Genomic DNA, 48,172 nt, shown 5'->3' on the forward strand with positions numbered 1-48,172 from the left:
CGCGGGCGGCATGCTCGGGCATGACGTGCGCCATGAACTGCTGCGCCTGTTCGTAGATGTCGTCGGTATCGATGAGGATGTCACCGATGTCGTTGTTGAAGTAGTCGCGGATCGCGCGGATGACGAGCGACGATTCCTGATAGATCAGGAAGGCGCCCTTGCCGCCCTTGCCTGCACCGTCGATCGCAGTCCAGAGCTTGAGCAGGTAGTTCAGGTCCCACTGCAGCTCGGGCGCTGTGCGGCCGATGCCGGCGGTGCGCGCGATGATGGACATGCCGTTGGGGTATTCCAGCTGGTCCATCGCCTCCTTGAGCTCGGCGCGGTCTTCGCCCTCGATGCGGCGCGAAACGCCACCGCCACGGGGGTTGTTGGGCATCAGCACCACATAGCGGCCAGCCAGCGAGACGAAGGTGGTCAGGGCTGCGCCCTTGTTGCCGCGTTCTTCCTTTTCGACCTGGACCAGGAGCTCCTGGCCTTCTTTGATCACTTCGTTGATGCGCGCCTGGTTGGGCGAGACACCGGGGGTGAAATAGCTGCGCGAGATTTCCTTGAACGGGAGGAAGCCGTGGCGGTCTTCGCCGTAGTCGACAAAACAGGCTTCCAGCGAAGGCTCGACGCGCGTGACGACGGCCTTGTAGATGTTGCCCTTGCGCTGTTCGCGCCCTTCGATTTCGATTTCGTAGTCGAGGAGTTTTTGTCCGTCGACGATGGCCAGGCGCCGTTCTTCAGGCTGCGTGGCGTTGATGAGCATCCGCTTCATGATGCGTTTCCTTCTTGTGTTTCGCGGTCGGCAGCGGCGCAGCTCCCAAATCAACAGGGAGGGCTGCAGCGGGCTGCCACCCGCAGTTCCAAACCAATAACAAGCTCTACAGGAGCTGTGAATGCCTGGACTGACGCATCGAAACGAAGGGAATTGCCGGGAATGCCAAGGGTCTGCCGAGCGCTAGCGCGGCAGTGAAAGGCAGGGGCGCGTGGATGGGGGCGAGTGAGAGTGGCGCAGCTTTGCTATTGAAAAAATAGCTGTTTGCGCTTGCTGGACGGGCGCTGGGGCCGGATTGGAGCGCGCAGCCGGGGGCAACAGCCACCGCCACAAGGTCACCATCCATGCCATCAACAACCACATGCTCGCTTCGATCCGCTGGCAGACCGCGCCCGGGTAGGGAGCATCTGCCAGCTTGGGGGATTCCGTATCAGTGTTTCAATCTGTCAGCCCGCCGCACGGTGCACAGGCCACCACAGGCATCTGGCCTGCAATCTGCGTGTACAACGCCCGTTGGCATCGACCTTCCTGCGCCAATGCAAGGGTTGTGTGGACTAAACTCCAGACAAATCAACCACTTACATAGCAACGCGCAGGTGAAACACATTATAGGGGGCAAACCGCTGTCCCACCCCGCCCCGGCTATCACCCCGCCCGCAGCGCGTCTTGTCGAGGTCGACGAAGACTCTGCAGGCCAGCGGCTCGATAACTTTTTGATACGCCACTTGAAAGGTGTGCCAAAAACGCATGTCTACCGCATCATCCGCAGCGGCGAAGTGCGCATCAACAAAGGCCGGGCGAGCGCCGATACACGCGTCGAAACTGGCGACGTGGTGCGGCTGCCACCCGTGCGCATCTCCGACAAAGTGGCCGAGAAGGCCGAGCGTCCCGCGCCTGCGCGTGAGTTCCCGGTCCTGCTCGAAGACGAGCACCTGATCGCCATCGACAAGCCTGCAGGCGTGGCCGTGCATGGCGGCAGCGGTGTGAGTTTTGGCGTGATTGAGCAGTTGCGCCAGGCCCGCCCACAAGCCAAATTCCTGGAACTGGTGCACCGGCTCGACCGCGACACCTCGGGCATTTTGCTGGTCGCCAAGAAGCGGTCAGCGCTCACTCACTTGCAAGACCAGTTCCGTGAACGTGAGACCGGCAAGACCTATCTGGCCCTGGTGACGGGCGCGTGGCCCGCCAACAAGAAAGTCATTGACCTGCCGCTGCACAAATACCTGCAGGAGGACGGCGAGCGCCGCGTGCGCGTGACCACGGCCGACGACCCGGACGGAATGCGCTCCATCACGCTGGTGAAAGTGCGCAGCACCGTGCCAGCGCGCACCACGTTGGGGCTGCCCGCTATGTCGCTGCTGGAGGTCACAATCAAGACTGGCCGCACCCACCAGATCCGCGTGCATCTGGCCAGCCAGGGGCATGGCATTGTGGGGGACGACAAATACGGCGATTTCGACCTGAACAAGCGCCTGCTCAAGCATGGGATGAAGCGCATGTTTCTTCATGCCTGGCGGTTACAGTTCAACCACCCCTCCTCGGGCGAGCGTGTCGCCTTGAACGCCGAGTTGCCGCCCGAGCTGGCCGATTTTCTGCTCCCCGCCTGAGAGGGCGTGAACTATCCCCCATGTCTGCCAAAACCTCCCGACCCCGCCGCTTTGACCTGATCGCCTTTGACTGGGATGGCACACTATTCGACTCCACCGCCATCATCGTGCGCTGCATCCAGGAAGCGGTGCGCGACGTGGGCGGCACGGTGCCTACAGACAAGGAGGCCTCGTATGTGATTGGCATGGGTCTGATGCAGGCGCTCGCCCATGCCGCCCCCGATGTGCCGCCCGAAAAATACACTGACCTGGGCAACCGCTACCGCTTTCATTACATCCAGCACCAAGACGACCTGAGTCTGTTTGACGGTGTGCTGCCCCTGCTGAACGACTTGCGCGAGCGAGGCCATTTGCTCACGGTGGCCACAGGCAAAAGTCGGCGCGGACTGGACGAGGCCCTGCATTCGGTGCAGCTCAAGGGCGTGTTCGATGGCTCGCGCACGGCCGACCAGACTGCGGGCAAGCCGCACCCGCTGATGCTGCAGGAGCTGATGGCGGAGTTCGACGTGGCTCCCGAGCGCTTGCTGATGATCGGGGATACCACCCACGACCTGCAGATGGCCGTCAACGCGGGTTGCGCCAGCGTTGGCGTCAGCTACGGCGCGCACGAGCCCGACGTATTCCACGTGCTCAATCCCCTGCATGTCGCCCACTCGGTGCGCGAACTGCACGACTGGCTGTTGCAGAACGCCTGAGCAGCAACGCTGAACCGGATCGAAGAACCCTATGCCGCCGCTTCCCGACCAAGCCATCGCGCTGTGCAATAGCAGCGAACTGATCGACGGCGGTTCAGCGATTCCCTTCGATGTGATCTATGCGGGTCAGACCTGCCGGGCGTTTGCCATCCGCTACCGGGGTGTGCCCCATGCGTATCTGAACCGTTGCACGCATGTGGCCATGGAGATGGACTACCAGCCCAACCGTTTTTTTGACGACACCGGCCTGTGGCTGCTGTGCGCCACGCACGGGGCGGCATATGTGCCCGACACCGGCCAATGTGCCGGTGGCCCGTGCCGTGGGGGATTGGTAAAAATTGTTTTGTCAGAAAGCGATGGTGTGGTGCACTGGCATACTGCGCACCACCTACAACCCGTAGAGTTCTAGAAAAATCTAGATGAATTACCCTTATTCGCCGACGCCTGCTGCGTCCGCCTAGCGCCAGGACGCACGACATGACCGACCCCCAGCAGCCCGGCTCTTCGGGTTTTGACCCCAAAAGCAATCCAGCGCCCGACCTATGGGCGCAAGCAGCTACAAATTCAGGAGCAGCATCTGTGAGTGATTCATCGCGTGAACCCGGTTGGGAGCGTGCCACGCTGGAAAAGCTGGCCTTCTCGGCGCTCAATGAACAGCGCAGTGCCCGCCGCTGGAAGATTTTCTTTCGCCTGGCCTGGTTGCTACTGGTTGTCGCCGTCGTCTTTGTGGCCCTGAGCCAGTCGTCACCTGGCACTAGCAAGAGCGCTCCGCACACCGCCGTGGTCGACATCAAGGGCGAAATCGCCTCCGGCGCTGAAGCCAGCGCTGAGTTTGTGGTGGCCGCCATGCGAAGTGCGCTAGAAGACGAGGGCTCGCAAGCCCTGGTGCTCCTCATCAACTCGCCTGGCGGCAGCCCCGTGCAGGCCGGCATCATCAATGACGAAATCATTCGTTTGAAGGCCAAGCACAACAAACCGATCTACGCCGTGGTTGAAGAAACCTGCGCCTCGGCAGCCTATTACATTGCTGCAGCCGCCGACGAGATTTTTGTCGACAAGGCCAGCATCGTGGGCAGCATTGGAGTGCTGATGGACGGCTTTGGCTTTACAGGCACCATGGAAAAACTAGGTGTGGAGCGCCGCCTGCTGACCGCTGGCGAGAACAAGGGATTCCTCGACCCGTTCAGTCCCCAAACCGAGGCACAGCGCGCCTATGCGCAAACCATGCTTGACCAGATCCACCAGCAGTTCATCGCCGTGGTGAAAGCAGGGCGCGGCGACCGCCTCAAGACCACGCCCGATACCTTCAGCGGCCTGTTCTGGACCGGTCAGCAGGCCGTAGAGATGGGCTTGGCCGACAAACTGGGCAATCTGGATTACGTTGCTCGCGAAGTCGTCAAGGCCGAAGACGTCATCGACTACACCCGCCGCGACAATGTGGCAGAACGTTTGGTCAAGCGCTTTGGTGCCGCAATGGGTATGGGCGCGGTCAAGTCGCTGTCTGTGGCTGGGCCTCAGTTGCGCTGACTCTGCGGTCTTATAAGCATTCAAAAAAGCCCCGGGGGAGATTTCATCCGGGGCTTTTTTGTGGGTGTGCGGCGGGGCAGGTCTTTGGAATCGCTCTGGCCTGTGGGTATGGCCGCGGGCAGATGTCTCGTTTGCCTAAATATTAATAAAATATGGCCTTAGCGCTTGTCCAGTAAGCTCTAGTAGCTATATAAATCATAGTGGTAGAGCCCGCCAGGTGGTTCGCTAACGTCCCAGCGCAAAAACGATGGGAGTGCGGTTGTCTGGCGGTGCGGGCTGCTGACGCCATTGATGCACCAGTTTGCTGTGAATGCGGGCAGAGGGCAGTGTCAGCCCGCTGGCCAATGCCAGCCGCGTCTGAGGCTGCAGTGTCTGCACCAAGGCCTGCCACAAGGCGGCATTGCGGTACGGGGTTTCTATAAAAAGTTGCGTTTGGCCCGTCTTGTTGGCAGTGGACTCAAGGTCCTTGATGCGCTGGGTGCGCTCTTGCCCGTCCTGAGGAAGGTAGCCCACAAAGGCGAAGTTCTGCCCGTTCAGGCCGCTGCCGGCCAGCGCAAGCAGCAACGATACCGGTCCCACCAGTGGTACCACGTTGATGCCCAGATCGTGCGCGGCGCGGACCACCGAGGAGCCCGGGTCGGCCACGGCAGGCATGCCGGCCTCGCTGACCAGGCCGATGTCGTGCCCGGCGAGTGCGGCGGCCAGCAGCGGGCGCGCATCAAATGGAGCCGACCCTTTGTCGCCGTGGTCGCCTTTTTTGTGGACTTCGCGGGGCAGCTCGGTGATCTGTTGTTGCTGCAACAGTGCAGCCAGGGGATGCAGGGCGTCGATGCGCTTGAGGTAGGCGCGGGTGCTCTTGGCGTTCTCGCACACCCAGTGGGTCAGTCGCGCGGCCGTCTGCAATGTGGCGACTGGCAGGGCGTCCTGCAGCGGGGCTAGGGTGTCGCACCCGAAGTCGAGCGGGGCAGGAACCAGGTACAAAGTGCCCGTGGCCGATGGAGTGCTGTTGGCTGCGGGCTGGTTCATGGCAGCACCAACCCGGCGGCGCGCAGCATGCGGCAGGTGCGTATCAGCGGCAGGCCGATGAGCGCGGTCGGGTCGTCGCTCTGGATCGCGTCCAGTAGCGCAATGCCCAGGCCTTCGCTTTTCGCGCTGCCTGCGCAGTCATAAGGCTGTTCGGCACGCAGATAGCGCTCAATTTCTTCGTCCGACAGGTCGCGGAATGTGACTTTTACTGGCGCCAGGTCCACCTGTTCAAACCCTGTAGCGCTGCACACCACCGCCACAGCGGTCTGAAAGACCACCGTCTGCCCGCGCATTTGGCGCAATTGCAGCACCGCGCGCTCGTGTTCGCCGGGCTTTCCGAGGGGCTCGCCTGCCAGATCGGCCACCTGGTCAGAGCCAATGACCACCGCGTCCGGATGGAGTTGGGCCACGGCGTGGGCCTTGGCCAAAGCAAGGCGCAGCGCCAGGGCGCGTGGAGCTTCGCCAGGGAGTGGTGTCTCGTCCACATCCGGGGCGGCCACATCAAAAGGCAGGTTCAATCGCTGAAGCAATTCACGCCGGTAGCGCGAGGTAGAGCCCAATACCAGAGGGCGTTGCAGGGAGGGGGATTGATGCATGCGCCGATTCTCTTACACTGCCGCCATGACCAAGGAATTCTCCCCGCAGCGCCTCGATGTAAAAGCCTTCGCACAGGCGGGCGGGCGACTGTCAGGGCATGAGTCGCTTTTGAAGTACGAGCGCCTTGCCCAGGAGGCCAAGGGTTTGCACCCCGACTTGCTTGTGGACTGGGAAGCGGTGGGGGAAATGCGCACTGCGCTGGGCGGCATGGGCCAGGTATGGCTGCGCATCAAGGTGCGTGCGAGCTTCCCTATGGAATGCCAGCGCTGCCTGACGCCGGTGGATGTGCCGCTGGAGGTTGACCGCGAGTTTCGTTTTGTGGCCGATGAAGCCACGGCCGAAGCGCTGGACGATGAGAGTGAAGAAGACCTGCTCGCCATGAGCCGCGAGTTTGATCTGCATGAACTGATAGAAGACGAGTTGCTGATGGCTTTGCCGGTGGTACCCAAGCACACGGAATGCCCCACCGCCGTGCCGCTTGCTTCGTCAGACGATGACTTTGAAGAAGCCAGCGCCGAGAAACCCAACCCATTTGCTGCACTGGCAGGCCTGCGCAAGGATTCGAAGGGCTGACTTCACAGTCTTTCGCAGACCCAAAAATCATTTGGGTTATAATCGTGGGCTCCACGCGAACCCCATCGTGTCTATATGGGCTGATCGCGTTTTTACCAACCTATTCCAGATCAGGAGCCATCATGGCCGTTCAGCAAAACAAAAAGTCCCCTTCCAAGCGCGGTATGCACCGCTCGCACAATGCCCTGAATGTGCCAGGCATTGCAGTGGAACCCACCACCGGTGAAACACACCTGCGTCACCATATCAGCCCCAACGGTTTCTACCGTGGTCGCCAGGTGCTGAAGAACAAGTCTGAAGCCTGACCTTCGCCCTATCCAAAGGCCCGTTGCTACTGAAACCGTAGCGCGGGCCTTTGTTTTGACCGTCGTATTTATTTTTCCGGCCCGTCTGGCCGGCCGGACAAGTCGCCCATGATCACACTGGCTGTTGACTGCATGGGGGGCGACCATGGCCCCCGCGTCACGCTCGCGGCGTGCCGCCAGTTTCTCGACCTCCACCCTGATGCCCGTCTGCTGCTTGTTGGCCTGACGGAAAGCCTGCAGGCGTTTTCGCACGACCGTGCCACCATTGTCCCCGCCTCTGAAGTGGTGGCCATGGACGACCCGGTGGAGGTCGCTCTGCGCAAGAAGAAGGACTCTTCCATGCGTGTGGCCATTCAGCAGGTCAAGGACGGCGCTGCATCGGCGGCGGTTTCTGCTGGCAACACGGGTGCGCTGATGGCCATTGCCCGCTACCTGCTCAAAACGCTGGACGGCATTGACCGGCCTGCCATTGCCACCCAGTTGCCGAATGCCCAAGGCGGTGCCACCACGGTGCTGGACCTGGGGGCCAATGTGGATTGCTCGGCAGAGCACCTGCTGCAGTTTGCAGTGATGGGTTCTGCGTTGGTGTCAGTGCTCAAGGATGTGGATGAGCCGACGGTGGGGCTGCTCAATATTGGTGAAGAGGTCATCAAGGGCAGCGAAGTCATCAAAAAAGCAGGTGAACTGCTGCGTTCTGCTGCCAATTTGGGTGATTTGAATTTTTATGGAAATGTCGAAGGCAATGACATTTTCAAGGGCACAGTGGATATCGTTGTCTGTGACGGCTTCGTGGGCAATGTCGCGCTGAAGGCGAGCGAGGGTGTGGCATCGATGGTCATCGGGGGGCTCAAAACAGAGTTTTCTCGCAACATCTTCACCAAAACAGCGGCGATCATTGCGTATCCGGTACTAAAAGCGCTGATGAGTCGCATGGATTACCGCCGCTACAACGGCGCGGCGCTGCTGGGGCTGCGTGGGCTGGTGTTCAAGAGTCACGGATCGGCCGACGCCATGGCGTTCGAGCAGGCGTTGAACCGGGCGTATGATGCAGCCCGCAACAACCTGCTCGACCGTGTCCGGACCCGGATTGCGCATGCGGCGCCCCTCCTGGTGCCTGCTGATGCCCAGCCCAAGCCTGGCGTTGCGGCGACGACACACTAGATGAGACGCTATTCCCGCATTACCGGCACCGGCAGCTATCTGCCACCCCGCCGGTTGACCAACGCCGATCTGGTGGCCGAACTGGGCCAACGCGGCATCGAAACTTCAGACGATTGGATCGTGGAACGCACGGGCATCCGGGCGCGCCACTTTGCGGCGCCGGATGTCGCAAGCAGCGACCTGGGCCTGGAGGCCGCGCGCAACGCTTTGCAGGCGGCCGGGCTGCAGCCCGCAGGCATCGATCTGATCATCGTGGCCACATCGACACCGGACATGGTGTTCCCTTCGGTGGCCTGCATTCTGCAAAACAAGTTGGGCGCCAATGGCTGCCCTGCGTTTGATGTGCAGGCAGTGTGCAGCGGTTTTGTGTATGCCTTGTCCATCGCGGACTCCATGATCCAGACCGGCGCCGCCAACCGCGCCCTGGTTGTTGGCGCCGAGGTGTTCAGCCGCATTCTGGATTTCAACGACCGCACCACCTGTGTGCTGTTTGGTGATGGCGCGGGAGCGGTTGTGCTTGAAGCTTCGGAAACGCCCGGCATCTTGTCGAGCGACCTGCATGCCGACGGCAAATACGTTGACATCCTGTGCGTGCCCGGCAACGTGGCCGGTGGTCAGGTGCTGGGTGATCCCGTACTCAAAATGGACGGGCAGGCGGTTTTCAAGCTGGCGGTGGGGGTGTTGGAAAAGGCGGCGCACGCAGCGCTGGCCAAGGCGGGTCTGACCGAGGCCGACATTGACTGGCTGATTCCGCACCAGGCGAACATCCGCATCATGCAGGGGACGGCCCGCAAGCTGAAGATGTCTATGGACAAGGTGGTGGTCACGGTGGACCAGCACGGCAATACCTCGGCCGCATCGATTCCGCTGGCACTAGACCATGCTGTGCGCACCGGTCAGGTCAAGAAGGGCGAAACCCTGTTACTCGAAGGAGTGGGTGGAGGTTTCACTTGGGGTGCTGTACTCCTGAAGTTATAGCTGCTAGCGCTTGCAGAATAAGCGCTAGAGGTTAATTTCATTCATATTTCTGGATTTTTCATGAAGTCTTTTGCATTTGTCTTTCCCGGACAGGGCTCGCAATCGGTCGGGATGCTTGATGGCTGGAGCGACCACCCGCTGGTGGTGCAGACCGTGCAGGAAGCATCGGATGCGCTGGGCGAAGACGTTGGATTACTGATCAAGGAAGGCCCCAAGGAAGCGCTCGCGCTGACCACCAACACCCAGCCCGTGATGCTGGTTGCAGGCGTTGCGGCATGGCGCGTCTGGCGCGCCGAGGGGGGCGATGCCCCGGTGGCGGTCGCAGGTCACTCATTGGGGGAGTATTCGGCGCTGGTAGCTGCGGGGGTGTTGACGTTGGCGCAGGCCGCCCCATTGGTGCGCCTCAGAGGGGCTGCCATGCAAGAGGCTGTACCCGTGGGCACAGGGGCAATGGCTGCCATCTTGGGTATGGATGCTCCCAAGGTCATTGCTGGGTGTCAGGAGGCGGTAGCCTCTTTTGGCCCCGGATCGACCGAAGTGGTCGAGGCGGTCAATTTCAATGACCCCATACAGACAGTGATCGCTGGCACCAAAGCCGGCGTGGACAAGGCCTGTGAAGTGCTGAAGGCGGCGGGTGCCAAGCGCGCACTGCTTTTGCCGGTGTCGGCACCGTTCCACTCCAGCCTGATGAAGCCTGCTGCCGAGAAGCTGCGCATTGCGTTGGCGGATGTCGCCCTTGCTGCGCCGCAGATTCCGGTCGTCAACAACGTGGACGTGGCCGTGCAGCAGGATGCCGATGCGATTCGTGATGCGCTCTATCGCCAGGCTTTTGGCCCGGTACGCTGGGTGGAGTGTGTGCAGGCGCTCAAGGGGCGCGGCGTCACTCATCTTATTGAATGTGGCCCCGGCAAGGTGCTGGCGGGCCTGACCAAGCGCATCGACCCAGAACTGGTCGGCGCAGCGTTGTTTGACATGGCCACCTTGGCCGAGACCCGGGAGTTGTTGGCATGACGGAATCCACACAGGCAGCAGCGCAAGTGGCGCTGGTCACCGGCGCATCGCGCGGCATTGGTGCCGCAATTGCGCTTGAGCTTGCAGTCAGGGGCTACCAAGTGGTCGGGACCGCGACCACGGACGAGGGCGCTGAACGCATTACCAAGGCCTTGGCGGCCTACCCGAACTGCCGGGGTGCCAATCTGAACGTGAATGACGGGGCTGCCATTGAGGCATTGATGGACTCCATCGTCAAGCTGCAAGGTGGTTTGCACGTGCTGGTGAACAACGCGGGCATCACGCGTGACACGTTGGCCATGCGCATGAAGGACGATGACTGGGATGCGGTGCTTGATACCAACCTCAAGGCTGTTTTCCGGATGAGCCGCGCAGCGATTCGCCCGATGATGAAGCAGCGTTTTGGGCGCATCATTAGTATCACCAGCGTCGTGGGCGCATCAGGTAATCCTGGTCAGGCCAACTACGCTGCCGCCAAGGCTGGCGTTGCGGGCATGACCCGTGCGCTGGCCCGTGAGCTGGGCAGCCGCAGCATCACCGTCAACTGCGTGGCACCAGGTTTCATCGAGACCGACATGACCGCCAGCTTGCCCGAAGAGCAGCAAAAAGCCCTGCAATCGCAGATCGCTTTGGGTCATCTGGGCAAGCCTTCGGACATCGCACACGCGGTCGCCTACCTCGCCTCGCGAGAGGCTGGCTATGTGACGGGGCAGGAGTTGCACGTCAATGGCGGCATGTACATGTAGTTGAGAGAAGTTAACGCCGGTTCATCCGGACGGCGGGCTGCTTAGGGGCTTCTCCTTAAGCAGCTAGAATCGCGGATTCATTCACAACCCCCAGAGGGAAACCATGAGCGATATCGAAGCACGCGTCAAAAAAATCATTGCCGAACAACTCGGTGTGGAAGAGTCCCAAGTCACCAATGAAAAGGCCTTCGTGGCAGACCTCGGTGCCGACTCGCTCGACACGGTGGAACTGGTGATGGCACTGGAAGACGAATTCGGCATCGAGATCCCCGACGAAGACGCCGAAAAGATCACCACGGTGCAGAACGCCATCGACTACGCCAACAACCACCAGAAGGCCTGAGCGGCGCACTGCGCCTGACTCAAGCGATCAGCAGAAGGTTTTTTACGCATGAGCCGTCGTCGCGTTGTCGTGACTGGCCTGGGTTGTGTCAGCCCCGTGGGTAACACGGTGGCCGATTCCTGGGCCAATCTCCTTGCCGGCCAATCCGGCATTGACCTTATCACCAAGTTCGATGCGTCGAACTTCGCCTGCAAAATTGCGGGAGAGGTCAAGGGTTTAGACCTGGAGTCGTACATCAGCGCCAAGGATGCGCGCGCGATGGATTCCTTCATTCACTTTGGTATTGCTGCGGCCGCGCAGGCCGTCCAAGACGCCGGATTGCCAACGGGCGAGGCGCTCGACGACGAGTTGGCCACACGCATCGCATGCGTGATTGGCTCGGGCATCGGCGGCCTGCCGCTGATCGAAAACACCCACGCAGAGCTGGTCAGCCGCGGGCCACGGCGCATCACGCCGTTTTTTGTGCCTGCCTCCATCATCAACATGGTGGCTGGTCATGTGTCCATGCGTTTCGGCTTTAAGGGGCCGAACCTTGCCGTTGTGACTGCCTGTACCACAGGCCTGCACTGCATCGGCGAGGGCGGGCGCATGATCGAGTATGGAGATGCCGACATTGTGGTGGCCGGTGGCACCGAAGCAACGGTCTCCCCGCTCGGTATCGGTGGCTTTGCCGCCATGCGTGCCCTGTCAACCCGCAACGATGACCCCAAGACAGCGTCTCGCCCTTGGGATAAAGACCGGGACGGTTTTGTGCTGGGTGAGGGGGCTGGTGTCATGGTGCTGGAAGAGTACGAACACGCGAAAGCCCGCGGTGCGAAGATTTATGCCGAGCTCAGCGGATTTGGCATGAGCGCTGACGCCGGTCACATGACCGCCCCCAACATGGATGGTCCACGCAGGGCCATGCTCAGCGCCTTGCGCAACGCAGGTGTCAACGCGGATCAGGTGGATTATTTGAACGCGCACGGCACATCCACGCCGCTGGGCGACCTGAATGAAACCAACGCAATCAAGGCAGCCTTGGGTGACCATGCCTACAAGACCGTCATCAGCTCCACCAAGTCCATGACGGGCCATTTGCTAGGTGGTGCGGGCGGGATAGAAAGTGTTTTCACGGTGTTGGCTCTGCACGAGCAGAAGGTGCCGCCCACTATCAACCTGTTCAACCAGGACCCCGAATGCGATCTGGATTACTGCGCCAATACAGCGCGGGATATGAAGATCGATGTGGCCGTCAAAAACAACTTTGGTTTTGGTGGCACCAACGGGACGCTGGTTTTCAAGCGCGTCTGAACGCACTGAATTCCCTTGCGGTTATCGGTATGGCGCGAGATTTGTATGCGCCCGATGCCGCCTTTGAGCTGGGTGCGCTCACCCTCATTGCGTCGCCGCTGTGTATGTCAGGTCCGGGTCGTGTCGCATGACCCGGGTATCGCGGCGTCCGCCTCCCGTTTCCTATGTGCTGCGACGCAGTGCTGCATTGGCAACGGTGTTAGCTTCTTTGCTTCTTGTTGGCTTCGGTGCCTTGGTACTTTGGTCTGTTCAAGGGACCGGATTGTCGTATTGGCCCATGTTTGTTGGCTGGGCGCTGTGGGGCTTGGCTGTGGCCATGGCTTTGCAATGCTGGCGCAGCCAGTTCTGTGGTGTTTTGCGCTGGGACGGGCTCCATTGGCAGCTGGACACTTTACAGCCGCATGGCGTGTCCAGGGCACTTTCCCAAGCCCCTGAAGTCCTCGTAGACGTGCAGACTCACCTTTGGGTCTGTGGAACGCCTGTAGGCCATGGTCGCATCTGGCTGTGGTTGGAACGGTCCAGCCAGCCAGAGCGTTGGATGGACTTGCGCCGTGCGGTATATTCGCGCGCCAGACCGGGCGCTGACAACGCTGACGAAACCGCCCCGGCTAACAGCCGTGGGGCGTGAATCCCGAGTATCCATGACTGTAATTCCGCCGACCCCTCCCGAAGACAGCGATCTCCAACTGGTGGAGCGCACGGTAGCGGGCGATCAGCGCGCCTATGAGTTACTGGTCATCAAGTACCAACGCCGCATCGAACGCCTCATTGGTCGCATGGTTCGCGATACCGACCTTATCCCGGACATCGCGCAAGAGACGTTCATCCGCGCCTATCGAGCGCTCCATCAGTTCCGCGGGGACGCGCAGTTTTACACCTGGCTTTATCGGATTGCCGTCAATACCGCCAAAAAGGCGTTGATGGACATGAAGCGCAATCCGGTCATCTCCGAGAACTCCCTGCGAGGCAATGACGACGATGATGAAACTTCCCGCCTGGGACATGAACTAATCAGCGAAGAAACGCCCGAAACCGTATTGGCCGCCCGAGAAATTGCGCAGGCGGTGAACGCAGCGATGGAGGCCCTTCCTGACGATTTGCGCCAAGCTGTAACGTTGCGCGAGATAGAGGGGCTGAGTTACGAAGAGATTGCAACGGCGATGGGTTGCCCTATTGGCACTGTGCGGTCTCGGATTTTCAGGGCGCGTGAAGCGATTTCAGCGCGCGTGCGCCCCTTGCTTGAAAACCAGTCAGGCAAACGATGGTGAGGTGATGGAATGAACAAGGCTGTATCAGGTCCAGGTAACGACGGGTCTTTGGATAACACCATGATGATCGACGAATCGAGTAAACGTGAACAGCTGTCTGCGTTGGCAGACGGTCAATTGCAGGGCGATGAATGGCGTGATGCTGTCTCTCTTGCGTGCGAGGAGCAGGGCCAGGAGACGTGGGCGCTTTATCACATGGTGGGTGACGTTTTACGCTCTTCGGATCTGGCGAAACCTGCTGACCCTGCTTTCTTGGCGCGCTTGCGCGACCAGTTGGCGCACGAGACGGCTCCACAACGATCCGTCGCGACAGTTGTCGGAGTGGTTGCGGCACCAGGGGTGGAGACGGCGGCCAATGCTTCGGTCTTTCGGTGGAAGATGGTCGCAGGTTTTGCGTCCCTGGCGGCCGTTGCGGCTATTGGCTGGACATCGTTGGCCACGCTGCAGGCCGGGGGGCAAGCGCCCGGAGGGCAACTGGCATCTGTACCTGAGCGTGCTGCGGTACCCGCTGCGCCGCTGGTGGCTGTATCGGACAGCGACGATCAGCAGGTCATGATCCGGGACCCACGGCTAGACGAACTGCTGGCAGCCCACAAACAATTCGGCAGCACGTCTGCGCTGCAGATGCCTGCTGGATTTTTGCGCAACGCTACGTTCGAATCTCCGGGCCGTTGATCGGGATGCTGCGCACAGACCTTGGTGTTGAGAGCGTGTGATGCACACATTTGGACTGGCCAAAACAATTGTACTTTTGCGATATTTGCGGACTAAGTCACTGCTTGGACTTGTTTTTTCGGGCATTTATTTGTCTTTGGCAGTAGCGGGGCCTGCATTAAGTGCCAATGGTCAAGGTGCGGGTGAGGTACTAGCGCCCGCGGTCGAGCGTGACGTGGCCCAGTGGATTGAGCGTATGCGTGTTGCTCCGTGCAGTCGACCCTATGCGGGTACCTTCGTCGTGCTGTCATCGTCTGGGTCCATGGCCAGCTCGCGCATTTGGCACGCATGCGAGGGTGATCAGCAATTGGAGCGTGTGGAAGCGCTCAGCGGCACACCACGCACAGTCTTTCGTCGCAATGATGAGGTGCGTACATTTTTGCCGCAGTCGCGTGTCGTCCGCACGGATCACCGAGAACCCTCTGGCATTTTTCCTCGTGTGCCCGTCGTCAGTGGCGCCTTGATTTCGCAGTTTTATGGTGTACGTCAGCTGGGGCACGAGCGTGTAGCTGGTCATATAGCAGACGTGCTTTGGTTGAAGCCGCAGGACTCTCTGAGATTCGGATACCGGTTGTGGAGCGAGCGCGACACGGGCCTGGTCGTGAAGCTGCAAACGCTGAGTGCAGATGGCCGGGTGCTGGAGCAGGCAGCGTTCTCTGAGCTGGATTTGAACTCACCGATCCGTGCCGACCAGCTTTCCCGAATGATGGATGCCACGGCAGGTTTTAAACTGGTAACGCCCACGGTGGTGAAAACCACCGCTGCGGCAGAAGGCTGGGCCTTGCGGCAATCCGTGGCCGGGTTTGTTCCGGTGAGTTGCCATCGCCGTACCGTCTCAACCAGTGACCAAGCACAGAGCGTGTTGCAGTGCCTGTACTCGGATGGGCTCGCTTCCGTGTCTTTGTTTCTGGAGTCTTTTGATCCCGAACGCCATCCAGCCCACTCGCAGTTTTCCAGTATGGGGGCAACACATTTGCTTTCGCAGCGTGTGCCTCCCGATGCCTGGCTGACGGCAGTCGGCGAGGTACCTCTTCAAACGCTGCACCTTTTTGCCGGCCAGTTGGAGCGTATACGCTGATCTCCCGGGCTGTCGGCGTGCTGCGCTTTGCGCGACATATCTGGCGCAGTCGACACGAGTGGCTGTCGGATGCGTGCAGGGAGCGGGGAACCAAATGACAACACACTCTTCACAATGACACACAGTTTGTTGACAGCAGTCGCACAGCTCACGAAAGGTTGATGATGCCAAAGTTTTATTTGAATACGCTGCGCTCCGTAGCGCTCGCGGGTATGTTTGCCGGGGTCTCCAGTGTGTTGGTGTTGCCGCATGGAGCGGCGTTTGCGCAGCCTGCAGCAGCGGTGCGTGGGCTGCCAGACTTTACCGACCTGGTGGATCAGGTGGGGCCGTCTGTGGTGAATATCCGGACGGTGGAGAAAGCATCTGGCCGGGGCAACGCAAGCGGCATGGATGAAGAGATGTTGGAGTTCTTCCGTCGGTTCGGTGTGCCGATTCCCAACGCACCCCGTCAGCAGCGTCCGCAGCGGCCTCAGCAAGAGGAAGATCCTCAGCCCCGTGGTGTGGGGTCCGGTTTTATTCTGACCGCTGATGGCTTTGTCATGACCAATGCGCATGTGGTGGATGGCGCCGATGAGGTCATCGTCACCCTCCCCGACAAGCGTGAGTTCAAGGCCAAAATTGTGGGCGCCGACAAGCGCACGGATGTGGCCGTGGTCAAGATTGAAGCAACGGGGTTGCCTGCGGTCAAAGTGGGCGACGTCAGTCGCTTGCGCGTAGGTGAATGGGTGATGGCCATCGGGTCGCCGTTCGGTTTGGAGAACACGGTCACTGCAGGCATCGTGAGTGCCAAACAGCGTGACACCGGTGACTACCTTCCCTTCATCCAGACTGATGTGGCCATCAACCCCGGCAATTCTGGCGGGCCACTGATCAACATGCGTGGAGAGGTTGTTGGCATCAACAGCCAGATCTATTCGCGCTCCGGCGGCTTCATGGGTATCTCATTTGCCATCCCGATGGACGAAGCCATCCGCGTGAGTGAACAGTTGCGTGCAACCGGCCGCGTGACGCGCGGGCGAATCGGCGTGCAAATTGGTCAAGTCACCAAGGACGTGGCCGAATCCATTGGCTTGGGCAAGGCGCAGGGCGCGCTGGTCACTGGTGTTGAAGCCGGTTCCCCTGCTGACAAGGCCGGGGTTGAGGCGGGTGACATCATCACGCGTTTCGACGGCAAACCGATTGACAAGGTAGCAGACTTGCCGCGGCTGGTGGGCAACACCAAGCCTGGTAGCAAGAGTACGGTGACGGTGTTCCGCCGCGGTACCTCGCGTGACCTGGGCATCACGATTGCAGAGATCGAGGCCGAGAAGCCTGCGGTGGCGAAAGCCCCTGAGCGCGAAGAAAAGCCCAAAGCGTCGGCCGCTGCACAACAAATTGGCTTGGCAGTGACGGAGCTGACGGATGCCCAGAAAAAAGAGCTCAAGGTACGTGGGGGTGTTGCCGTTGCAGCCGCAACAGAAGCTGCGGCCAGAGCGGGTTTGCGCGAAGGCGACATCATCTTGTCGATTGCCAACACCGAGATCACCGGAGTCAAAGATTTTGAAGCTGCTCTGAGCAAAGCGGACAAGAGCAAGCCGGTTAACGTTCTGTATCGCCGAGGCGAGTGGGCGCAATATGCGCTTATTCGCCCCGCCCGCTGAACCTGGATATGTCCGCCCTGGGTAGCTGGTACCTCTGAATCCCCCTGCGCGTTGGGGGTATTCGGCTGCATCAGGCTCCCCAGAGGAGACCCGTTTTTTCTTTTTCCTTTGGGTTTAGACGTTAGCTTTTGCTAACTTAGAAATACTCTTTCAACCGAATTCGATAGAATAGGGCTCCCTGTTCGATTCAAAACTGCATATTGATTGGCGGCAGGTTCACCATGCGGGATGTACCTGTGCTGTGCACAGCTGATCCACAGTTCACCCACAAGATGTTCAGCGTTGTTGCTCAGATATCTGTGAATAAACTGTGTATAAAATCCTTGTTGTGCCTTGGCAACTCCCCTCAAATGCTGGTGCTCGGGCTTTCTCGGTCGGGCTTTTTGCCTACAATGAAGATCCAACTATCGCAGTTGCCAATGATTGTTGGTTCAGGGCGCGTCGCCACTCGACGCGCCCTTTTTTCTTGTGCGCGCCGTTTTAATTCAATCACTTGACGCTTTCCGTTGATGAACCACATCAGAAATTTTTCCATCATTGCGCACATCGACCATGGCAAGTCGACACTCGCCGACCGCTTGATTCAACGCTGCGGCGGCTTGGCAGACCGTGATATGGAGGCCCAGGTTCTGGACTCGATGGACATCGAGAAAGAACGTGGGATAACCATCAAGGCGCAGACCGCTGCGCTGCAATACAAGGCCCAGGACGGGCAGGTCTACAACCTTAATCTCATCGACACGCCTGGTCACGTTGACTTCTCATACGAGGTGAGCCGCTCGCTGTCCGCATGTGAGGGCGCGCTCCTTGTTGTCGATGCATCACAAGGTGTGGAGGCTCAGACGGTGGCCAACTGCTACACCGCGTTGGACCTCGGTGTCGAAGTGGTGCCGGTGCTCAACAAGATGGATCTGCCCAATGCGGATCCCGAAAATGCAAAGGCCGAGATCGAAGACGTGATCGGCATTGACGCCACCGATGCCATTCCTTGCTCAGCCAAAACCGGCATGGGCATCGATGAGATTCTTGAAGCCATCGTTGCCAAGGTGCCCGCACCGCGTGGTAAACCCGACGGCCCGCTGCGTGCGATGATCATCGACAGCTGGTTTGACAGCTATGTCGGCGTTGTGATGCTGGTGCGTGTGGTCGACGGCCGCTTACTCAAGGGCGAGCGCATCAAGATGATGGCCAGTGAGGCGGTCTACAACGCCGACAACCTGGGCGTGTTCACCCCCGCCAACGAGCCGCGCAATTCGCTGGATGCGGGCCAGGTGGGCTACATCATTGCAGGCATCAAAGAGCTGCAGGCCGCCAAGGTGGGCGACACCATCACGCTCGAAAAAAAGCTGCCCAACAACGCAGGCCCGGCCGCCGAAGCCTTGCCCGGTTTCAAGGAAATCCAGCCCCAGGTGTTTGCCGGCCTCTACCCCACTGAAGCGAGTGAATATGACTCGCTTCGCGATGCCTTGGAGAAGCTCAAACTCAACGACGCATCGTTGCATTACGAGCCTGAGGTGAGCCAGGCGCTGGGTTTCGGTTTCCGCTGCGGCTTTCTGGGCCTGCTGCACATGGAAATTGTGCAGGAGCGCCTAGAGCGCGAGTTTGACCAGGACCTGATCACCACCGCACCCAGCGTGGTTTACCAGGTGGTCCGTGCCGATGGCGAAGTCGTGATGGTCGAGAACCCGTCCAAGATGCCCGACCAGGGACGGCTCGAAGAAATTCGCGAACCCATCGTGACGGTGCATCTGTACATGCCCCAGGACTATGTGGGCCCCGTGATGACCTTGGCCAACCAAAAGCGCGGTGTTCAGATGAACATGGCGTACCACGGACGCCAGGTCATGCTGACCTATGAGATGCCGCTGGGCGAAATCGTCCTCGACTTCTTTGACAAGCTCAAATCCGTGTCGCGCGGCTACGCATCCATGGACTACGAGTTCAAGGAATACCGCGCGTCTGACGTGGTGAAGGTGGACATTCTTCTGAACGGTGAAAAGGTGGATGCCTTGTCCATCATCGTGCACCGCTCGCAATCACAGTACCGCGGTCGGGCCGTGGTCGCGAAGATGCGCGAAATCATCAGCCGCCAGATGTATGACGTCGCCATACAAGCCGCCATTGGCGCCAATATCATCGCGCGCGAGACCATCAAGGCATTGCGCAAAAACGTGCTGGCTAAGTGTTACGGCGGTGACGTCAGCCGCAAGCGCAAGCTCCTCGAAAAACAAAAAGCAGGCAAAAAACGCATGAAACAGATTGGATCGGTAGAGGTGCCGCAAGAGGCGTTCTTGGCCATTTTGCAGGTGGAAGACTGATGCAATTCATGCAAATCCTCACCTCCATGGTGCTGGCGGCCTTTGTGGGCTATGTTGGCGCCTGGTATCTGGGCGCTATCGAAGGCAACTTTGCCCTTCTGTTGTTTCTGGCAACTCTCGTCACCGGAGCTTATTGGCTCGCCGAACGGATCTATTTTCTTCCCCGCCGCCGCCAGGCAGCGCAGGCCATTGAAGATGCCGCGGTACAGCGCCGTGCCGAACTTGACCGCATGGGCATTCGGCAAGTGGACGTAGATGCGCAGGACGCAAAAGGCCGCATTCTGATGCAGCCGTGGTGGCTGGACTGGACGGCGGGGTTGTTCCCGGTGATTGCCGCTGTGTTCTTCCTGCGGTCGTTTCTTTTTGAGCCCTTCAAAATTCCGTCGGGCTCCATGATCCCCACCTTGCTGGTGGGCGATCTGATCCTGGTGAACAAGTTTACCTATGGCGTTCGTCTGCCTGTGATCCATACCAAGCTCACGGAAGGCAACAAGCCGGAGCGGGGCGATGTACTGGTGTTTCGTTACCCACCGCAGCCGAGCCTGGACTACATCAAGCGGGTGGTTGGTGTGCCCGGGGATGAGGTGGCGTACATCAACAAGCGCCTGACAATCAACGGACAAGCGATTGACACCAAAGCGGCACCGGATTTCTTCGAAGAGGATTCGATGCGTTACTTCAAACAGTTTGAAGAGAAACTGGGCGATCGACCCCATGGGCTGCTCAATAACCCGGACGTTCCCGCCTTTGTGCAGGGCGCCAGTAATTTTGCTTACCGTGATAACTGCCGCTACAGTGTTGAAGGCGTCACCTGCAAGGTGCCCGACGGTCACTACTACATGATGGGTGACAACCGGGATAATTCCCTGGATTCGCGCTATTGGGGGTTTGTGCCGGAGGCCAACATTGTGGGCAAGGCCTTTTTTGTCTGGATGAATTTCGGTAGTCTCAAGCGAATTGGTCCATTTCATTGAGCTGTATCCGTCGCGGAACATAAGGAGAGGGTAGATATGACATTGCATCGCACAGCCAGCCGGTCGCATCAGCGCGGGTTGTCGTTTATCGGGGTGGTTTTTTTCGGGGTATTTGCGGTTGCCGCTTTTGCTATTGGCGGTCAATCGGTGCCGATCTTTCTGGAGAACGTCGCCATCAAGAAGGCCGCCGAAAAGGCCAAGCTCGAAGGTACGGTTCCTGGGATCAGAGCTGCCTTTGATCGTGCTGCGGCTATCGACGACATCACATCAATTCAAGGCAAAGACCTTGAAATCACCAAGCGTGGTGACAAAACGGTAGTCGGATTCAAATACTCGCGTGAAATCGCTCTGGCAGGTCCGGCCTTCCTCGTTTACCGCTTTGAAGAGCAGACCAAATAAGTGCACCCTGGTCTTTCAGCGCTGCAGGACCGCCTGCAGCACGTTTTCTCCGATCCCTCTCTCCTGCAGCGCGCCACTACCCACCGCAGCTTTTCTGCGGACCACAATGAGCGGCTGGAGTTTTTAGGCGACTCCGTACTGAATCTCGCAGTGGCAAGCCTGCTGTACCAGCGGCTCTCTGCCTTGCCTGAAGGCGATCTATCCCGTGTACGGGCCAATCTTGTCAAGCAAGACACCCTGCACCAGCTAGCGCTGAGGTTGAGGATTTCGGATGTATTGCGACTTGGCGAGGGCGAGTCCAAATCGGGTGGGCAGCAGCGCCCATCCATCCTGGCCGATGCTCTGGAGGCACTGATCGGTGCCGTCTACTTAGACGCTGGATATGCGAGCGCAGAGTCGCTGGTTCACCGCCTGTTTCAGGGTGTAGAGATCAACCCGCAGATGCAGGCGGCCTCCAAGGACCCGAAAACCGCGTTGCAGGAGTGGCTGCAGGGCCGCAAAATGAAGCTGCCGCAGTACAAAGTGGTGGCCACCGTAGGCGCCGCGCACCGCCAGACCTTTGATGTCGAGTGCGATATTCCTGAATTGGGCCTCACCGAGCGTGGCATCGGGGGCTCCCGCCGGGCGGGCGAACAGGCCGCTGCGGAGGCCATGCTGGCCACATTGAAAGCAAAAAAATTATGAATGACGCTACCAAAGATGTAGCTGGTGACGAAGGCGCTGAAAGCGCTGAAGGCGCTCCGGTGCAAAATGATCTGGAAGCCATGTTGGCAGCAGCGGGCGCTCCGGCGGCTGTTCCGGGTCAACGCTGTGGGGTGATTGCCATTGTGGGCAAGCCCAACGTGGGCAAGTCCACGTTGCTCAATGCCCTGGTCGGTCAGAAGATCAGCATCACCTCGCGCAAGGCGCAGACTACGCGCCACCGCATCACCGGCATTCGCACGCGCGAGCAGACGCAGTTCATTTTTGTGGACACCCCTGGTTTCCAGACGCGGCACGCTACGGCGCTCAACAAGTCCCTCAACAAGACCGTGATGGGCGCAATTGGCGATGTGGACCTGATTCTGTTCGTGGTGGAGGCCGGTAACTTCACGCTGGCCGACGCCAAGGTGCTGAGCCTGTTCAAGCCGGGCATTCCCACGCTGCTGCTGGCGAACAAGCTCGACATGGTGCACCGCCGCGCCGAGCTGGCCCCCTGGCTCAAGAGCATGCAGGAGCGCCATCCGTTTGCCGAGTTCGTGCCCATGTCGGCCAAGAACAAGGGCGATATCGAACGCCTGTTTGGCATCTGCGCTAAATACCTGCCTGAACAGGCTTGGTGGTATGGCGAAGAAGAACTGACCGATCGGAGCGAAAAATTTCTTGCCTCCGAAACCGTGCGCGAAAAGCTGTTCCGCTTTACTGGCGACGAGCTGCCCTACACCTCGACAGTGGTCATCGACAAGTTCGAGGAAGAAGCCAGCAAGGCGCACAAGCGCATGGTCAAGATCGCTGCCACCATCGTGGTCGAGCGTGACAACCACAAGATGATGGTTATCGGCGACAAGGGCGAGCGCTTGAAGCGCATCGGCACCGAAGCGCGGCAAGAGCTGGAAAAGCTCATGGATGCCAAAGTGTTTCTGGAGCTGTGGGTCAAGGTGCGCTCCGGCTGGGCCGACGATGAAGCGCGTGTGCGCTCGTTCGGCTACGAATAATTCCGTGCCTGCCCGCGACCCTGTCTTGCCCGGGCGGCCCAAGTTGGCTGGCGTGTGCCTGCTGCATGCATTTATGCAGGCTTGACGCTGATGGCAGCCGCCAAGCGCATTTCTGATGAACCCGCCTTCGTGCTGCACAGCTACGACTGGAGCGAGTCGAGCCTGATCCTGGAAGTCTTTTGTCGCCGCCAAGGCCGTGTGGCTCTGGTGGCCAAAGGCGCCAAAAAGCCCACCTCCAACTTTCGCCCGGTGCTGCTGCCCTTGCAGCCCGTGCTGGTGACGTACTCGCTGACCGGCGATGGCAATGCCGACATCCATACCTTGAAGGGCGCCGAGTGGGTGGGCGGACATGTGATGCCCACCGGCGACGCACTGCTGTCGGGCATGTACCTCAACGAGTTGCTGCTGCGCCTGCTGGCGCGGGCCGACCCGCACCCTGCGTTGTTCGATGCCTATGCCGGCGTGGTGCGTGTGCTGGCCAGCGAACATGGCGATGCGCTGGAAGCCGTGCTGCGCAGCTTTGAGCTGCTTTTGCTGCGCGAAATTGGTTTGCTTCCGGGCCTTGATGCTCAGACCATGACGCTGGAGCCCTTGAAGCCCACCACGCGCTACACCTTGGTGGCCGAGGGCGGCTTGCGCGCGGCATCCACCACAGATCGCGCCAGCCTGCTCGGCAGCCAGTGGCAAGCGCTGCAGCAGGCGCTGGACGATGGCGCCAGCTACACCGCGACCTTGCGCGCCTGTGTGCCATTTGCAGCAGAACTCAAACCCCAGCTGCGGACCCTGCTGCAATACCATTGCGGCAGCCCGATGCTGCGCACCCGCCAGCTCATGATCGACCTGCAGGCCCTATGACCCCCACTTCACAGCCATCGCACCGCACCGCCTTGTCGGTCAACGTCAACAAAGTCGCCCTGTTGCGCAACACGCGCCATCTGGGCATTCCCAGCGTTACGCGTGCAGCCGAGCTGTGCCTGCAGGCGGGCGCACAAGGCATCACGGTGCACCCCCGGCCTGACGAGCGGCACATCCGCAGCCAGGACGTGTTTGAACTGGCAGCGCTGATGAAGGCCTGGCCCGACCGCGAATACAACATTGAAGGCAACCCGTCGCAGAACCTGATGGACTTCATCCGCCAGGCACGGCCTCATCAGGCAACGTTTGTTCCCGACAGCGAAGACCAGTTCACCAGCGACCACGGCTGGAGCTTTCCGCATGATGCAGAGCGTCTGGCGCCGCTGATCGCCGAATGCAAGGCACTGGGCGTGCGCGTGAGCCTGTTCATGGACCCGGTGCCCGAGCAGATGGCCGCCGCCAAGGCGGTGGGCGCTGACCGGGTGGAGCTGTACACCGAGCCCTTCGCCGCTGCCTGGGGTACTCCGCAGCAATCCATCGAACTCAATCGCTACGCGGCCGCCGCCCGGGCCGCGCTGGATGCGGGCCTGGGCGTGAACGCTGGCCATGACCTCAACCGCGACAACCTCGCCGCGTTTGTCCGCGACGTGCCCGGCGTGCTCGAAGTCTCGATTGGCCACGCCCTCATCGCAGACGCGCTGGAGCTGGGCTACTCCGCCACGGTTTCGGCTTACCTGGGCTGCATTCAGGCGGGTTCTGTGGTCCCGACTGTTAACTCCTGATTTGATAGCTGTTAGCGCTTGATGGATAAGCGCTAGAGCCCAATTTCATTCGATAATAATGATCTACGGCATTGGCACCGACATCTGCGACGTGCGCCGCATCGCGGCCAGCCTGGAGCGCCATGGCGACCGCTTTGCGCAGAAGGTGTTGGCCGACGGCGAACTGGCCACCTGGCGCGAGCGCAGTGCGCGCTGGCCGGACCGCGGCCTGCGCTATCTGGCCACGCGGTTCTCGGCCAAGGAGGCCTTCAGCAAGGCCATCGGCCTCGGTATGCGCATGCCCATGACCTGGCGCCACTGCGAGGTGGCCAAGCTGCCCAGCGGCCAGCCGGTGATCGTGCTGCATGGCGCGCTCAAGGAATGGTTCGACAGCAAAGGCCTGCACGCGCACCTGAGCGTGACCGACGAAACCGACTATGCCGCCAGCTTCTGTGTGGTAGAGAAATATGATTAAAAATGGGCTCTAGCGCTTGATGGATAAGCGCTAGTAGCTATGTATTGAATAGCAATCTGATGTGTGACACCCTATGACCGAACACGCCCCCCTCATCCTTGACGTCGCTGGCACCACCCTCAGCGCCGCCGACCGCCGCCGCCTGGCCCACCCGCTGACCGGCGGCGTGATCCTGTTTGCCCGCAACTGGGAAAACCGCGCACAGCTGCTGCAGCTCACCAGCAGTATCAAGGCCGTGCGCGACGACCTGCTCATCTGCGTGGACCACGAGGGCGGCCGTGTGCAGCGCTTTCGTACCGACGGCTTCACCCACCTGCCGCCCATGCGCGCGCTGGGTGACATGTGGATGGACGACGGCAAGGGCGCCAAGGCCGTGCCCGGCAGCGGGGCGCTGCGCGCCACCAACGCGGCCACGGCGGCGGGTTACGTGCTCGGAGCCGAACTGCGTGCTTGCGGCGTGGACTTCAGCTTCACGCCCGTGCTGGATCTCGACCATGGCGAAAGCGGCGTGATCGGCGACCGCGCCTTTCACCGCGACCCACGCGTGGTGGCGTTGCTGGCCAAGAGCCTCATGCACGGCCTGCTGCAGGCGGGCATGGCCAACTGCGGCAAACACTTTCCCGGCCACGGATTTGTCAAAGCCGACTCGCACACCGAAGTGCCGGTAGACAACCGCAGCCTCAAGGCCATCCTGGCCGATGACGCCGCGCCGTACCCCTGGCTCTGCAGCACGCTCACCAGTGTGATGCCCGCCCATGTGATTTACCCCAAGGTGGACAGCCGCCCGGCGGGCTTCTCGCAGCGCTGGCTGCAGGACATCCTGCGCCGCCAGATGCGGTTTGACGGAGCCATCTTCAGCGACGACCTCAGCATGGAAGGCGCCCGCCGTTTGGACGGGCAAGTGGTCAGCTACACCGATGCGGCCATTGCGGCCCTGGCCGCCGGATGCGACCTGGTGCTGCTGTGCAACCAGAGTGTGGGCGATGGCAAGGCGGTGGACGAACTCATCGACGGCCTTGATGCCGCTCTGTCGCAAGGCCGCTGGCAGCCCAGCGTGGACAGCGAATCCCGTCGCCTGGCGCTGCTGCCGGAAACCCTGCCGCAGCCCTGGGATGAGCTGATGTACCAGCCCGCTTACTTGCAGGCGCTGGACCTGCTGCCCTGAGGTCTTAGACTGGCCGATTACGGCGTGTTGAAAGGCCCTGGCACCACGGGCGGCGGGGCTGCTACCGACGGGGCTGCCGCGGCATTGGGAACGTCCGCAGCAGGTGCCGGTGGTGCGGGCGGTGGTGGCACCACCTGAAAGCGCCGCACCACCCGCTGAAAGATCAGCGAGTTCGGAATCTGTAGCCAGGCCCCGCTGTGCGCAGCAGCCGTGTGCGCCGCGCCATGGTCTTCCAGCGTGGTGTAAAGCAGGTTGATGTCCACCACGCGGCCTTTGGCGCCGGGTTTTTCGGCCGTGTCCAGCACCTCGATGTAGTCGCCAATGCGGTAGGGGCGCACCGTAAAGATCAACAGCGCGCAAAACAGGTTGGACAGCACGCTCCATGCCGCAAAAAAGGCCACAGCCCCCACGGTGGCGAAGCCGGTAAAGGCAGTCCACAGCACCGTGGCCGACACCCCCATGCGTTCGAGCACCAGCAGAAGGGCGCTGGCGATGATCACCCAGCGAATCAGTCCGTTGATGGGAACCAGCAGTTCATCGGGCAACTGGTACCGCACGCTGGCGCGGCGCACCAGTCGGCGCAATGTCCGTTGCAGCGCCCAGGCCACAAACAGGATGAGCAGGATCTGCGCACCGGGGACGATGACTTCGAGCCAGTCCTGCACCCAGTCGGGCAGGCGGGTTTTCAGCATTTGCATGCGGGAGACGGCGTTGCGTGTGTTGCGCTCTGTGGCATCAAACGAGAAAGCAGAAAGGAAACTCAATTGCGCAATTGCTCCACGGTGTCCAGCTGCATTTCAAAACTGAAGAAGCGGTTGCGTCCCTGCGCCTTGGCGGCGTACAGGGCCTGATCGGCGCGCATGATCATGCTCTCGGCGTTGGTGCTTTCGTCCGGCACACAAGTGGTGATGCCACCCGACAGCGTAAGCCTGTCGCCCAATGGGGAGTCCGCATGCGCTATGGCGCGCACCTTGAGCAGTTGTCCCAGTGCGCGCGCAAAGGTCATGGCGCCCGAGCGGGGGGTGTTGGGCAGGATGAGTGCAAATTCTTCGCCGCCATAGCGGGACGCCACATCACGGGGGCGCACGCACACCTCCCGCAACAGCCGACCCACCTCTTTCAGGCACGCATCGCCCTGCAAATGGCCGCTGGCATCGTTGAACAGCTTGAAGTGGTCCAGGTCACACAGCATCAGCGTGAGCGGCGTGCCGTCACGGCGCGCGGCCAGAATTTCGCTGTGCAGGATACGGTCAAAACCGCGGCGGTTGACGAGGCCGGTGAGCGCATCGACCTCCACCATTTCATTCAGGCGCAGATTGGCGGCGTGCAGCTCCGCTGACATCGATACCAGCCTGCGGCGCATGTCCAGCAGGCGCCGCATGGCACGCAGCTTGGCCATCAAAACGATAGGCCGGACCGGTTTGACAAGGTAGTCGTCCCCACCCACCTCAATGCCGCGCCATACGTCCAGTTCGTTGTCCAGGCCGGACAGGAAGATGATGGGTGTCCAGTCGCCTGCCTCGCTCTCGCGCATTTGCTGGGCCACCCAGTAGCCGTCCTTGCCGGGCAGTTTGATGTCCAGCAGCACTAGGTCGGGCCGGTGGGCCTTGAACTGCTGCAGGGCGGTGTTGCCCTCGGGCGCTTCAAAAATATGGGAGACGCCCGCCCGCCGAAGCTCTGCCACCAGCACGGCGCGCACCGAGCCCTGGTCTTCCACCACCAGCACCGAGAAACCGGTGCCCGATGGCAAGGGCTCGTCGGGCGGGCAGGGTGCGTCGCTGGAAGTGAATGGCACGGTAGCGACTCCTTGGGTGGGTAAAACGGCGCGATCCAGAGGCTGAGGCCTTCAGGACTCCCGGCGCAGGGCGGGGAACAGGATCACGTCGCGGATGCTGGGACTGTCGGTCAGCAGCATCATGAGCCGATCGATACCGATACCGCAACCCCCGGTGGGTGGCATGCCGTATTCCAGCGCGCGCACAAAGTCGTGGTCAAAAAACATGGCTTCGTCGTCGCCACTGTCCTTGGCGGCCACCTGGGCGTGGAAGCGCGCGGCCTGGTCTTCGGCGTCGTTCAGTTCGCTGAAGCCGTTGCCGAATTCGCGGCCGGTGATGTACAGCTCGAAACGCTCGGTGACCTCTGGGCGCGTGTCATTGGCGCGCGCCAGTGGCGAGATTTCGGTGGGGTGCTCCATGATGAAGGTGGGCTGCCACAGCTTGTCTTCCACCGTTTCCTCAAAGTACAGCACTTGCAGGCTGGCCAGCGTGCGGGTCGAAAGTTTGTTCTTTTCTTCGCTCAGGCCCAGCTTTTTGAGTGCGCTAGTGAGCCAGGCGGCGTCGTCCACATGGGCGCCCGCTTCGGTGTACTGGAAAATCGCTTCGCGGATGGTCAGGCGGGCAAACGGCTGGCTCAGGTCCACATCGCGGCCGCCATAGCTCAGCTGCAGCGAGCCCGTGGCCTTCAGCGCCACTTCGCGGACCAGCGTCTCGGTAAAGTCCATCAGGTCCAGGTAGTTCCAGTACGCCGCGTAGAACTCCATCATGGTGAACTCGGGGTTGTGGCGCACCGAGATACCTTCATTGCGGTAGCTGCGGTTGATCTCGAACACGCGCTCGAAACCGCCGACGATCAGGCGCTTCAAGTACAGCTCGGGCGCGATGCGCAGGTACATCTCCTGCTCCAGCGCGTTGTGGTGTGTCACGAACGGCTTGGCGTTGGCGCCGCCCGGAATGGGGTGCAGCATGGGCGTTTCGACTTCGAGAAAGCCGTGGCTGACCATGAATTCGCGCAGGCCGCTCACGGCCTTGCTGCGCGCCACGAAGCGCTTGCGCGCATGTTCGTCGGTGATCAGGTCCACATAGCGCTGGCGGTACTTCTGCTCCTGGTCGGCCATGCCGTGGAACTTGTCGGGCAGCGGGCGCAGGCTCTTGGTGAGCAGGCGCAGGCTGGTCACCTTGACCGACAGCTCGCCGGTTTTGGTTTTCATCAGCGTGCCCTCGGCACCCACGATGTCGCCCAGGTCCCAGTGTTTGAAGGCGGCGTACAGGTCTTCCCCCACGGCATCGCGGGTCACATAAAGCTGAATGCGGCCGCCCACTTCACCCAGCGAGCCGTCCTGCACCGTGGCAAAACTGGCTTTGCCCATCACGCGCTTGAGCATCATGCGGCCGGCTACAGAGACGCTGACGGGCGTGGTTTCGAGGGATTCATTCGTGGCAGCGCCATGCTCCAGGTGCAACTGGGCAGCCCTGTGGCCAGGCTTGAAGTTGTTGGGGAAGGCAACGCCACCGCCAGTGGCCTGGGCCTCGCGCAGAGCACGGAGCTTTTCGCGGCGCTCGGCGATGAGCTGGTTTTCGTCCTGGGGAGGGGTCTGATCTGACATAGGGGCCGTCGTACGGTGGCGTGAATGTGGGGCTGGGCTCAGCCAAACCCCTGATTTTATCGACTACGCACCGTCTTTGGCCGCCGAGTGTCAGGATGGGCGGTTAATCCAAAGGATGGACACCGTGCGCGCAATGATCTTGAGGTCACCCCAGAGCGTGTGCGACTGCGCATATTCCGTGGCGTAGCGGAGCTTGACGGGAAGTATCTGCTCGACGTAAGTCTGCTCCGGGTCGGAGCTGTGGCCCAGCAGGCTGCTTTCGTCCCGGAACTCGATGGACGCCAGATCCGTGATGCCAGGACGCACGCTAAGGATGCGTTCGCGCACGGATTCGGGGTACATCGCCACATAGTTTGGCACTTCAGGCCGGGGGCCCACCACGCTCATGTCGCCCCGCAGCACGTTGATGAACTGCGGCAGCTCGTCTACCTTGGTACGCCGGAGCCAGCTGCCGGAGCGGGTGATTCGCGTGTCGGCGCCAATGGTGATGGCGGGACCGGCCTTTTCGGCGTGCGCATGCATGGTACGGAACTTGTAGATGCGAAACAGCCTCCCGTCGCGTCCCACCCGTGTCTGCCGGAAGAAGACCGTGCCCGGTGAGTCCCATCGCACCCAGATGGCGACCACTACCAGCACCGGCGCAAGCACCACAAGCGCGAAGCCCGCAAAAATCAAATCGAACAATCGTTTGGGCATCAGCCCAGCACATCATGCAGGGCACGGATCACACGGTCCTGGTCCGCGTCGGTCATCGCGGTGAACAGGGGGATGCTGATCATGGCTTGGTAAGCCGCCTCGGCCTGCGGGAACATGGTGGAGCTGAGCTGATACCGGTCGCGCCAGTACGGGTGCCGGTGCAACGGAACATAGTGCACGCTGGTGCCAATGCCCCTGTCGGACAGTGCTTGGATGACTTGGTCGCGCGTGATGGCAGTGCCTTCGCGCAACCGGATCACATACAGGTGCCAGGCATGCGTGTCGCCGTGGGGCGCGCTGGCCGGCAGGGTCAAAGGCAATGCTGCCAGTTGGGTGTTGTAGCGCGCTGCGAGGTATTGGCGGCGTGCCAAAAACTGCGGCAGGCGCGCCAGTTGCACCACCCCCATGGCTGCAGCTACGTCGGTCATGTTGTACTTGAAGCCGGGCGCCACCACTTCGTAGTACCACGCGGGCGTCTTGGATGTAAAGCGGTCAAACGCATCGCGGCTCATGCCATGCAGCCGCATGATGCGCATGCGCTCTGCCAGTGTCGGGTCGCGCGTGACGGCCATGCCGCCTTCGCCGGTGGTGATCGTCTTGTTGGCGTAGAAGCTGAACACCGTGACATCGGACTGCAGCTGGCCCACCAGATTGCCTTGCCATGTGGTTGGCAGTGCGTGGGCCGCGTCTTCAACGACCTTGAGGCCGTGTTCACGCGCAATGGCCAGAATGTCGTCCATCCGGCAAGCCAGCCCTGCATAGTGCACCGGCATGATGGCCTTGGTTCTTGGTGTGATCGCGGCGCGGATTTTTGCGGGGTCGATGTTCAGCGTCACCGGGTCCACATCTACCAGTACCGGGTCGGCGCCGAGGTAGCGCACCACCTCCACCGTCGCCGTGAAGGTGAGCGTGGGGGCGATGACTTCGTCTCCCGGGCCAATACCCAGCGCTTCGAGCGCAAGGTGCAAGCCCGCAGTGGCTGAGTTGACGGCAATGCTTTGCAGCCCTTGGCCGCCCAGATAGTCGGTGAATGCCTGCTCAAATTCTTTGGCCTTGGGGCCTGTTGTTACCCAGCCGGAGCGCATGGCTGTGCCCACCGCGGCAATCTCGGCGTCGCCAATGTCGGGGCGCGCGAAGGGTAAAAATGGTTGAGGAGTTTCAGGAGGCGGCATGCGTAGAGCGGGGGTCATGACGAGGTGATAGAACGCGTGTCAGGGGAGGGTCGGCGTCGCGCGCCCGATGGAGTGGTACTCCAATCCCAGTGCGTGCATGTCGCCAGGATCGAACAGGTTGCGTCCGTCAAAGACGATGGGCTCATGCAATGTGCGGGCGATTTGGGCAAAGTCCGGGCTGCGGAACTCTTTCCACTCCGTGACGATGATCACTGCGGTAGCGCCTTCCAGCGCTTCTGGGGCGCTGGTGGCGTAGCTCAACCCGGGGCGCGCACCCAGCGCCTGTCTAGCCCGCTCCATGGCGACGGGGTCATAGGCACAGACTTCTGCGCCCATGCGCAGCAATCTGTCGATGATTGTCAGGCTGGGCGCTTCGCGCATGTCATCGGTGCCAGGTTTGAAGGCCAGGCCCCACACTGCGAATCGCTTTCCACCCAGGTCGGTGCCAAATCGCTGAACGACCTTGTCGACCAGAACTCCCTTTTGCAATTCGTTCACGGTCTGCACCTCTTTCAGAACGCGCAGTGGGTGACCGGCTTCCTCCGCGGTGCGCAACAGTGCGTTCACGTCCTTTGGAAAGCAAGACCCCCCGTAGCCCGTGCCTGCGTAGAGAAAATGGGTGCCAATGCGGGGGTCAGTGCCGATGCCGGTGCGTACCTGTTCAATGTCCACCCCCAGTGTTTCTGCTAACAGCGCCAGCTCGTTCATGAAGCTGATGCGCGTGGCAAGCATGGCATTGGCGGCATATTTGGTGAACTCTGCGCTGCGAATGTCCATGGCGATCAGACGGTCCCGGTTGCGCATGAACGGTGCGTACAGGGCGCGCAGGCAGTCGGCAGCTTGCGTATCGTCGGTTCCGACAATCACCCGGTCGGGCCGCATGAAATCCTGAACGGCAGAACCTTCCTTCAGAAATTCTGGGTTGGCGGCCAGGGCGTAGGGTATGTGCAGCGATCTTGCGGCCAGTGTGGCGTCCACTGCCTTACGCACCTTGTCGGCCGTTCCGACCGGCACCGTGCTCTTCGTCACGATCAGTGTGTACTGCGTCATGTGCTGCGCCACGGATCGCGCTGCCGCCAGCACATGCTGGAGGTCGGCCGAGCCGTCCTCGCCTGAAGGGGTGCCCACGGCAATCATTTGAATCGTGCCATGTGCCACCGCATGCACCACGTCGGTGGTGAACGCCAGGCGCCCGCCGTTTGCATTGCGCGTCACGATCTCTGCCAAGCCGGGTTCATAGATGGGAATGTACCCGGCTTGAAGGGCGGCAATTCGGGTTGCGTCCTGGTCCAGGCACACCACGTGGTTGCCCATCTCTGCCAGGCAAGCCCCGGTGACGAGCCCCACGTAGCCGGTCCCGATAACTGTGATCTTCATAAAAATTGTCGCGCCATGCGTGCAGAGCGAAGGGTGAAAAGGGTGCGTGTCACAGCGGTTTAACGGCCCAGGTCAGGCGGTGCGTGCGCAAGAAAAAGCACGCGGTGGACGCCCCGTTGATGAGCGAAGGGGGCAATCGCCGGGCAATGGGTGGAGCCAATGTGATGCGGCGCGAGTGGATGCTAGCGTGCGGGAAGAGCGTGGTCAGCTCGCTCAATGGGATGCCTCTCACGTCCGCGTTGCGGGGGTTGTCGATGGTGAAGTCGTACACCAGCACACCACCACCGGGTGCGACCCATTTCCACATCGTATGCGCCAAGTCTTCGCGAAAAGGCTTGTCCAGCAATGAGCTGAACAGGGTGAACGCGAGAACCGCATCCTGGCTGTTTTTGGGAATTGCTGCGGTGTTGGCGTCCCCTTCCATGATCTGCACCTGTGACGGCAGTGACGCACGGGCCATGGCCGCTCTCTCGGGCATCAATTCGATCCCTGAGAGACAAGAGGGTGTGGCGCCCAGCCTGACCAGATCTTGCAGATTGCCACCGCTTCCGCAGCCAACCTCAAGAACCTGCCGATGCGCCAGGCTATCCCACCCGTGTTTTTGCCAGATATGACCCATCACGCGCACACGTTCTTGCTGCGCTTGAAGCGCCGCTGCGTTGGCATACAGGCTATAGCGCTGCGCGTCGGCGGCGCCATCGCGCCGGGCGTAGCGGGCCTTGATGACTTCGGTCTCTGGCGTGTTCATCGCGTGATTTTGGCAAAGGCAGACGAGGGAGCCTGCGCCCTCACAATGTCCCACAGCCCCCGCCACGTGCCCAGTCCATAGCCCACATGAAAGGCGGCGATCACGGCAGGAAGGCGTGCTACCAGGCGCCAATTGTTTGCAGACCGGGCAGCAGACACTGTTGCAGCAGTGAGATAGAGCGCGTATGCCACTACAAGCGCAGCCAGGGGCCAGACTGACCACCATGCAGCCACTGCGCTACCGACAGCGGTCGCCACAAACAGCGCGGGCACCAGTTGGCGTAGGGAGCCAGGCTGTCCGTGCTTTCGCATCACAAAGGGCCGCCAGTAGCCGTATTGGCGTTGCTGGGCAAACAGATGCCCGAGCGAGTTGCGGGGCTGGTAGCTGGAGCGGATCAGCGGGCTTTGCCAGATTCTGCCGCCGCCCAGGCGCAGCCGCAGGTTGTGCTCGTCATCCTGGTTGCGGACCAGGGACTCGTCAAACAGGCCAAATCGGTCAAACGTGCCGCGCGGCCAGCAGCCCAGGTACACGGTATCCACTGCACCGTCGTATTGGGTGTCTCGCGACAGCGCTCCACCCACCACCCAGCGGTTCTGGAACGCCGCTGCAATGGCGGACCCCGTGGGGCCAGTGCCCACGGCGACCCAGGGGCCGCCCACATTGTCGGCACCGGTGTGTTCAAGAGCGTGAATGCACTGGGCCAGATAGTCGGGCGCAAACTGGCTGTGTACATCCAGCCGGGCGATGACAGAGCCTTGGGCTTTGGCGATGCAAGCGTTCAGCCCCGTTGAAACGATGCGATCCGGGTTGTCGATGGTCACCAGTCTGGGGTCCGCCGCACAGCGCTGAGCCAGGCACTCGCGGGTTCCGTCGTCGCTGCTGCCATCGGCAATGAGCACTTCCATGCACCAGCCTGCGGGCAGCACCTGCTGGAGCACCGAGTCGCAAAATGCGTCGATGTGATGGCGTTCGTTGCGGCAGGGCACGATGACACTGATCAAGGGGGTCAAGTGAGTGGTTCCTGTAGCGTTGGGTGCGAGCTCAATGGACATTCGGCCTGTTCAGCGCGTCAGCGCGCGTTCTTTAACCGCTGATACAGCGCATGCATGCGATCCATCTGAACAGAGCGGTCTCCATCACTGGCAATCCGGGACGCATTCTGCATGCCCACTTGCTCTGCCAGACCGTCGGTGGTGATCAACTTTTTCAAAATGTCGGCCAGCGCACGCGGGTCGCGCGGCGGCACCAGCCATTGTCTGTCGATCCAGTGTGCATTGGCCTGAAGCCGCGTTGCCACCACAGCCAGACCACTGGCCATGCTTTCGAGCATGGCGACCGAAGTGGCATCGCTGGTTGGCACCGAGACGGATACCTTGGCGTTGGACAGTACCCGGGCCATTCCCGCATCGTCCAGGCGGCCATGAAAAACAACGCTCTCCTCCACACCGGAAGACCGAGCCAGATTGCGCAAGGCCTGCTCCATGGACCCGCCGCCCAGCAGATGCAGTCGCACGTCCAGCGGCGCAAGCCGTGTGCGCAGCAAGGCCACAGCGCCCACGATGGTGTCGATGTTGTAGTTGGCCTCCCAGGCGCGCAGGCTAACCAGATCAACCCCGGGTTTTTGGGCCCAGGGCGTTGGGCAAAACCGCGCCCTGTCCACGCCCCAGTGAATCTCATGAACCGGGCAACGCGGATGAAAGTGTTGAGCGGCGGTCACCAGGCTGCCGGAATCGCCCGTGATGAGGTCTGCCTGGCGCAGAATCCAGCCCGTCAACCACCGCATCCACGGGTTGGCCTGGGCGGTAACCAGCAGGTCGCTGCCCCAGGCGGTCATCACCAGAGGATGGCGCCCGCACCGCGCCGCAAGGTAGCCGTAGGACGTGATGTAGTGGGCGTGGAGAATGTCTGGTGCCAACGCGGCAACATGCCTGCGGGCCTCGCCCACACGCAACAGCCACTGCGCAGACCGCCTGACGGGCGTGAGCTCCTTGACCACCACACCGTCGATGACTGCAGGGCGTGCAGTGATCACGGACACGCGGTAATTCCGCGCCAGCATCTCGCGCGCCCAGCGCTGGACATGGGGGCTGGTGGCATCGCCCAGCAGGCAAAGGTGGAGGGGCGTATCAGAGTCGGTCGGCATCAGTCAGCGTTTGAAGTGGAGGCGGGTGGGGCAACGGGTGCGCCGGCCCAGGCTTCGTAGTGCATGCGCAACTCGGGGTGGCGTGCGAGTAGATTCATGTCTTTGGCCCGAACATCACCCACCTGGCGTGCAGGAGAGCCTGCCATGACGGCAAAGTCCGGGACGTCGCCGCGCAACTGCGTGTAGGCGCATACCACCGCTCCTTTCCCCACGCGGGTGCCAGCCTCAATCAGGCTGTGGGGGCCGATGAAGCTGTAGGCTCCGATCTGGATGGGCGCGCTGATGTATCCCGGCTTTTCGCCTGTGTGGTGAACATAGTTGCGCCCTAGCAGGCGTATGGAGCGGTGCGAGCTATGGGTCACGATGCTGACGAAGTTGGTGATCTGCACCCCTTCGCCAATCTGCAGCCCTGCGGTGGCGTCGATGAAGTTGAACTGACCTATGAACACATGGTCCGCCAGCTGCAGACCGTCAACACCCTCAATGCAGGTGCTCGCAGCGATGCGCGTATTGGGCAGGCGCTGCCCGAGGTGGTTGCGCTCGCCAAACACCATGCGATAGAACAGCAGCTGCCAGAGGCGGCGTCGCCAGCGATTAAGCAAGGCTCTCATGGGGAATGTCCTTCCAGTTCGCCAGTGCCCAGAAATAGTAGGCAAAGTAAGCCAGCATGCTGGCGGATACGCCCCAGCCGGCTCCAGCCAAGCCACCCAGAAAAAGCCCAGATAAAAGTCCGGCAAAGAACACGAACTGTCCGATCAATGCCAACCGCAGAGCCCACGCCTGGGCGCGCCACGCCATCGTCACAACGGCAAGGGGAGATGCAATGAAGTGCAGCGCAATGTACAGGGCCGTTGCGCGGGCCAGCATGCCCGCTTCTGTCCATCGTTCACCAAAAGCCCATGCAAAAAGACCAGGGCCCCAAAACAGGAGGACGATGGCCAAGGGGCACGCCAAGCCAGCCAGCACCACCATGGTCTTGCGTACCAGCGCGCGGGCCTCGCTCGCACTCTGCGCTTTCAGGAGGTTGGGGTATAGGGTTTGTGACAGCGCGCCACCGATCAATGTGGCGGGTGCTTTCAGATAGCGCAGCGCCAACGCCCAAAATCCTGCGGCTGCGTCGCCCGTCCATGCAGCGATCAGCACCAGGGTCAGGGTGTCTTGCAAGGCCCCCATGAAGGCGTGGGGGGTGTTGAGCCAGGGAAAGTCTCGATGGCGTTGGGCCATGGCTTTGAGATCTGCCATCGGCTGGTGCCATACCGCCCTCCAGCCCCCGGCCGGGGCGGGGCGGGCCAGGATACATCCTGCTCCCAACGTTGCCGCCATCGCTCCCAGCACCAGCCCGATGGGTCCGGTCGTGAGCGCGCCCAGCAGCAGCTGCAGGATGGCCCCGCCTCCGTGCTGAACAAGCCGTGCTGCAGACAGCAGTCCGAAACGCCGAGACCGTGTGGCCCACATCGTGAGCCACTGCACCGCTCCACCCGCCAGCACAGCGCAGGGCAGGGCCCAGGCGAGTGGCAACTCGTATCCCCAGTGCAGCACCATGCCGACGGCGGCAGATGCTGCAGTCACTGCCAGCAATATGCGCGCGCACAGCGCCATCAGATGGGCGGCGCGTGGCTCGGAGGCTTCCAGCGGTAGCGCGAACTCGTAGCGGGCGCAACCCACCACCGCCATGTTGGTGGCGACCGCCCACAGGAGCGCAAATTGCCCAAAATCCTCCGGCGCATACGTGCGTGTAAGCGCGGGGCCCAGCGCCAGAGGGATAGCGTGAGCGGCCGCACTGCCCGTCAGCAGGGTCAGCGTGGCCCGCAGCATGCCGGGGTTCATGTGGGTGCGTGGGGCTCGGGGTGGTAGCCCGGCACCAGTTGTTGCAGCAGCGCGGTGATGGCGGTGCGATTGCCATCGTTGACAGCGTCTTTCAGTGCATTGAGCTGGTGTTGTAGCTCATGCCATGGAAGGTATTCTTCGCGGGCCCGCAGTATGCGAGGGTGATCGGTCGGCAATGGGTTGTCTCCAATCAAGAGCTCCTCAAAAAGCTTCTCGCCCGGGCGCAGGCCCGTGAAGACGATCTCGATGTCGCCTTCAGGATGTTCTTCATCGCGCAGGGTCAGTCCAGACAGGCCCACCATGCGCCGGGCCAGATCCAGGATTTGAAGCGGCTCCCCCATGTCCAGCAAAAACACATCGCCGCCTTCGGCCATGGCCCCAGCCTGAAGTACGAGTTGGGCCGCTTCTGCAATGGTCATGAAGTAGCGGGTGACATCCGGGTGGGTCACGGTGACGGGGCCGCCCGCCGCGATCTGGCGGCGAAACAGGGGTATCACGCTGCCACTAGAGCCCAGCACGTTGCCAAAGCGCACCATCGACAGCCGTGTTGGACACTTCGGGTGGCGAGGCTGGTGGCTTTCACCAACCGGCGTGGGCATAGATGCCGCAATGGCTTGCAGCACCATTTCAGCCACCCGCTTGGTGGCGCCCATGATGTTGGTGGGCCGCACGGCCTTGTCGGTGGAGATCAGCACGAAATGCTTTGCCCCGTGCTCGATGGCAATACGCACCATGTTGAAGGTGCCAAACACGTTGTTCAGAATGCCCTCACCCGCGTTGGCTTCCACCATCGGCACATGCTTGTATGCGGCTGTGTGGTAGACGGACGCGGGCTGGTATTGCTGAAAAATGTCTTCCATGCGTTTGGCATCTGTCACGCTGGCAAGCAGTGGGACCAGATCGCATTGATGTTCGCCTTGCTGCGCCAGAGATTGCAGCTCGTGGTGAATGGTGTAGAGCGCATATTCGCTGTGATCGACCAGCAACAGTTGCGAGGGCCCCTCGCGTACGATCTGTCGACACAACTCGCTGCCGATACTTCCTCCAGCCCCTGTCACCAGTACCACTGTGTCCGACAGGTTTTTGCCCAGCAATCCGGGGTTGGGGGCTACCGGCTCGCGTCCCAGCAGGTCTTCGATCTCCAGGTCCTGAAAATCGGTGAGGGTCACTCGTCCGCTGGCAAGGTCTGACAGGCCCGGTAGCGTGCGGATGCGTACAGGCAGGGCGCGCAGGCTTTCGATGATCTCCCTCCTGCGCTGGCGTGTGGTGCTGGGAAGGGCCAGCAAAACGTCAGTGATGGAGAGGCGGCGCACGACATCGGGTAAAGCCTGCGTCGCATACACCCGAACGCCATTGATGCTGCGTCCGATCTTGGATACGTCGTCGTCGATGAAGCCTTTGAGTTCGTATTGGCGAATGCTCCCCAGTCCCGCAGCGGTCTGGGCGCCTGCACTGCCGGCACCATAGATCAACAGCCTATACGGTGCATTGCGGTTTCGCCCTGCCAGTGCCAGCCAGCCCAACGCGCGGCTGGCACCTACCAACAGCATGAACAGCAAGGGCTGCAAGATGCCGACACTGCGAGGCACCCCTTCCCACTGCGCAGTGAACAAGCACACCATCAGCAATGCACCGTAGAAGGCGACGGCCTTGCCCGTCGTGATCAGTGCGGTGAGCCCGGTGTAGCGAAAGATGGCGCGATACAGCCCCAGCTTTGCAAAAATGGGAAAAGCCAGGGCGGGTGCCAGCGCATACGCAAGCCACTGCAAGCCGTTCGGCCAATGGGGCGTCTCCAGACGCAGCGTGAAGGCAAGCCACATCGCGACGAGTCCCATGCACACGTCCATCGCTACGACGACCAGGCGTTTTGCCGCGCGCGACCAACCCAAAATGCGACTCAGCATAGGGCTTTGCAACGGCTGTGAAGTAGGTACTGAACGATGGGCTTGCTCATGCTGAGGGAGCAATCCCCGTCCGCTCCAGCACGTCGCCCACCAGCTCAAGCCGCACCAGGGGGTTGTCCAGCTCCATCAGGCGTTGCTTGAGTTCAAGGGGCACCGGCAGCAGTTCGCACCATCGGTTGGCGACCCAGCCGCAGTCGTCGAGCTGTGCTGCGGTGGGTTCTGGCGCAATGTGGGCATCCGGGTCACGCTGGCGCAGTGTGTGCAGTACCTGCGCCAATGCGGTGGCGGTATTCTTCAGGTCGGCGGGAATGGGGACCGTCAGATCCTCGTCGAGGTGCCCCACATCGGCAATCCACAGCCCATGCGGCAGGTGGCTGCGCTGGGCGATGCGAAAGCGCCGGCTGCCGCGGCACAGCAGCGTGATCAGGCCGGGCTGGGGGGTGTCAAGCTGTTCGATGACGGCCAGGGTGCCGACGTCGTTGAACTGTTCGTCTGGTGCCCCCGCCTTGCGCACTTCACGGCCTTGGGTCAGTGCTACGACGCCGAAGGGCGCGCCTGCCTGGTGGCATTTGCGCACCATGTCGAGGTAGCGCACCTCAAACACGCGCAGCGCCAGCAGGCCGCCGGGGAACAGCACGGAGCCGAGGGGAAAAAGAGGCAGGGATGACAGGGTGAGGGGTTGTGTCATGAAGAGTGCGATGCCTTGGCCCGCTATCATCCCACGACGTAGCCCGCTTTCGCAGCGCCCCTCTTGCTTTTGTCACATCCATGCTCTACCAGATCGCCTCATTCCTGCTTGACGTTATCGGTGGCCTGCTCACGGGGGCATGTCTTTTGCGTCTGTACATGCAGTGGCAGCGTATCTCGTTTTCAAACCCCATTGGCGGGCTGGTTTTTGCGTTGACGGACTGGCTGATCCTGCCGCTGCGCCGGGTGATTCGGCCCGTGGGGCGGTGGGATATGTCGAGCCTTGTGGCCGCCATGTTGTTGCAACTCGCGCAGTATTTTTTGCTGACGCTGCTGTTAGGTGCCGCGTCCGCATGGGCCTGGTTGCCGTGGTTGGCTTTGTTTGGCCTGGCGCGTGTCGCGGTGTCTGGACTGATCGGTTTGCTGATCGTCTACGCCGTGATGTCGTGGGTTCAGGCGCGGTCGCCACTGGCTGATGTGATTGCCCGACTGTGCGAGCCCATCCTGCGGCCGTTTCGCCGCATCATTCCTCTGGTGGGGGGCTTTGACCTGTCACCGCTGGCGGTGCTGGTCTTGCTGCAGGTCGCGATGATTGTGCTGGGCCACTTGCAGGCCAGCGTCATGCGTTGACTTCAGAATATCAGTCAAATTGGCCTCTAGCGCTTATCCAATAAGCGCTAACAGCTATCAAAATCGTAGTGTTTAGTGCCGGTTTGACCAATGCCGCTTGGGATGGATGTTGGTCGCGCGGCAGCTTGGTTTACATCACCGCGTCGGCTGGCAGGCGTTGCAGCATGGCCAGGCTGCTCGCTACCGTATTGCGCAGCTCTCGGCGATCGCAGATGAAGTCCACGGCGCCCTTGGTCTGCAAGAACTCGGCACGCTGAAACCCCTCTGGCAGCGTCACGCGCACGGTGGATTCGATCACGCGGGGGCCCGCAAAGCCGATCAGCGCCTTGGGCTCGGCAATCACGATGTCACCCACAAACGCAAAGCCGGCGCTCACGCCGCCCATGGTGGGGTCGGTGAGCACGCTGATGTAGGGCAGGCCTTTCTTAGCCAGGCGGGTCAGCGCTGCGTTGGTTTTTGCCATCTGCATCAGGGACAGCAGGCCTTCCTGCATGCGTGCGCCGCCGGTGGCGGTAAAGCAGATGAAGGGCACCTTCTGTTCGATGGCGGTTTCGACGCCGCGCACAAAGCGCTCGCCGACCACGGAGCCCATGGAGCCGCCCATGAAATCAAATTCAAAACATGCTGCCACCACGTTGATGCTCTTGACCGCACCGCCCATGACGATCAGGGCATCGGTCTCGCCGGTGTTTTCCAGCGCTTCCTTCAGGCGTTCGGGGTATTTGCGGCTGTCCTTGAACTTGAGGGCGTCTACCGGCAGCACTTCCTGGCCAATTTCGTAACGGCCTTCAGCGTCCAGAAACGAATCCAGCCGTGCCCGCGCGCCAATGCGGTGGTGGTGGCTGCAGGTGGGGCACACATTCTGGTTGTGCTCCAGATCTGCCTTGTAGAGCACCGTTTCGCAGCTCGGGCACTTGATCCACAGCCCTTCGGGCACCTGGCGGCGCTCGGTGGGGTCGGTTTGCTGGATTTTGGCGGGCAGAAGTTTTTCGAGCCAGGACATGGTGGTTTCCTCTCAGTGGCGCGGCTTGCTTGCGTGCGGGTAACCGTTCGCGGGCAGGCCGGGTGTGAAATCTGTTGGCGCACCCCGGAGGGCGCGCCGGACTGCATTATGCGTCGAGTGCCTTGCGGATACCGCGCAGGAAGTCGATCGTGATGGGCACCACTTTAGCGTGCTCCTGGTCTTCGATGAGCTGGATGATGCGGCTGCCGATGACCACCGCATCGGCCACCTTGCCGATCGCTTGCGCGGTGGCCGCGTCGCGGATGCCAAACCCCACACCCACAGGGATGTGCACATGCTGGCGGATGCGGGGCAGCATCTGTTCCACCGCAGAGGTGTCGAGAATGCCCGACCCGGTCACGCCTTTGAGCGACACGTAGTACACATAGCCGCTGGCCACGCGTGCCACCTGGGCCATCCGGTCATCGGTGCTGGTGGGTGCCAGCAGGAAGATCAGGTCCATGCCGTGCTCGCGCAGGTTGGCGGCAAAGGCTTCGCATTCTTCCGGTGGGTAGTCCACGATGAGCACACCATCCACACCGGCCGCAGCGGCGTCGCGCACAAAGGCGCCTTCGCTGTGAATCTGGTCGTAGCGCTCCACCGGGTTGGCATAGCCCATCAGCACAACGGGCGTGGTGCTGTTGCGCTTGCGGAAGTCGCGCACGTGGTCCAACACCTGCACCATGCCGACGCCCAGCCCCAAGGCCTTTTCGCCCGCTTTCTGAATCACGGGGCCATCGGCCATGGGGTCGGAGAAAGGCACGCCCAGCTCGATGATGTCGGCGCCCGCGTCCACCATGCCGTGCATGAGGGCGGGGGTGATGTCGGCAAACGGAAAACCGGCAGTCACATAAGGAATCAGCGCCTTGCGGCCCTGGGCCTTGAGGGCCGAGAAGGTGGATTCGATGCGGCTCATTTGACCACCTTGATGGATTGCTCTCCGCCTTTGACGGACTGCCCCTGGCAGCTCGGGCGGCAGTAAAAGTCGGCGCCGCTCAGGTCGGCCACGGTGCCGATGTCCTTGTCGCCACGGCCGGAGAGGTTGACAAGAATGGACTGGTCTGCACGCATGGTCTTGGCGAGCTTCATGGCGTAGGCCACAGCGTGGCTGGATTCGAGGGCCGGGATGATGCCCTCCGTACGGCACAGGTAGTGGAACGCGTCGAGCGCTTCCTTGTCGGTGATGCCGACATATTCAGCACGTCCGATCTCTTGCAACCAAGCGTGCTCCGGCCCCACGCCGGGGTAGTCCAGGCCCGCGCTGATGCTGTGCGTTTCGGTGATCTGGCCGTTGGTGTCCTGCAGGATGAAGGTGCGGTTGCCATGCAGCACGCCCGCGCTGCCTTTTTGCAAGGACGCCGAGTGTTTGCCCGACTCCAGCCCTTCGCCCGCAGCTTCCACACCGATCAGGCGCGTTTTTTCGAACGGAATGTAGGGGTGGAAGATGCCCATGGCATTGCTGCCACCACCTACGCAGGCAATGACTGCGTCAGGCTGCTGGCCCAGCACCTTCTGCTCGGCCAGCATGGGGGGCAGTTGCTCGATGCACTCCTTGCCAATCACGCTCTGGAAGTCGCGCACCATCATCGGGTAGGGGTGCGGGCCCGCCACCGTACCGATGATGTAGAACGTGTTGTCCACATTGGCCACCCAGTCGCGCATGGCTTCGTTGAGGGCATCCTTCAGCGTCTTGCTGCCGCTGTCGACTGGCACCACGGTGGCACCGAGCAGTTTCATGCGGTACACGTTGGGGCTTTGCCGCTTGACGTCTTCTGAGCCCATGTACACCACGCATTCCAGCCCATAGCGTGCGCAGATAGTGGCCGTGGCCACGCCGTGCTGGCCAGCGCCAGTCTCGGCAATCACGCGGGGCTTGCCCATGCGTTTGGCCAGCATGGCCTGGCCGATCACGTTGTTGATCTTGTGGGCGCCGGTGTGGTTGAGGTCTTCGCGCTTGAGGTAAATCTGCGCGCCGCCCATCTCGCGGCTGGTGCGTGCCGCGTGGTACACGGGCGAGGGGCGGCCGACAAAGTGCTTGAGCTCGTAGTTGAACTCTGCCAAAAACGCGGGGTCGTGCTGGTAGCGAGCGTATGCGTCGCGCAGCTCCTGGATGGCGTGAGTCAGGGTCTCACTGACAAAACTGCCACCGTAAGAGCCGAAGTGGCCTGACGAATCAGGTTGCTGATAGGAATTCATGAGGATTCTTTGCAAGTTGTGCATCGGCCGCACGCACGGCGGCTACGAAGCGTTGAATTTTTTCGGCGTCCTTGATGCCCTTGATGGGTTTGCCATCAGGGCCATCGGCCTCGACGCCGGAGCTGACATCAACCGCCAGCGTGTGGCAACGCGGGCGGACTTGCAAAATGCCATCGATCACGTTTGCAGGCGTGAGTCCACCAGACAAAACGAGGTGAGAGTCGACGCTTGGTGGAAGGAGTGACCAATTGAAAGCCTTACCGCCTCCGCCAAATCCTTCGACGTGGGCGTCGAGCAGGATGGCCTGGGCGTGGGAGTAATCGAAGGAGTATTTTACGAGGTCAAACTGGGCCGCACCGTCATCAAGGGGAATACGTGCTGCTCGCAGATACGCGCGCGCACCGCCACCGGTGGCGTCCAGACAGTCCTGGGGTGACTCATCGCCATGAAATTGGATGATAGCGCCTGGTAAAAAAGCGCTGGCAGCTATCACATTCATAGCGGTTTCGTTCACAACGAGCAAGACGGGTGTGACAAACGGCGGAAGGCGCTTTGCCAGCTGAGCAGCGCGCTCGGGCGTGACCGCACGTGGACTGGGTGCGTACAGCACGAATCCGACCGCATCGGCGCCCGCCGCCACGGCGGCGTCCACGTCCTCTTCGCGGGTCAGGCCGCAGATCTTGATGCGGGTGCGCGATGGGGGGAGCGTAAGGGCGGTTTGATTTGCTTTCATGGCAGCCAATCATACGCAGCCGTGCGCTGGGGCAGGCCCCAGGTGGCGTCGTAGACCGGGCCTTGAAAATACAGTCCATCCGGAGAAAACGTTGGCGCCGCGACTTTGCGGGACCTGGCCTCCAGCACCTGCTGCACCCATTGGGGCGGCTGGTCACCCTGGCCCACGGCAATCAGGCAGCCCATGATGTTGCGGATCATGTGGTGCAGGAAAGCGTTGGCTTCAAACTCAAAACGCCAATAGCAGGGGCTCCAGCCCAATTCGGGGTGGGGGGCGCTCAAGCCGCGACGCGAGATGTCGATGCGCCGCAGTGTCTTGATGGGCGACTTGGCCTGGCAGGCAGACGCGCGAAATGAGGTGAAGTCATGTTCGCCCAGAAGGTGGTCTGCCGCGCGCCGCATGGCGTCATGGTCCAAGGGGCGGAACACCCAGCCTACACGCCCCGCATCCACACTGGGTCGCACGGGCGATTGCAGCAGCACATAGGCATAACGCCGCGCCACGGCGCTGGCACGGGCATGAAAACTGTCGGGCACGGGTTGCGCCCACTGCACCGCAATGTCGGTGGGTAAAAACGTGTTGGTTCCGCGCACCCAAGAGGATGCGGGGCGATCCAGGGGTGTGTCGAAGTGCACCACCTGCATCAGACCATGCACTCCGGCATCGGTGCGGCCTGCGCACAAGGTGCTGACGGGGTGCGTAGCAAAGCGGCCCAGGGCCGCTTCGAGTTTGTCTTGGATGGTGTTGCCGGACAGCTGGCTTTGCCAGCCGCTATAGGCCTGCCCGTTGTAGCTGACACCCAGCGCCACCCGTGTCATCGGTTGGCCTGGAGGGTGAGCGGGTGAAGAAGAGGCAGGCGAGGCTGCTGCATCAACCCAGTTCAGCCAGCATGCGCTGAGCGCGCGTCTTGAGCGCGCCGCTGGACTCTGCAACCACTTCTTCGATCAGGGTGCGGGCGCCGTCCGTGTCGCCAATGGCGTTGAACTCCTCGGCCAACGCCAGCTTGGTGGCCAGCGGGTCGTCTTGCGCCGCTGCAGAGCCGTCGTCTGCGAAATCAGATGCTGCATCCGCTGGCACTGGTGCCTTGGCTGCAGGCGCGGCCATGGGTTTGGTCGGTGCGTTCAGGTCCAGAGACAGCTCGCCCAGGTCAAATTCCATGGGGCCGGAGTCCTGGGCGTCGCCTGACAAGGGCATGGGGCCCGAAGGCGCCATGCTCAGATCATCGGTTGGGAAGTCCAGATTAGCCACCGGTGGCGGCGCCATCATGGGGCTGGGTGCCGTGTCTTGCGCGTTCCACGGAGTGGGCGCGGACGCCTGCGGCAGGTCGGGCAGGTCCAGTTCTGGGCGCAGTGTCTGAGGCTCGTCGGCGTCATCTGCTGCGCGGCGGGTACTGGCAGCGGCTGCCGCTGCGGCTGCGAAACCGCCGGGTGCTGCAGGGGGCGCGTCCGTCAAGGCGTCGTCAGGCAGGTCCAGATCCAGATCCAGGTCAAGATCGGGCGGCAAAGTGGCCGCAGTGCCTGCGCCCGCACCTGTGAAGGTGCTGGGGAAGCCGCCTGGTGGCAACGATGGGGATTCGTCTTCGCCCAAACCGGGGCGACCACCGGGCTGGTACAGGCGGTTGTCGGGGTCCAGGTCGCGCCCGAGTTCGGCAATACGTGCCCAGTCAGGGCCTTCGCCCTGGGTGAGCTTGAACACGTCGCCAGCCACGGCCTCCAGGGCCTTGCGGTCCTGGCGCTTGGCGTAGATCTCGCCCAGCTTCACGTGTACGGAGACACGTCCGGGGTTGTGGCGAATGGCTTCCTTCAGGATTTCTTCAGCCTGCAGGTCACGGCCATAGGCCAAGTACACATCGGCCTCGGCCACGGGGTCAACATCGCCGCCGGCATCCAGCTGGCTGGGGGAGTACGCCATCGACGAACCGGTGGTCATCTCGCTGTTGGCCGTGTCCACGCGCTGGCCGCCGCTGGCGCCGAAGAACGAATCGGGCTGAATGCGGCTTTCCAAGAACGAGCTGTCCACGCCACCATTTTGGCGACGGCGCTGGACCACGCGGTAGGCGCCATAGCCCAGCAACAGGGCAAGCAGCCCGCCACCGGCAAGCGGCAACACGGGGTCGTCCATCAGGCCCGCAAGGAACCCAGGCTCTTCTGCCGGGGCCGGTGCGGGTGCTGGCACAGGCATAGGAGCTGGTGCTTCGGCTGGTGCGGAGGCGGGTTCGGAAGCGGCTTCAGCAGGCACGGCGGCATCGGTGGGCGCACTGGCGGCAGCCGCCTCTGATGCGGGAGCTTCCGGCACTGCGGGCGTTGCTGGCACGGTGGGCGTTTGCACGGCCACGCCACCTGCAGCACTGGCTGCGCCTACAGCAGCAGGAGCTGCGCCGCCGGACGGCGCCGATGCAGTGCCCAGCTTGTTCAGGTCGGTGATGTTTTTGGACAGCTCGGCCATCCGCGTCGCCGCTTCGGCGGCTTGCTTGTCCTTGGCGACCTGGTCTTCGGCGGCCTTTTGGCCAGCCACAGAGCCCTTGGACAACGTTAGTTTGTCTGGCGCGGTCGTGGCGGGTTTCCTGTCCTCCACCCGGGTTTGCACCGTGCCGGTGGCTGAGCGCTGTGCGGCTGCCACCTCGGTAGATGGAGCAGCACCAGCGAGCTTGCGACGGAATTCGTTGAAATCGCGTGCCTGGGCCGCCAGAATCTGGCGCGCTTCTGGTGCAGGTGTGGCTTGCGCAGCAGCCTGGTCTGGCATCTGCAGCACGGCGCCCGCCTTCAGGCGGTTGACGTTTCCTTGGATGAAGGCATCGGGGTTGGCGCGCATCATGGCAACCAGCATCTGGTCGAGAGACACGCTGGCAGGGCGATAGGCGTTGGCAATACGGCCTGCTGTATCACCCGCTGCCACTGTCACCCCATCGGCGGGTACTGTGCGCGGGGCCGCTGCCGGACGGGGCGCTGCCGGTGCCGCCGCCACGTCGCTGCTGCGCGGCGCAGCAGGTGCGCGCACTGCTGCGCTTTGTTGTGCTGGCGGAGATGAAATCTGCGGCGATGCTGTAACCGCGGGTGCCTGGCGGCGCAGCGTTGGCGGGTCAAACAGCATGGTGTAGCTGCGCACGATGCGGCCCGTACCCCAGTTGGCGTCCAGCACCAAGTCGAGGAAGGGCTCATTGACGGGGCGATCGCTCGACAGGCGCAGTACAGCGGTGCCGTCGGGGCGGCGCTGCAGTTGGATCTGCAAATTGTTCATCGTCGGCGTGAACTCCATGCCCTGCGCACGGAAGACTTCCGGAGATGCGGTGGTCGCCCGCAGGGTGTCGGCCTCGGCCGGGGTGATCTGGGGGAGGTCGATCTCGGCGCGCAAGGGCTCGCCCAAAGCAGATTGCACCGTGATGCGACCCAGGGCCAAAGCGGCTGCGTCTCCAGCGTAAAAGCCTGCGGACGCAACGGCCGCAGCCGCCAGGACAGAAAATTTCCAACGATGCATGTTTGCCAACAGATTAGGTTTTTTTGCGGCTCGGACGAGCGGTGCTTTTTTTCTCATGGTCTGGTCCCGCCCCGGCGCGTGAAAATATGTAAAAAGCACCATAGCATCAATGTTTTGCACTGACAAGCTGAGGTGGCGCCGAAGCTTTGCGCGGGGTGCTGACGCCCCAACTTGGGGCATATACATGTTGCCAATTGCCAACGACCCGTAACCGGGTGTGTCCAGACGTTGGTTGCA

Annotated in this window: 49 protein-coding genes; 26 read left to right on the plus strand and 23 right to left on the minus strand. The window is 61.6% G+C overall.

What is annotated here, in order from left to right; genetic code table 11:
• A partial coding sequence (locus ACK4OE_RS12770) for a ribonuclease E/G (RefSeq protein WP_409885188.1) occupies nt 1–760 on the minus strand: 760 nt, incomplete at its 3' end.
• A 596-nt stretch (nt 761–1,356) separates the two neighbouring features.
• On the opposite strand from ACK4OE_RS12770, the gene ACK4OE_RS12775 reads away from it, so the two are divergent.
• The 4 genes from ACK4OE_RS12775 (at nt 1,357) to ACK4OE_RS12790 (ending at nt 4,589) form a co-directional block, all read left to right on the plus strand.
• Complete coding sequence (locus ACK4OE_RS12775) at nt 1,357–2,367, plus strand: RluA family pseudouridine synthase (RefSeq protein WP_409885189.1); 1,011 nt, start codon at nt 1,357–1,359, stop codon at nt 2,365–2,367.
• A 20-nt stretch (nt 2,368–2,387) separates the two neighbouring features.
• On the plus strand, nt 2,388–3,062 hold the full coding sequence (locus ACK4OE_RS12780) for an HAD family hydrolase (protein WP_305617243.1): 675 nt from the start codon (nt 2,388–2,390) through the stop codon (nt 3,060–3,062).
• Nucleotides 3,063–3,093: 31 nt separating this feature from the next.
• On the plus strand, nt 3,094–3,471 hold the full coding sequence (locus ACK4OE_RS12785) for a Rieske (2Fe-2S) protein (RefSeq protein ID WP_409885190.1): 378 nt from the start codon (nt 3,094–3,096) through the stop codon (nt 3,469–3,471).
• 68 nt (nt 3,472–3,539) lie between these two features.
• A complete protein-coding gene (locus ACK4OE_RS12790; RefSeq protein WP_409885191.1) occupies nt 3,540–4,589 on the plus strand; it encodes a S49 family peptidase in 1,050 nt (349 codons plus the stop codon).
• Nucleotides 4,590–4,814: 225 nt separating this feature from the next.
• Here the strand turns inward: ACK4OE_RS12790 and ACK4OE_RS12795 are convergent, their stop codons facing one another.
• A complete protein-coding gene (locus tag ACK4OE_RS12795) occupies nt 4,815–5,615 on the minus strand; it encodes an SAM-dependent methyltransferase (protein WP_409885192.1) in 801 nt (266 codons plus the stop codon).
• A complete protein-coding gene (locus tag ACK4OE_RS12800; protein ID WP_409885193.1) occupies nt 5,612–6,211 on the minus strand; it encodes a Maf family nucleotide pyrophosphatase in 600 nt (199 codons plus the stop codon). The genes ACK4OE_RS12795 and ACK4OE_RS12800 overlap by 4 nt, the downstream gene beginning before the upstream one ends.
• A 25-nt stretch (nt 6,212–6,236) precedes the next feature.
• Here ACK4OE_RS12800 and ACK4OE_RS12805 point away from each other — a divergent pair, with 25 nt between their 5' ends.
• The 12 genes from ACK4OE_RS12805 (at nt 6,237) to ACK4OE_RS12860 (ending at nt 17,322) form a co-directional block, all read left to right on the plus strand.
• A complete protein-coding gene (locus ACK4OE_RS12805; protein ID WP_305617233.1) occupies nt 6,237–6,785 on the plus strand; it encodes a YceD family protein in 549 nt (182 codons plus the stop codon).
• 122 nt (nt 6,786–6,907) lie between these two features.
• A complete protein-coding gene (gene rpmF / locus ACK4OE_RS12810; protein ID WP_005794249.1) occupies nt 6,908–7,090 on the plus strand; it encodes a 50S ribosomal protein L32 in 183 nt (60 codons plus the stop codon).
• A 108-nt stretch (nt 7,091–7,198) separates the two neighbouring features.
• On the plus strand, nt 7,199–8,251 hold the full coding sequence (gene plsX / locus ACK4OE_RS12815; protein WP_409885194.1) for a phosphate acyltransferase PlsX: 1,053 nt from the start codon (nt 7,199–7,201) through the stop codon (nt 8,249–8,251).
• Nucleotides 8,252–9,229, plus strand: coding sequence for a beta-ketoacyl-ACP synthase III (locus tag ACK4OE_RS12820; protein WP_409885195.1), 978 nt, complete (start codon nt 8,252–8,254; stop codon nt 9,227–9,229).
• A 60-nt stretch (nt 9,230–9,289) separates the two neighbouring features.
• Entirely contained in the window at nt 9,290–10,240 is a 951-nt protein-coding gene (gene fabD / locus ACK4OE_RS12825; RefSeq protein WP_409885196.1) for an ACP S-malonyltransferase, read from the plus strand.
• A complete protein-coding gene (gene fabG / locus ACK4OE_RS12830; protein WP_409885197.1) occupies nt 10,237–10,986 on the plus strand; it encodes a 3-oxoacyl-ACP reductase FabG in 750 nt (249 codons plus the stop codon). The genes fabD and fabG overlap by 4 nt, the downstream gene beginning before the upstream one ends.
• 103 nt (nt 10,987–11,089) lie before the next feature.
• The gene (gene acpP / locus ACK4OE_RS12835; RefSeq protein ID WP_056646241.1) at nt 11,090–11,329 is read left to right on the plus strand and encodes an acyl carrier protein; all 240 of its coding nucleotides are present in this window, start codon (nt 11,090–11,092) and stop codon (nt 11,327–11,329) included.
• A gap of 48 nt (nt 11,330–11,377) precedes the next feature.
• Complete coding sequence (fabF, locus tag ACK4OE_RS12840) at nt 11,378–12,622, plus strand: beta-ketoacyl-ACP synthase II (RefSeq protein WP_409885198.1); 1,245 nt, start codon at nt 11,378–11,380, stop codon at nt 12,620–12,622.
• A 641-nt stretch (nt 12,623–13,263) separates the two neighbouring features.
• Entirely contained in the window at nt 13,264–13,890 is a 627-nt protein-coding gene (rpoE, locus tag ACK4OE_RS12845; protein ID WP_409885199.1) for an RNA polymerase sigma factor RpoE, read from the plus strand.
• A gap of 63 nt (nt 13,891–13,953) precedes the next feature.
• On the plus strand, nt 13,954–14,565 hold the full coding sequence (locus ACK4OE_RS12850; RefSeq protein ID WP_409885231.1) for a sigma-E factor negative regulatory protein: 612 nt from the start codon (nt 13,954–13,956) through the stop codon (nt 14,563–14,565).
• Between the two features lie 40 nt (nt 14,566–14,605).
• On the plus strand, nt 14,606–15,682 hold the full coding sequence (locus ACK4OE_RS12855; RefSeq protein WP_409885200.1) for a MucB/RseB C-terminal domain-containing protein: 1,077 nt from the start codon (nt 14,606–14,608) through the stop codon (nt 15,680–15,682).
• Between the two features lie 161 nt (nt 15,683–15,843).
• The gene (locus tag ACK4OE_RS12860) at nt 15,844–17,322 is read left to right on the plus strand and encodes a Do family serine endopeptidase (RefSeq protein ID WP_409885201.1); all 1,479 of its coding nucleotides are present in this window, start codon (nt 15,844–15,846) and stop codon (nt 17,320–17,322) included.
• A 346-nt stretch (nt 17,323–17,668) separates the two neighbouring features.
• Here ACK4OE_RS12860 and ACK4OE_RS12865 read toward each other — a convergent pair whose 3' ends face one another.
• Nucleotides 17,669–17,842, minus strand: coding sequence for a hypothetical protein (locus tag ACK4OE_RS12865; RefSeq protein ID WP_409885202.1), 174 nt, complete (start codon nt 17,840–17,842; stop codon nt 17,669–17,671).
• Here ACK4OE_RS12865 and lepA point away from each other — a divergent pair.
• From lepA to nagZ, 9 genes are all read left to right on the plus strand, one after another.
• On the plus strand, nt 17,832–19,640 hold the full coding sequence (gene lepA, locus ACK4OE_RS12870; protein WP_409885203.1) for a translation elongation factor 4: 1,809 nt from the start codon (nt 17,832–17,834) through the stop codon (nt 19,638–19,640). The two genes, ACK4OE_RS12865 and lepA, sit on opposite strands and share 11 nt — an antisense overlap.
• Nucleotides 19,640–20,614, plus strand: a complete 975-nt coding sequence (lepB, locus tag ACK4OE_RS12875; RefSeq protein ID WP_409885204.1) for a signal peptidase I — start codon at nt 19,640–19,642, stop codon at nt 20,612–20,614. The genes lepA and lepB overlap by 1 nt, the downstream gene beginning before the upstream one ends.
• Before the next feature lie 36 nt (nt 20,615–20,650).
• Nucleotides 20,651–21,013 carry a DUF4845 domain-containing protein gene (locus tag ACK4OE_RS12880; protein WP_409885205.1) on the plus strand — a complete coding sequence of 121 codons (363 nt, stop codon included), beginning with the start codon at nt 20,651–20,653 and terminating at the stop codon, nt 21,011–21,013.
• Entirely contained in the window at nt 21,014–21,697 is a 684-nt protein-coding gene (gene rnc, locus ACK4OE_RS12885) for a ribonuclease III (protein ID WP_409885206.1), read from the plus strand.
• Nucleotides 21,694–22,707 carry a GTPase Era gene (gene era, locus ACK4OE_RS12890; protein WP_409885207.1) on the plus strand — a complete coding sequence of 338 codons (1,014 nt, stop codon included), beginning with the start codon at nt 21,694–21,696 and terminating at the stop codon, nt 22,705–22,707. Before rnc ends, era begins: the two co-directional genes overlap by 4 nt.
• A gap of 90 nt (nt 22,708–22,797) precedes the next feature.
• Nucleotides 22,798–23,562: a DNA repair protein RecO gene (gene recO / locus ACK4OE_RS12895; RefSeq protein WP_409885208.1), complete on the plus strand. Its 765-nt coding sequence runs from the start codon at nt 22,798–22,800 to the stop codon at nt 23,560–23,562.
• Nucleotides 23,559–24,344 (plus strand): pyridoxine 5'-phosphate synthase, encoded by a 786-nt coding sequence (locus ACK4OE_RS12900; RefSeq protein ID WP_409885209.1) that lies wholly within the window; start codon nt 23,559–23,561, stop codon nt 24,342–24,344. The genes recO and ACK4OE_RS12900 overlap by 4 nt, the downstream gene beginning before the upstream one ends.
• 58 nt (nt 24,345–24,402) lie before the next feature.
• Nucleotides 24,403–24,798, plus strand: coding sequence for a holo-ACP synthase (acpS, locus tag ACK4OE_RS12905; protein ID WP_409885210.1), 396 nt, complete (start codon nt 24,403–24,405; stop codon nt 24,796–24,798).
• Between the two features lie 73 nt (nt 24,799–24,871).
• On the plus strand, nt 24,872–25,963 hold the full coding sequence (gene nagZ / locus ACK4OE_RS12910; RefSeq protein ID WP_409885211.1) for a beta-N-acetylhexosaminidase: 1,092 nt from the start codon (nt 24,872–24,874) through the stop codon (nt 25,961–25,963).
• Nucleotides 25,964–25,980: 17 nt separating this feature from the next.
• Here the strand turns inward: nagZ and ACK4OE_RS12915 are convergent, their stop codons facing one another.
• The 13 genes from ACK4OE_RS12915 to ACK4OE_RS12975 all read right to left on the minus strand — a co-directional run bounded on the left by ACK4OE_RS12915 (nt 25,981) and on the right by ACK4OE_RS12975 (nt 39,900).
• Nucleotides 25,981–26,661 carry a mechanosensitive ion channel family protein gene (locus tag ACK4OE_RS12915; protein WP_409885212.1) on the minus strand — a complete coding sequence of 227 codons (681 nt, stop codon included), beginning with the start codon at nt 26,659–26,661 and terminating at the stop codon, nt 25,981–25,983.
• Nucleotides 26,662–26,723: 62 nt separating this feature from the next.
• The gene (locus ACK4OE_RS12920) at nt 26,724–27,758 is read right to left on the minus strand and encodes a diguanylate cyclase domain-containing protein (RefSeq protein ID WP_409885213.1); all 1,035 of its coding nucleotides are present in this window, start codon (nt 27,756–27,758) and stop codon (nt 26,724–26,726) included.
• 51 nt (nt 27,759–27,809) lie between these two features.
• A complete protein-coding gene (lysS, locus tag ACK4OE_RS12925; RefSeq protein WP_409885214.1) occupies nt 27,810–29,345 on the minus strand; it encodes a lysine--tRNA ligase in 1,536 nt (511 codons plus the stop codon).
• Between the two features lie 90 nt (nt 29,346–29,435).
• Entirely contained in the window at nt 29,436–30,041 is a 606-nt protein-coding gene (locus ACK4OE_RS12930; protein WP_409885215.1) for a sugar transferase, read from the minus strand.
• Nucleotides 30,041–31,231 (minus strand): DegT/DnrJ/EryC1/StrS family aminotransferase, encoded by a 1,191-nt coding sequence (locus ACK4OE_RS12935; RefSeq protein WP_409885216.1) that lies wholly within the window; start codon nt 31,229–31,231, stop codon nt 30,041–30,043. The genes ACK4OE_RS12930 and ACK4OE_RS12935 overlap by 1 nt, the downstream gene beginning before the upstream one ends.
• A gap of 21 nt (nt 31,232–31,252) precedes the next feature.
• Nucleotides 31,253–32,590 (minus strand): UDP-glucose dehydrogenase family protein, encoded by a 1,338-nt coding sequence (locus tag ACK4OE_RS12940; RefSeq protein WP_409885217.1) that lies wholly within the window; start codon nt 32,588–32,590, stop codon nt 31,253–31,255.
• 49 nt (nt 32,591–32,639) lie between these two features.
• Complete coding sequence (locus ACK4OE_RS12945) at nt 32,640–33,338, minus strand: class I SAM-dependent methyltransferase (RefSeq protein ID WP_409885218.1); 699 nt, start codon at nt 33,336–33,338, stop codon at nt 32,640–32,642.
• Nucleotides 33,335–34,348, minus strand: a complete 1,014-nt coding sequence (locus ACK4OE_RS12950; RefSeq protein ID WP_409885219.1) for a glycosyltransferase family 2 protein — start codon at nt 34,346–34,348, stop codon at nt 33,335–33,337. The genes ACK4OE_RS12945 and ACK4OE_RS12950 overlap by 4 nt, the downstream gene beginning before the upstream one ends.
• Nucleotides 34,349–34,407: 59 nt before the next feature.
• A complete protein-coding gene (locus tag ACK4OE_RS12955) occupies nt 34,408–35,481 on the minus strand; it encodes a glycosyltransferase (RefSeq protein ID WP_409885220.1) in 1,074 nt (357 codons plus the stop codon).
• Nucleotides 35,481–36,092 (minus strand): acyltransferase, encoded by a 612-nt coding sequence (locus tag ACK4OE_RS12960; protein WP_409885221.1) that lies wholly within the window; start codon nt 36,090–36,092, stop codon nt 35,481–35,483. Before ACK4OE_RS12960 ends, ACK4OE_RS12955 begins: the two co-directional genes overlap by 1 nt.
• Nucleotides 36,076–37,308: a lipopolysaccharide biosynthesis protein gene (locus ACK4OE_RS12965; protein ID WP_409885222.1), complete on the minus strand. Its 1,233-nt coding sequence runs from the start codon at nt 37,306–37,308 to the stop codon at nt 36,076–36,078. Before ACK4OE_RS12965 ends, ACK4OE_RS12960 begins: the two co-directional genes overlap by 17 nt.
• Complete coding sequence (locus ACK4OE_RS12970) at nt 37,305–39,212, minus strand: polysaccharide biosynthesis protein (protein ID WP_409885223.1); 1,908 nt, start codon at nt 39,210–39,212, stop codon at nt 37,305–37,307. Before ACK4OE_RS12970 ends, ACK4OE_RS12965 begins: the two co-directional genes overlap by 4 nt.
• 46 nt (nt 39,213–39,258) lie before the next feature.
• On the minus strand, nt 39,259–39,900 hold the full coding sequence (locus tag ACK4OE_RS12975) for an LON peptidase substrate-binding domain-containing protein (RefSeq protein WP_409885224.1): 642 nt from the start codon (nt 39,898–39,900) through the stop codon (nt 39,259–39,261).
• Between the two features lie 80 nt (nt 39,901–39,980).
• Between ACK4OE_RS12975 and ACK4OE_RS12980 the strand changes: the two genes are divergently transcribed.
• Nucleotides 39,981–40,529: a YggT family protein gene (locus ACK4OE_RS12980; protein ID WP_409885225.1), complete on the plus strand. Its 549-nt coding sequence runs from the start codon at nt 39,981–39,983 to the stop codon at nt 40,527–40,529.
• 130 nt (nt 40,530–40,659) lie between these two features.
• On the opposite strand, the gene accD is transcribed toward ACK4OE_RS12980, so the two are convergent.
• The 6 genes from accD to ACK4OE_RS13010 all read right to left on the minus strand — a co-directional run bounded on the left by accD (nt 40,660) and on the right by ACK4OE_RS13010 (nt 47,935).
• On the minus strand, nt 40,660–41,532 hold the full coding sequence (gene accD / locus ACK4OE_RS12985) for an acetyl-CoA carboxylase, carboxyltransferase subunit beta (RefSeq protein ID WP_409885226.1): 873 nt from the start codon (nt 41,530–41,532) through the stop codon (nt 40,660–40,662).
• 106 nt (nt 41,533–41,638) lie between these two features.
• On the minus strand, nt 41,639–42,448 hold the full coding sequence (trpA, locus tag ACK4OE_RS12990) for a tryptophan synthase subunit alpha (protein WP_409885227.1): 810 nt from the start codon (nt 42,446–42,448) through the stop codon (nt 41,639–41,641).
• The gene (gene trpB / locus ACK4OE_RS12995) at nt 42,445–43,728 is read right to left on the minus strand and encodes a tryptophan synthase subunit beta (RefSeq protein WP_409885228.1); all 1,284 of its coding nucleotides are present in this window, start codon (nt 43,726–43,728) and stop codon (nt 42,445–42,447) included. Before trpB ends, trpA begins: the two co-directional genes overlap by 4 nt.
• Entirely contained in the window at nt 43,706–44,461 is a 756-nt protein-coding gene (locus ACK4OE_RS13000) for a phosphoribosylanthranilate isomerase (RefSeq protein ID WP_409885232.1), read from the minus strand. Before ACK4OE_RS13000 ends, trpB begins: the two co-directional genes overlap by 23 nt.
• On the minus strand, nt 44,458–45,279 hold the full coding sequence (gene truA / locus ACK4OE_RS13005; RefSeq protein WP_409885229.1) for a tRNA pseudouridine(38-40) synthase TruA: 822 nt from the start codon (nt 45,277–45,279) through the stop codon (nt 44,458–44,460). Before truA ends, ACK4OE_RS13000 begins: the two co-directional genes overlap by 4 nt.
• A gap of 52 nt (nt 45,280–45,331) precedes the next feature.
• On the minus strand, nt 45,332–47,935 hold the full coding sequence (locus ACK4OE_RS13010) for a FimV/HubP family polar landmark protein (protein ID WP_409885230.1): 2,604 nt from the start codon (nt 47,933–47,935) through the stop codon (nt 45,332–45,334).
• Nucleotides 47,936–48,172: the final 237 nt, after the last annotated feature.

Origin of the sequence: Acidovorax sp. (assembly GCF_046314175.1) — a bacterium.
GTDB lineage: Bacteria > Pseudomonadota > Gammaproteobacteria > Burkholderiales > Burkholderiaceae_C > Acidovorax.

Excerpts from the sequence above, each read along its gene's own strand:
- ACK4OE_RS12780 (WP_305617243.1), top strand. The coding sequence starts at position 2,388 with ATGTCTGCCAAAACCTCCCGACCCCGCCGCTTTGACCTGATCGCCTTT.
- ACK4OE_RS12785 (WP_409885190.1), top strand. The coding sequence starts at position 3,094 with ATGCCGCCGCTTCCCGACCAAGCCATCGCGCTGTGCAATAGCAGCGAA.
- ACK4OE_RS12790 (WP_409885191.1), top strand. The coding sequence starts at position 3,540 with ATGACCGACCCCCAGCAGCCCGGCTCTTCGGGTTTTGACCCCAAAAGC.
- ACK4OE_RS12795 (WP_409885192.1), bottom strand. The coding sequence starts at position 5,615 with ATGAACCAGCCCGCAGCCAACAGCACTCCATCGGCCACGGGCACTTTG.
- ACK4OE_RS12800 (WP_409885193.1), bottom strand. The coding sequence starts at position 6,211 with ATGCATCAATCCCCCTCCCTGCAACGCCCTCTGGTATTGGGCTCTACC.
- ACK4OE_RS12805 (WP_305617233.1), top strand. The coding sequence starts at position 6,237 with ATGACCAAGGAATTCTCCCCGCAGCGCCTCGATGTAAAAGCCTTCGCA.
- rpmF (WP_005794249.1), top strand. The coding sequence starts at position 6,908 with ATGGCCGTTCAGCAAAACAAAAAGTCCCCTTCCAAGCGCGGTATGCAC.
- plsX (WP_409885194.1), top strand. The coding sequence starts at position 7,199 with ATGATCACACTGGCTGTTGACTGCATGGGGGGCGACCATGGCCCCCGC.
- ACK4OE_RS12820 (WP_409885195.1), top strand. The coding sequence starts at position 8,252 with ATGAGACGCTATTCCCGCATTACCGGCACCGGCAGCTATCTGCCACCC.
- fabD (WP_409885196.1), top strand. The coding sequence starts at position 9,290 with ATGAAGTCTTTTGCATTTGTCTTTCCCGGACAGGGCTCGCAATCGGTC.
- fabG (WP_409885197.1), top strand. The coding sequence starts at position 10,237 with ATGACGGAATCCACACAGGCAGCAGCGCAAGTGGCGCTGGTCACCGGC.
- acpP (WP_056646241.1), top strand. The coding sequence starts at position 11,090 with ATGAGCGATATCGAAGCACGCGTCAAAAAAATCATTGCCGAACAACTC.
- fabF (WP_409885198.1), top strand. The coding sequence starts at position 11,378 with ATGAGCCGTCGTCGCGTTGTCGTGACTGGCCTGGGTTGTGTCAGCCCC.
- rpoE (WP_409885199.1), top strand. The coding sequence starts at position 13,264 with ATGACTGTAATTCCGCCGACCCCTCCCGAAGACAGCGATCTCCAACTG.
- ACK4OE_RS12850 (WP_409885231.1), top strand. The coding sequence starts at position 13,954 with ATGATCGACGAATCGAGTAAACGTGAACAGCTGTCTGCGTTGGCAGAC.
- ACK4OE_RS12855 (WP_409885200.1), top strand. The coding sequence starts at position 14,606 with ATGCACACATTTGGACTGGCCAAAACAATTGTACTTTTGCGATATTTG.
- ACK4OE_RS12860 (WP_409885201.1), top strand. The coding sequence starts at position 15,844 with ATGATGCCAAAGTTTTATTTGAATACGCTGCGCTCCGTAGCGCTCGCG.
- lepA (WP_409885203.1), top strand. The coding sequence starts at position 17,832 with ATGAACCACATCAGAAATTTTTCCATCATTGCGCACATCGACCATGGC.
- ACK4OE_RS12865 (WP_409885202.1), bottom strand. The coding sequence starts at position 17,842 with ATGTGGTTCATCAACGGAAAGCGTCAAGTGATTGAATTAAAACGGCGC.
- lepB (WP_409885204.1), top strand. The coding sequence starts at position 19,640 with ATGCAATTCATGCAAATCCTCACCTCCATGGTGCTGGCGGCCTTTGTG.
- ACK4OE_RS12880 (WP_409885205.1), top strand. The coding sequence starts at position 20,651 with ATGACATTGCATCGCACAGCCAGCCGGTCGCATCAGCGCGGGTTGTCG.
- era (WP_409885207.1), top strand. The coding sequence starts at position 21,694 with ATGAATGACGCTACCAAAGATGTAGCTGGTGACGAAGGCGCTGAAAGC.
- recO (WP_409885208.1), top strand. The coding sequence starts at position 22,798 with ATGGCAGCCGCCAAGCGCATTTCTGATGAACCCGCCTTCGTGCTGCAC.
- ACK4OE_RS12900 (WP_409885209.1), top strand. The coding sequence starts at position 23,559 with ATGACCCCCACTTCACAGCCATCGCACCGCACCGCCTTGTCGGTCAAC.
- acpS (WP_409885210.1), top strand. The coding sequence starts at position 24,403 with ATGATCTACGGCATTGGCACCGACATCTGCGACGTGCGCCGCATCGCG.
- nagZ (WP_409885211.1), top strand. The coding sequence starts at position 24,872 with ATGACCGAACACGCCCCCCTCATCCTTGACGTCGCTGGCACCACCCTC.
- ACK4OE_RS12915 (WP_409885212.1), bottom strand. The coding sequence starts at position 26,661 with ATGCAAATGCTGAAAACCCGCCTGCCCGACTGGGTGCAGGACTGGCTC.
- lysS (WP_409885214.1), bottom strand. The coding sequence starts at position 29,345 with ATGTCAGATCAGACCCCTCCCCAGGACGAAAACCAGCTCATCGCCGAG.
- ACK4OE_RS12930 (WP_409885215.1), bottom strand. The coding sequence starts at position 30,041 with ATGCCCAAACGATTGTTCGATTTGATTTTTGCGGGCTTCGCGCTTGTG.
- ACK4OE_RS12935 (WP_409885216.1), bottom strand. The coding sequence starts at position 31,231 with ATGACCCCCGCTCTACGCATGCCGCCTCCTGAAACTCCTCAACCATTT.
- ACK4OE_RS12940 (WP_409885217.1), bottom strand. The coding sequence starts at position 32,590 with ATGAAGATCACAGTTATCGGGACCGGCTACGTGGGGCTCGTCACCGGG.
- ACK4OE_RS12945 (WP_409885218.1), bottom strand. The coding sequence starts at position 33,338 with ATGAACACGCCAGAGACCGAAGTCATCAAGGCCCGCTACGCCCGGCGC.
- ACK4OE_RS12955 (WP_409885220.1), bottom strand. The coding sequence starts at position 35,481 with ATGCCGACCGACTCTGATACGCCCCTCCACCTTTGCCTGCTGGGCGAT.
- ACK4OE_RS12960 (WP_409885221.1), bottom strand. The coding sequence starts at position 36,092 with ATGAGAGCCTTGCTTAATCGCTGGCGACGCCGCCTCTGGCAGCTGCTG.
- ACK4OE_RS12965 (WP_409885222.1), bottom strand. The coding sequence starts at position 37,308 with ATGAACCCCGGCATGCTGCGGGCCACGCTGACCCTGCTGACGGGCAGT.
- ACK4OE_RS12970 (WP_409885223.1), bottom strand. The coding sequence starts at position 39,212 with ATGCTGAGTCGCATTTTGGGTTGGTCGCGCGCGGCAAAACGCCTGGTC.
- ACK4OE_RS12975 (WP_409885224.1), bottom strand. The coding sequence starts at position 39,900 with ATGACACAACCCCTCACCCTGTCATCCCTGCCTCTTTTTCCCCTCGGC.
- ACK4OE_RS12980 (WP_409885225.1), top strand. The coding sequence starts at position 39,981 with ATGCTCTACCAGATCGCCTCATTCCTGCTTGACGTTATCGGTGGCCTG.
- accD (WP_409885226.1), bottom strand. The coding sequence starts at position 41,532 with ATGTCCTGGCTCGAAAAACTTCTGCCCGCCAAAATCCAGCAAACCGAC.
- trpA (WP_409885227.1), bottom strand. The coding sequence starts at position 42,448 with ATGAGCCGCATCGAATCCACCTTCTCGGCCCTCAAGGCCCAGGGCCGC.
- trpB (WP_409885228.1), bottom strand. The coding sequence starts at position 43,728 with ATGAATTCCTATCAGCAACCTGATTCGTCAGGCCACTTCGGCTCTTAC.
- ACK4OE_RS13000 (WP_409885232.1), bottom strand. The coding sequence starts at position 44,461 with ATGAAAGCAAATCAAACCGCCCTTACGCTCCCCCCATCGCGCACCCGC.
- truA (WP_409885229.1), bottom strand. The coding sequence starts at position 45,279 with ATGACACGGGTGGCGCTGGGTGTCAGCTACAACGGGCAGGCCTATAGC.
- ACK4OE_RS13010 (WP_409885230.1), bottom strand. The coding sequence starts at position 47,935 with ATGCATCGTTGGAAATTTTCTGTCCTGGCGGCTGCGGCCGTTGCGTCC.